We start from the raw sequence: 56130 nt of genomic DNA, 5'->3' as shown, positions 1-56130 counted from the left end.
GGAATGTCGATCTCGTAGTCGGTGTCCAGGGCGGGCAGGTACGGCGTGTAGAACAACTCGTTGACGCCCGCCTTGAGCGGCACCTGCACGTCGAACACGCCGTACGTGAGCTTACCCGTCGAGGCGCTACGGCCGTCGATCCGCAGGCGGCGCACGCCTTGGCGCAGGTCGGTGAGGCGGAAGGCGCCCTTGGCGTCCGTACGGGCCTCGCGGCCGTCGGCGCGCAGCGTGACGCCGGGCAGCGGCAGCCCCGTGGTGGTCCTCACGACCCCGGTGAGGCTCGCCTCCTTGGGCCTCTTCGCGGTGAACGTCGCCATCGGCGCGCCACGCTCGGCTTCGTCGGGTGGTGTCCCCCGGTCCGTCTTGGCGGTGAACGTCGCCACGGACGCGCCGCGCCCGGCTTCGTCGGGTGATGTCCCCCGGTCCGTCTTCGTGGGTTTCGCGGCCTGCTTGGCGGGTTTCGCGGCCTGCTTGGCGGTACGCGCGACGGTGGCCGCGGACGCGACGCGAATGGTGGCCGCCCCCGTCTCGGCGTCCTTGGGACTGATCTTGAGGGTGTGGGTGCCGGTGACCGTCAGGGTGGCGGTGCGGTTGCCGTTCTTGGACAGGCACGCGGACCACAGGCGCGCACCGGTGGGCGGCCACAGCTCCGTGGTGAGGCAGCTCGCGTACGTCTCGTCCACCATGGTGATCTTGACGCTCTGCCCGGCGGTGGCGGTGAAGGTGACCGCCGAGTCCTGTCCGGCCTTGGTCGTGGTGACGACGACGTCCGGCCCGCCGACGGTCGCCGTCTTCTGCACGTCGGCGGGTACGTTCAGCACCTGCAGCGTCGGCGTGCCCGTCCAGGCGTCCTTGGGGTTGACCGTGAACCGATAGACACCATCGGCAGGCAGAACGACCGTGTCGAAGTAGTCGGTCGCCTGATAAAGACAGGTGTTCTTGACCAGCTCGGTGCCGTCCGGCTTGAGCAGCCGCACATCCAACGCGCAGGAAGGCGCACCCGCCGGGACAGTCAATTTGGTGAAGACCCGCTGCCCCGCCGTACCGGTGAACGTCACCGCCCCGTTCTGACCCGGCTTCACGATCGCCACCGACGCCGCGGCCGCGTCCGGCGAGGTCGCCACCACCGCATCGGCGGGCACACTCACCACCTGCAACGTCGGCGTACCCGTCCAGGCGTCCCTGGGGTTGATCGTGAACCGATAAACACCATCGGCAGGCAGAACGACCGTGTCGAAGTAGTCGTTCGCCTGGTAAACGCAGGAGCTCCCCTCCAGCTCGGTGCCGTCCGGCTTGAGCAGCCGCACGTCCAGAGCGCAGGAGGGCGCACCCGCCGGGACGGTCAGCTTGGTGAAGACCCGCTGCCCCGCCGTACCGGTGAACGTCACCGCCCCGTTCTGACCCGGCTTCACGATCGCCACCGACGCCGCGGCCGCGTCCGGCGAGGTCGCCACCACCACATCGGCGGGCACACTCACCACCTGCAACGTCGGCGTACCCGTCCAGGCGTCCTTGGGATCAACCGTGAACCGGTACACACCGCCGACAGGCAGAACGACCGTGTCGAAGTAGTCGGTCGCCTGATAAAGGCAGGCGTTCTTGACCAACTCGGTGCCGTCCGGCTTGAGCAGCCGCACATCCAACGCGCAGGAAGGCGCACCCGCCGGAACAGTCAGCTTGGTGAAAACCCGCTGCCCCGCCACACCGGTGAACGTCACCGCCCCGTTCTGACCCGGCTTCACAATCGCCACCGACGCCGCGGCCGCGTCCAGCGAGGTCGCCACCGACACATCGGCGGGCACGCTCAGCACCGTCGCCTTGTACGTGCCGGTGATCAGGCCCTTGGGATTGACGACCACACGGTACGTGCCGGTTGCCGGCAGTGTGACGGTGTCGAGGAAGGAGTCGGCCGTGTACACGCACGTGTCCTTCGCCAGATCGGTGCCGTCGGGGGCGCGCACACTGGCGACCACGTCGCAGGCCTTCGTACCGGCTGGCATGCCGAGCTTGGTGAAGACCCGCTGCCCGGCCGTTCCGGTGAAGGTGAAGACGGCCTGCTGGCCGGGGAGGCTCGTGGTGAGGGACCCCTGCGCCCCGTCCAGGGCGAGCGCGGCCGTGGTGTCGTTGCCGGTGGAGGTCAGAATGTCCACCTTGCCGGTCTGGGCGTCCTTCGGGTCGAGCAGCACGGCGTAGGTTCCGGCCTCCGAGCCTTCCGGCAACTCCCATTCCCACGTGGTCGTGCACATGTTCTGGCTGTGCAGTGTGGTCCCGTCGGGGCCGTACACGGTGAGGGGAAGGCAGTCGGAGAAGGTCCTGCCGGACATGTAGAGCATGGCGCGATGACCGGCCTCCACCTCGAACAGCGCCATCGCGATCTGCTCCGCCGCGCCGACCTGGACCGCGGTGAGGGTGTTCTGGGCCAGCCGCACCGCGCCACCGGTACCGATGTTGGCGGCCAGGTAGGGTGCGGGCGGGACGACCACGTCACCGGCGGAGACCGCGCTACCGCCGGGGTTGACGACCTTCAGGTGCCCGAACGCGGGACCCCGTGGAAGCCTGACTTTCAGGTCGCCCGTGGTGGCATGCGTCACCGGGATCTTCGATCCGTTGAGCGAGGCGACGTTGCGGGTCTTCTCCTCGTCGAAACCGCTGCCGGACACGGCCAGCTCGGCTCCCGCGTCGCCGACCGTGATGCCGGTCAGGGAGACATCGGGCTTGGGCCGGGCTCCGGTGACCTTGAAGCCCTTCCAGACGGCGGACTTGCCGCCGACGGTCACGGTGACGTCGCCCGAGGCGGCCCCACCGGGAACCGTCACGGTGACGGTGTGGTCGGTGACGGCGCTGGGAGCAGCGGTGGTACCGCCGAAGGAGACCGACACCGCGGACTTGTCCGTGCCGAACGCGGTGCCGTAGATCTTCACGCCGGTGCCCGGAACGGCGTAGGGCGGGGAGACCTGGGCCACCGCCAGCGTGCCGGCGGGCAGGTCGCGGACCTCCGTGATGTTGCCCGCGGAATCATGACTGATCTTCGAACCGCCGCCCGGCTGGGCGAACATGCCGGTCACCCGGCCGTTGGCGTCGTGCGCGTACGTCACGTCGGCGGCCTGCGCGAGCGCCTGCCGCTTGGTGACCGGTTTCTCCTCGGCCTGTGTCCGCGTCGTGGCGGCGACCGGAACCGCGCCCGAGGTGGTGACCCGCGGTGGTGCGGCGGGTGAGGGAGGTGCCAGACCGGCCACCAAGGCAGCAACGACTAAACCTACGACCACCCGCATGAGAACGCCCCCGTCTCAAAAATGATCAATCTGCGCAAACCATAAGGATCATTACAGAGGCTCGTCAATGATCTCGAACCAACTTGTGTGAACATCTGAACCCGCCGCCGAAGCCGGGACCGGGAGGATCCCGTCCATCGGCGGGCACATCCCGGTGCCGTCCGCCAGGCACCCCGGACCCCTGGCGGCTCCGACGCCGACGCGGTGCACGCGACGCCCTGTCAGGCCCGGTCCCGGCGGCCACCACCGTGGCGGCGTCGACCGGCTCCCCGCACGGACACCCACCGCGACCTGCGGAAACACCGAGTGCATGTAATTCGACGGACCCCGCCGAGGGGACGTGATCCGGGTCGCCGAACGGACGGCCTCGGGTGACGCGTCACGCCATCATGCCGATCCCGACGGCAGGCGCCGGGGGTCATCACCACGTTGGCGGGACTCGGCGAGGACCGGACGCCCCGCGAACTCCGCCACAGTTTCGTATCCATCCTGAGCGCACACGACATGCCGGTGGAGGACATCAGCGATACGGTCCACCGTCACGAGATCAGGCCATGTCATGAAGAGGGTTACAAAGAGGCAGAACCGGTCCGCGTGGATTTGAACCTGCGCCCCCTTCGGGGTATCTGAGGACGTCCGGACGGAGAGCCTTCCACCTCGGAACCGGTTCGAAGGCGTTGGCTCAACAGCGTTCGAGCAGCTATGAACGCCCCTCGGTGACGTGCGAGTTGTTCGGCGTCGTATGCGACGTACGGCCCAACGTTGGTCTCCGCGCAGCGGTGCTCACTCATGACCGAGGTCAACCAACCCTCAGTCGGCAGCGCCGTTCTCGTAGTGCTCGTGCTCCTGGTGTGCGGTGGTGAACCGGCCGACGAAGCCGACGGTCGAGTGTTCCGGTCTGCCCGGCCGGAAGTATCCGTTGTCGACAGCCCACTCGTAGACCGGAACATCGAGCGGGTACTCGGTGAGCATTCCTGTCAGCCGACAGGCGCTGATCCACTCCTCCGCCCGGTCCCGGGAACTGAAGATCGCAGAAGGCCAGCGCCCGCCCTCACCCACGAACGCCCACACCGACCGCGGTTCGTCGTCCATCACCCAAGACCTTCCAGCCATACGACATCCGGACGCACCCGTACCAGGCGAACATCGAAGCCGAACGACCTACCTTCAGCCCGGCTCCGACAAATCTCGTCGGCCACCCGAAATCCCCGTCAGCCGGTATGCGATTTTCCGCTGACGCATACGGCTTTTTCACTGACGCATACGGCACCCATCGGATCGGCTGCCGCTGCCGCCGACGAATCCGGCGGATCCGGACCTCACCGCGTTCCGAAGCTACGCCTCACGGGCCGCCTCCCCCGTTGATCGGCCCTTCTCGCCGCCAGGCTATCCAGCAGCACGTCACAGGGTCGAGTCCAAGGGACCGGGGAGGTGGCGGATGGTTGACATGGTCAATCCGGAGCCGGGCCGGGGGCTCGCGAATCGCGGCAGATGAGCGCGTCGGCGGCTGCCGAGTCGGTCGGCGGGAAAATGGTTGGACGGGACGACATTCAGGCCGATACCGTTCTGCGGACCGTGACATCGCACGAGGAGGTGAGACCCATGAACGCTGCATCGATATGGGTGCTCCCCCTCGTCGTCACGGTCGGGCGATTGACGTAGGTGTCGCCGGGAGCGCCTCGACAAGGCAACCCCGAAAGGCGACAACCTATGAATTCTGTGCATCTCACTTCGGGCATGGGCGAGCATGCCGCAGTGATCGCGCGGGTCGCGGAGAGGCAGTGGCACGCCGTGGAGGACGACCGGGTGGTCGGCCGTGGCTACGCTTCACGCAGACCCGACGGGCGGATCTTCCTCAGCATCGACGCATGGCACGGCACGGTCTTTGACCAACTCGCCGACGCCATGCTGGCGGACCTCCCGAAGCCGCTGTACACGCTGGTCGACGAGGTTGACCTCGACCTGACGTCCAACTGGGAACGAGCCGGTTTCACGACCCGACGCCGCGAGTTGGAGTATCTGGTGCCCACCGACCCGCGGGTCACGGGACTCGGCTCAGTGCTACCACCGTCGGACGTGACGATAGTGGCCGTCGGCGAGGCGGAGGAGGGCCCTCTGCGTACGTTGGACCGCGTGATTCGCGACGAGGTCGAGGCCACCGTCGGCTGGCAGGAGATGCCCGCCGAGGTGGTGCCCCGCCCGGACGGCGCTATCCCGATGGACCCGTCGAAGTACGCGGTGGCAGCCCAGTCCGATGAATACGTGGGACTGGTCCGGGTGGCGCCGGTGCCCCGGCAGCCACGGATCGGGCTGGTAGCGGTCCGATCCGACCAGCACCGCCGCGGTATCGCTCGGGCGCTGCTCGCCCACGTGCTGGGTTCGCTGCACCACCACGGGATCGAAACGGCGTCGGCCGAGGTGACCGAATCCAACCGGGCGGCCGTGGCGCTGTTCGAGGGCATCGGCGCCCGGCATGCGAGCAGCAACCTGGAGCTGGTGCTCCGCTGACGCCCCACCGCATCACCGCGCGAGGGGACCGGGCCCGGCAGCACCCGCCGAGCTGAGCTGACATCGCTTCCCGTAACGCGCGGAACAGCCACTCGCGACAACCGGGGCACCTCGATCACGGTTGCTTCAACGGAATTCGTCTCCTCAACGACCCCACAGTCACCGATCGGAGAAGTGCAGGAAAATGACAAGAACAACAGACGGCATCGAAATCGAGGGCACCGTCATCGAGTGCCTGCGCAACGCCACCTTCAAGGTAGAGCTCCAGAACGGGCACAAGGTGCTGGCGCACATCAGCGGGAAGATAAGAAAGAACTACATCAAGATCTTGCCGTACGACCGGGTGCTCGTAGAACTCAGCCCGTACGACCTCAACCGGGGCCGGATCCTCTTCCGATACAGGACGTAACAGCGAAACAGGAAAAGAAGCATCCGACCTGAATCGGAAACACGCTCGACGCGGTAGTCAGACCTGCGACCCCTTGACCCCCAGGCAGCCCAGAAGGGGGCGGGACCATGCCTGGTACCCGCCCCCACCTGCGGATACGGTCCACGGTAGTCCACCGGCGTCCAGCCTTGTCCGGGGTCGTTGTCACTCAGTTGGTCACGCGGAAATCCGGGGCTCGGAAGGGTTCAGGCGCTCATGGGGTAGCGGGTCAGCAGCTCTCGCACCTCGGGGACGTCGGCGTAGGGTTTGAGCCGTGCCAGGACCACGCGGGCGCGCTGGGTGGTGCGGTCGCTGCTGAGGTCGGCGGACATGTCCAACATCCGCGCCGCCGTGTGCGCCGCCTCCCCGGGCTCGTTGGCATCGGCGAGCGCGACGGAGAGCCACGACAGGTACAGCGCGAGTTCCCGGACATGGGTGGCGTCGTAGCGCGTCAACACCTCACTCAGCAGAGGAACGGCACGCAGCGGGCGGCGCAACTCGGTGTAGGCGCGAGCCTCCATGACCTGGAGCTCATCAGGGCTGACCCAGTACAGGTACGACGGCTCGTCGCCTCCTGCCGTGCCCGCCAGGGCGGCGCTCGCCTCACCCAACGCTCTGATAGCGGGCTGGGCCTCTCCGGCGCGAGCGTGCGCCCAAGCAAGGCGATCCCAGGTCAACGCGCGGATACGCGGTGAGGCATACCGTCCGGCCGCGTCCAGTGCGGCACGGGTCAGTGCCACACTTTCCTGCGCGTCGCCTACGTTGGCAATCTGGTAGGCCAGGGAACCGATGAGGTTGGCCTCCAGGGAGCCGTCTCCGGCTTCGCGGGCGGCGCTGATACCCAACGAGACCGGCCTGCCCTTCACCCCGACCTGGCTTCGGAAACCCAGCCTCGGCGGCCACACGACTTCTGCCCGCCCACCGGCATCGGCCCGCGGCGGTGATCCTCACGGACCTTAGGGGTGCTCATTAGGGGTGTTCACTAACGACGGTTCCGGCATAGGGTCCAGCCAGTATCGGGTGAATGCGACGGGGATGAAATCTTGACATTCACGAAAGAACACGGGAGTAAATCCTTTCATGACACAGAGGTGGGGCGATGACGGGGCCGTCCGCCACGAAAGAGTACGAGAAGATACACGCCGACGCCTTGGAACGGGTGCTCTTAGGGATCCCCTACAATAGCGCCATCCAATTCCACGAGCACTTCGGCGACAAAGATTATCCGAAACATCTCGGCCTATCCTGTGCGTTCCAGTCCTTCGAGGTGGGGCGGCTCGTCGCCGAGCAAACCGGGGTCTCGGCCGAATATCTCATGGACGGCCGCCATGTCGCGGCCGTCTATTTCGAAGAAACGCGGGTCACCGTACTCGACCCCTATCTTCTGCACCGGGTGCCACTCCACCTCGACCTGGCCAACGTGGCCGACGGTGTGGTCCGTACCGTCGCCGACGCCTTCCCGCTGCGCGTGCGCGCCGACAACTCACCCGCTCCCTCCCGGGTCCGGGCCACCTGGCGTCCCGAACGTGACGAGATCGTGCTGGAATACGTCAGATTCAGCCCTCGGCGCGGGCACAACGTCGTGTCCCGGGCTTTCAGCCTCCGCCGCGACACCGCGCTGACCGAGGTGCCACCGCCGCCGGCGATCGTCCGGCCCCTGCTGACGCATCCGGAGCAGAACAACGTCTCCATCCGCGTGGTCCACCCCGGCGATCTCCACCTGCGCGAGGTGGTGTTCCCCCTCACCGGCCGGGCTGCCGGAGTGAAACCCGCCGCGGACGGGCTTCTCACCAAAGACAACCAGGGCGCTGTGAGCCTTCCCGGCACCCGCCGGTTCGACACCGACCTCGCCCTGGTCTCGGAGGCGGTGGGCGAGGACCCCTCCCACGTGATCGCGATCCTGCTCGAAGCGGCGGCGATCCACGACCGGGTGGCGCCCGTCGGCAACCCGGCGATGCCCGAGTACGCGGCGGTGGACGAGTGAGCCCGCCCACCTTCTTCCTGGCCGGTGTGATGCAGGGGTCGCGGCATGGCGCCGACCTTGCCGACCAGTGTTACCGCGACCGGCTGAGCGAGCTGATCTCGCGCCGGTACCCCGACGCTGTGATCAATGAGCCGGGCAGGCTGATGAGCCAGTGGATCGGCGATCGCGAGGTGGCCGTCCGTGCCTCCCACTCGGCGCTGGCCGATCAGCCGGTCATCCGGCGCGAGGAACTGAACGAGGCGCTCACCGAGCTGGTCGGCGTCTTTCACCGGCTCACCGACCTCGCGGCGGCCAGCGACGTGTGCGTGGCCTGGCTCCCGGAGCATCAGGCGAGCATGGGCACCGCCGCGGAGATGTACAGCGCCCACCGCGCCGGGCGGACCGTTGTGACGATCACGCCGATGCGCCAGAACCTCGCCGTACTGGCCTGCTCCAGCATCGTCCTCCCCGACGAGGACGCGTTCGAAGGCTGGCTGGCCGAGTACGGCGAGCGCGGGCAATGGAGAGGAGCCGCCCGGTGAGCACTTTCGACCCCGCCTCGACACGGGATACGACGATCGTCGGCGCGCTGCGCGCCGCCGCCACCGGACCCGGCCGGGACCGGACCTTGATGACCATGCTGAACAGCCGCGGCGATGTCGTCGAGCGGCTGACCGCCGCCCAGCTGGACCTGCGGGTCAGGGGCGTCGCGGCCCGGCTGCGCGCGGCGGGGGTGCGGGGCGACCGCGTGCTGCTCCCCGCGGCACCCGGCTTCGCTTTCCACATCGGCTTCCTGGCATGCCTGTACGCGGGATCGATCGCGGTACCGGTACCGGAGCCGCAGGCCGGCTCCGCCGATAACCGGCTGAGGTCGATCAGCCGTGACTGCGGGGCGCGCGTCATGATTTGCCCCGAGGCGGAGCCGGACGGCCTGGCAGGCATGCTCGTGATTCCGGTGACCGCCGACGACGAGGAGGTTCTGGCGGAACCCGACCCACTCGCCTTCGACCCGGGCGGCATCGCCATGCTCCAGTACACCTCCGGCTCCACCGGCGATCCGCGCGGCGTGGTCATCAGTCACGGAAACCTGGTCGCCAACCAGGTCTCCCTGGCCAAACGGCTTGACGTGACCGAACGCACCACCGTGGTGAGCTGGCTGCCGCTCTTCCACGACATGGGCTTGTGCACCGGCCTGGTGCTGCCCCTGGTCTCGGGTGCCGACCTCGTCCGCATGGAGCCCATGTCGTTCGTACGCGATCCGCTGACGTGGCTGCGGGCGATCTCCGCATGTGAGGACGTCTTCAGCGCCGCCCCCGACTTCGCCTACAACATGTGCGTCAACAGCACCGACGAGTCCACCCGCGCGTCGCTGGACCTGTCGCCATGGCGGCTGGCGGCCAACGGGTCGGAACCGGTACAGGCCCGCACTCTGGACCGGTTCGCCGAGGCGTTCGCCCCGTCCGGCTTCCGCCCGGAGGCTTTCCGCCCCGGGTACGGCATGGCGGAGACCACTCTGGTGGTCACGGTCGCGCCGTCGCTGACCCCGGTGGTCTCCCTGCGAGTGGACCGGACGCTGCTCGCCGAGGGCAAGGTGGAGGAGACCGACGACCTCGACGCGGGCCTTCAGCTCGTGAGCAACGGCCCGCCGACCGACGATGCCGAGGTACGGATCGTCGACCCGCGAACAAGGCTGGAGCTGGGCGAACGAACGGTCGGAGAGATCTGGGTGCGCTCACCAAGCAACGGTCACGGCTACTGGCAGCGCCCTGACGCGTCCGAGGAGACCTTCGGAGCCCGCCTGGCCGGGGTTGACGACGACGGGGAGGGGACCCATGTGCGCAGCGGTGACCTCGGATTCCTCTCCGACGGCGAGCTGTTCGTCACCGGCCGGATCAAGGACATCCTGATCATCGGCGGCATCAACTACTACCCCCAGGACGCCGAGGCGGTGGCGACCGCCGCACACCCGGCCTTCGCCCACCAGCCCGCCGCCGCCTGGCCGCTGGCCGAGGACGAGCCCGGGGTGACGGTGGTGCTGGGGACAACCGAGCGGGACCCCGAGGTGCTGCGTACCGCGGTGCGCGCGGCGGGGATCGCGGTCGCCCGTGTGCTGCCCGCCCCCGTCTCGGTCCTGGCCGTACTGAAGGGTCAGATACCGCGGACCACCAGCGGCAAGATCCAGCGCAGGGAATGCGCCGCACGGGCCAGATCCGGGACCCTCAAGGTGCTGGAGAGGTGGTCAAGCAGGTGACCGGGGCATGTGAGGAGCAGGACGTCAGTGTCGAGGCGGCGGTCGAGGTGATCCGCCGCCACCTGGCCGAACTGCTGGCGATGGAACCGGACGAGATCGACCCTGAGCTGCCACTGAGCGCCTACGGGCTCGACTCCCAGAGCGGGATCTCCCTAGTGGTCATGCTGGAGGAATGGTCCGGCACCTCGATCGACGCCGAAATCGTGATGAACCGGCCGTCGGTGGCCGACCTGGCCGCCGTGGCGGTGCCGCCGCGCAAACGCTGACCGATGACGGCGTCGCGGCGTTGATGGGCTCCTGAGCTGAGTGGACGGTCAACCCGTCGCGGCGCGTTGACCGTCTTCACCCACCTGATCAGGGGAAACTCCCATGAAACCGCACTCGCGTGGATGATCGGTGTCACCTCGTCGTGCACCGCGTCGACGAGGTGACACCACCGCCGACCGGTTCATCTCCGCTGCCCGCGGCCACGCCAGCTTCGGCAGGACTTCGCCGCGACGACGGCGTCCTACAGCGTCTCCAGCCATACTTCCGCATTCCGGGTGAGGAACCTGAGTGTCCTGGTAGGACACCGGCAGCGCGCCGCCCCTGCCTGACACAACCTGGACACGCCCTACCTGAGCAGGCCGGCGGACGCGGGCTTCCCACCGGACGGAGTCGACCTGGCCATCCTCACTCATCCGCACACCGACCACGTCGGCTGAAACACTCGCTGGAGTGACGCTCGGATTCGCTCGTTGGCACCGGCGCTGGCCGGATGCGGCGGAAGATCAGGTGCCATACGGCCCCCATGTTCGAGGCACCGACCTGATTCTGCGTGAACATCCCCAAGCGCACTTGACCCCAACTGGCTCCCGAAGATCGAAAAAGGGGCTCCGGAGAAACTCCGAAACCCCTGCCGACCAGCTAAAACCTGGTCGGGACGACAGGATTTGAACCTGCGACCCCTTGACCCCCAGCCACGAGTTGGGTGTCTGGGACGATCTGAGGGAGTCGGGCGGGGAGCCTCCTGCCTGGGAAAACTTCCGGTTAGATCGGAAACGGTCGGAGCACGTTTGAAGACATTGGCTCCCCAGATTGGCTCCTTTGAGCTTCCGTTCCAAGTTACCTATATCTACATGAACTATGATAAATACCCCCTTGACTGCGACCAGCGGTTGCTAAGTTAGTGATCTTGTAGGTATGCTGACCTTCAAGGCTCCGAAGTGAGCCCCTCAGTCTCGAAGTTACCCGGGAGTCCGATGAGTACCAACGAAGAGCTTGCCCGCAAGCTGGCCGCCGAGCGACGGATCCGAAGTGCATTTAGCCCTTCTGCCCCGATTACCAATCGAGATTTGTTTGCGGGCCGGGCCGAGCAACTATTAAGCGTCAACGATGCGGTAGCAGAGCCCGGACAACACGTAGTCATCTACGGCGAGCGGGGCGTGGGAAAAACTTCACTCGCTACCGTATCAAAGGAAATAATTCTTCCTCAAGATGCCCTTTCAATTAAAATTAACTGTCAGAGCAATGACAGCTTTAGCTCGATATGGAAGAAAGCGTTTGCTGAAATAAAATTCATTTCCACCACTTCGGTCATAGGATTTAATGGCACGCAGAAACAAAACATAATAAGCGCGTTAGAAATATTTGCCTCCGGCGAGGCGATCACGCCCGACCATGTACGATTTGCAATAAAATCCTTGGCAGGAAAAAATCAAATCGTTATCTTCTTTGATGAGTTCGACAGGGTGACCGATGGTGAAATTCACCGTGCATTTGCAGATACACTTAAGACGCTTAGTGATGAAATTCTTCCGGTAACAGTCGTGATAGTTGGGGTAGCAGACAATGTAGATGAACTAATCCACGAGCACGCCTCAATCGAACGAGCACTCGCACAGATCCACATGCCTCGAATGTCACGCTACGAGTTGTCCGATATCGTAACACGCGGTTTTGCATCAGTAGATATGACGGCTGATAAAAAAGTAATTGAGAGAATTACCGCCTTGTCTCAGGGACTACCCCACTACACACACCTGCTTGCCCAACAAGCAGGAGTATCAGCTAGCTACAGTGATTCCGACAACGTCTCATCAGAAGATGTAGATATCGCCATAAAAAGTGCATTGAAGCGAGCACAAGAAAGCATTCATGATCTTTACTATCGAGCAACTTTTAGTACACGAGAGAATATGTATAAGCAGGTTCTCTTAGCTTGTGCGTGCGCCCGCGGGGATGAGCGGGGATTCTTTCCAGCAGCTGGCCTCAGAGAGCCATTATCTAAGGTAATGGGGAAAAAATATGACATCCCACAATTTGCGATGCACCTAAACTCTCTTTCCAGTGATCGTGGCCCAGTGCTAAGCAAGGAAGGCACCACTAAGAAGTTTAGGTATCGTTTCTTGAATCCCCTCATGCAACCCTACGTAATTATGCGAGGCCTTGCTGACGGGATGATTAGCCCTCAAGCCCTCGAAGAGCTTACTACATAAGATGGCAATGCCATAAATCCCCCGTTTATCGGCAGGTAAAATTGCCCCTTCCGTCACACCGGCCTTATAATAATTGGCATTTACTCCCTCCATGTGACCCATTCCGGCAACCTAATTACTGGAATGAGGCCGCATCCTTTCCCCTCCTACTGGAGGTGCTTAGGAGGCATTCAGAAATCGCTTCTTTCGGTCGGCAGCGATTTCCTGGAACACTTGCTCAGAAGAATAAGCTGTGGAAGGAGTACAGAAACTTTCTCCGTCAGGCGTTGAGCAACTTTCAGGCAGCACTTTCTGTCCCCAACCGCTCCGCATGCTTGTTGTACTACTATGCGATGTTGAATTTCGCTAAAGCCGAGCTCTTGCACACCCACTCATCGCTTCTAGTTGGGAAGTTTATCGGACATGGCCTCAGCTTTAGCCCCAACAGAGCCCGCACAGTCGCAGGCGATTCTCTGACTGTCAAAGACGGTGTCTTTCGTCTTTTATACGAGGCACGTACTGGATATCAGATGCCAGTGGGAACGAAACTAGACGTAAAAAGGCTTCTCGGAAATATCCCAGAGATTGGCACCCAGATTCAGGATGCAAATCTTGGGTCCTGCCAAGTAGGTGGGCTAATTCAAGTAGTAGCCGTAGATACAAAGGCGGCATGGCCACTACTTCTGGTTTACATGCCATCCGATCTTTCTCCATCTAGCGTTACAGGAAAATTATTTTTAAAGCATTTTCGGGAAGTCGAGAGGCCCGAAAACTGGAGGGAAATATTCGGGCTAAGCAGACGATTCAATGGGCAGGTGAAATTCTACGAATCAATTCGTCAAGCACCACTACTCTCTTTAGGCAGAGTTAACCAACTTGAAGTGGACAACATTACTTGGGAAATCAAAGACATACTTTGTCCATCAAGCGAGCCTATTTTCGATGCCTCTATTTCGCCAAGCTTGTATAAGACACGCCTATCTCCTATGCCACCATCGTTGGCACGCTACGCTGTAACTTACTATGCCTCCTCACTTGTACGATATAAACCATCCGTTTTTGATTCTCAGCTATTCCCTGAGCAAGCGTATATGTTCGATGCTATTGCCCGCGAATGTGCACTGCCCATGCTCACGGATACACTTTCCGGCCTCGAAGGCTGCGATCAAATGTTTCGCCCTGACGGGAATCTGCGCGTGTAACTCCATCCCAGAATGCAGAGCTATCACGGCCGTACAATGACAGCCTACGTTGGTACGGCCTCCGAGGCTCCTCCACCTAGCCTGGCCTTCTCCTGACTTGGGGCCAAACTCTGAATGTTTAACCTCAGTAACTGTGCGTATAATATGGTTCGTCGGCATAGCTCATCCCTTGTCACAATCCCCCCGCATAGCAGATTGGTAATAAAGCCGTGACATCTCCCGATAAAAGCGTTAGCGTTAATAAAATACAAGAAGGCACGATACTTGAACCGAGTTCCAAGATTCCGAGTGCCCCAAAACCTCAGCGGGCGGACGTCGTACGGAAATTAATTCTCGGTGGATTTGGAACTATCCCAGTTGCCGGATCGGTAGTTAGTTCTCTCGTCGATGTACTATGGAGGCCAGCCTACGAAAAACGAGTTGAGGCGTTTCTGAATCTGCTTGCTGAAGAGATAATCAAAATCGACCAGCGCGTCGAAGATATGGATCAACTCCTGAATCGGGACGTGGTCATCTCAGTCGGCTTGGAAGCTGCAGCCGCAGCAGGAATGAGCCATGACGAGCAGAAGCGTCAATACCTAGCAAATGCCATCACGCGGGTCACTATTGACCCTACCTGGGATGCTCGCGCGGACCTTGCATTAATTATGATCAGGCTCGTACGCGAACTCACTACGACTCATATTCTTATTTTGGATTTTCTGGCGAACCCCCTCGCCTGGCAAGAAGTGCGTAACCGACGGCTAGAAATCAAGCAAGGCGAGGATGGCCGCTTTTACTTCCATGACCTTATTTCCCAAGCATTCAGCAATATTGCTCTTGATTCGGTAAGCATTCAGGCCGTCCTCAGCGACCTGGAGACACGCGGCCTCTTGGCAGCCGCAGATGTCTCAGACCCGCAGTCAGGAACTCAAGCCCGCAACGTGCTAATGCAACCACTAACGAATGATCTAGGGAACTCCCTACTGTCATTTATCTCAGAAGTTAAATTCACCAAAAAAGATGCAGAGCGTGTCGACAGCCATCAAAAGCAAGGGGGCCAATAAGCCAGAATACACTTCTATTTACTTAGGATTCCTTGCGAAATGCGACACTACTTCTCAGAACCCTTGATTTATATAGAGCGAGCCGTTGTCCAGACGCGTTCAAAACTGTCGAGGTAGGTTGTCGCTGCATTGTCGGCACCCGTCCGCGCTAAGTAGATGACGGGTGCCTCGGAGGCGCGGGTGCCGTACGCGTGGAGGTTGACCATGAGTTCGTCGTCTGCGCGGTAGATCGAGTTGTAGAGAACTGTGCCGTGTAACCGGATCTCGATTCCTTGCGTGGCCAGGAGTGGCAGGCACAAGGCGAGCGCGTTTCTGGTCCTGGCGACCATGACGTCCCCTCCTACGCCTTCATCGACTCCCCGCTCTGCCACCTGTGAACTGTCCGGGTCGCCGAGAAGGATGCGCACTCTGACACCGGCCTGTGCTCGCTCGACGAGAAGACGGAGAAGTCCGGTGTCCTCTGCCAGGAACAGGCCGCTGTAGACGAGAATGCCGATTTCGTGTTCTGCGGACTCGAAGAACTTGCGCCAGGTGTCGGCCGGTACGGCCCAGCGGTGTGAGTAGACGGCTTTGATCTCTCCGGAGAGTTCCCGCCCGCGCTGGGTGTTTTTCGACCAGAGGTCGGTCTCGTCGACTTGGAGAAGGTCAGCGACCGCCAGGCGGTGACGAGGATGGGGGACCCTGCCGCGTAGCCAGCGGCCCACGGTCTTGGGGTCTACGGCCAGGCGGGCGGCGATGTCAACGGGTTGCAGGCGCGCCCGTATGAGCGCGTGGCGAAGGTTCTCGTTCATCGGGCACACCTCCACAACGGGGTCCGTGCTGCGACGCTAACATGAGACGTCCCTAGACGTCCCCGAAGTGTGGTGGAGAGGTTCCATGCTCCCCAACAGGCTCATGGCACAGAGCGTGATGGATCAACGCTCTGCCCTCCAACCTCGATGGGAGCTCCGTCACATGGGCACCGTGAAAGAGAACCAGCACGCCTACCAGACCGACTTGCTCACCGCCCTGCGCGGACAGCTCGTCTCCCGAGAGATCATCGCGGTCCTGATCGTTGATCAGAAAGACCGGCCGTGCCTGGACGTCACCGACAGTGCGTTCATCAGCCGCCGGGTCTACGTCCACATCGCGTTCCAGTGGTTCTACTGGGGTGACCAGCCCGACGAGCGGACCTCCTGCCTGCGCCTGTTCCAGGCGGCCGACATCATCGCCGAAGCCGCCCAGAAAGGGTGGCGCGAAGGCGAGCAGGGAGAGCTTGGCCTGGACTTCAGCAAGATCATCGACGCGTACCGCGCCTGACCCGATGGCACCTGGTGAAAGCAAATGGCTGACCGGTGGGCTGGTCTATCCCCAGATCGCCGAGAGGCTTCGTGCTCGGATCTCGGCGGGCGATTACCCGCCGGGAAGCCTCCTGCCCTCGGAGTCGGCTCTCGTTGCGGAGTTCCGTGTGTCCCGGACCACCGCCCGCCGGGGCCTGGCAGTCCTGGAGAGCGAGGGGCTGATTATCGCGATGCCCGGCAAAGGGCGCGTGGTGAGAGACAACGGCTCGACGCTGGAGGCGTCATACCGCTACCAGGCGATCGCTCATGATCTTCGTGAGCAGATCCGCGCCGGGACGCTTGCCGTCGGGACCACGTTGCCCAGCGAACGCGCGCTACGACAGCGGCACGGGGCATCACGCAACACCGTTCGGCAGGCTCTCGCCGAGTTGGAACGCGAGGGGCTGATCACGACGGAACACGGCAAGGGGCGATTCGTTCGCCCGATTCAGGGTGAGACGTCCTAGGACGTCTCGCCCTGAACTCTGGCTCTGCTCTGGGGGACGGTGTCTATCGTGAGCGGCATGGGACAAGCTGAGTGGGCGCGTGACCTGGCCCGACAACTCCTTGAGCAGCCGTTGCCGCGCCGCTGGGCGCATACGCAAGGTGTCGCGGCACAGGCCGAATCGCTGGCCCCGATCCTCGGCGAGGAATCCGATCTGCTGACCGCGTCGGCGTGGCTGCATGACATCGGTTACTCGCCCGAGCTGGTCGACACCGGGTTCCATCCCCTTGATGGGGCGCGCTACCTGCGTGATGTCCACCAGGCCGACGACAAGCTGTGTCGCCTGGTGGCACATCACTCCTGCTCCATCTACGAGGCGACCGAACGCGGCTTGATCGACGCGCTGAACGGCGAGTTCATCAGGGAGCGCCCCGAACTGGTGGAGGCGCTGACCTACTGCGATATGACAACCAGCCCCGACGGCTCCCCCCTCGATGTCGCCGACCGGCTCACCGAGATCCATCTCCGCTACGGCCCAGATCATCTGGTCAGCCGCTCGATCACCAACGCGACGCCGTGCATCACCTCGTCGGTGCGTGCGGTGCTGGCCGCGCTATCCGATGTGCGGGCCGGTGGCGTCGTCTAGGGACTCTAGGAAGTGGCCGATCCGCAGGCGCATCGACCGGTCGGAGGTGAGCGCGTCGATCTCGTCGCGAGGCACCCACCGAACTTCCTTGGATTCGTCGCTCGGTGTGGGTTCCCCGGCGATGGGGCGGGCGGTGAGCACGATGGAGAACTCTTGCCGGGCTTCGCCGTTGCTGGTGTAGAGGATCACGTGCCGGGGGTCGGTGTAGGTGCCGACCAGGCCGGTTATCTCACAGGTGATCCCGGTCTCTTCCAGCGTCTCCCGGACGGCCGCTTGCGGCAGGGATTCGCCGAGGTCGATCGCTCCGCCGGGTACGGCCCAGTTGTCGTTGTCGGAACGGCGGATCATCAGGATCTCGCCCGCGTCGTTGGTCACGATCACGTTCACCGACGGCACGAGGCTGTTGGGTGCGGGGGCTTGGGGATCGTCGTAGAAGTCCAGACGGCGCGCCATGGCTCAGAACTCTACTGGCGTGGCGCGCTCCCAGACGGCCTCGAAACTGCCGACGTAGGTCGTCACCATGCCCCCGCCCTCTACCTTTCGCAGGTGCATGACCGGCGCGTCGGCGGCGACCCTCCCGTACACATGAGCGTTGACCAACAACTGGTCATCGGCCCGGTAGATGGAGTTGTAGAGCACGGTGGGGTGGAGACGGATCTCCACACCTCCGAGCTGTCCCAGTGACCGGTAGTAAAAGAGCGCGGTCCTGATCTGGGCGGCCATCCCGTCCCCAACGCCCTCATCCTCACCGCGCTGAGCGACCTCTCGGCAGTCTGGATCACCGAGCAGGATTCTCACTCGCACGCCCTCGCTCGCCTTGTCGGCGAACAGGCGAAGGAGGCCGGTGTCCTGGGCGATGAAGATTCCGCTGTAGACCAGCACCCCGATCTCTTGCTGAGCTGTTGAGAACAGACGTCCCCACGCGTCTTTGGGCACTGCCCAGCGGTGGGGGTAAATGGTGACGATCTCGTTCTCGGAGACGGCCGCCATCTGTGCGGGAGTCAGCGCGTCCGGCCACAGGTACGCCTCTTCCACACCGAGGAACTTGGCGACGGCGAACCGGTGCTTGCGGTAGGGCGTACGGCCTCGGGTGATCCACCGCTCCACGGTCTTGGCGTCCACCTGGATGGCTTCGGCCAACGCGTCGATGGTGGTGCCGCGTTCGAGGAGTGCCACGCGTAACCGCTCGTTCGCCATCTCACCTGCCCGGCAGAGGGGACGTCCAGGGACCTGGCAATCGTAGACCGGACGTCCTGTACATGTCCCGTCCTGTAGTGATCACGTCCCGCTTCTTTGGCGCACTCTCGGTAGCGCAAGCAAGACCGGAGCTACCAAGGAGTGATCGACATGATCAATGACATCCTCCTGATCGTCGGCATCGCGCTCGGTACGGCCGTCATCGCTGGCTACGTGCTCATCCTGATCGGGATGCGTCAGGAAGACCGTCACATGCGGTTGGCCGACGTACCCCCGACCCGCGCGGCGGGCCTGGCCCGGCGCGTCACCGGCTGCCACGTACGAAGCGGCACCGCTACCGCCCCGCATGCCCCCGGAAGGGGGTGAGCCGTGGACATCCCCCTGTTCATCGTGTTCCTCACTCTCTTCCTGGCCGGTGCCGTGCTGGTGATGTACGTGCTGCTGATCATCGGCATCCGCACCGAGGACCGCCGCATGAACATCACCGCCCCGCCCCGCACGCTCATCGAGGCCGTGACACGGCGCCTGCTGGGCGTGCGCGTCCGCCACCACTCCGACATCGACCCCCATCCCCACGACGCGAGGAGGTGAATCCGTTGCGCGCTCTCACCCCGTTCGGCCGTCGCTGCCTCTGTGGCGCTCTCACTGACCCCGGTACCGGTCGCTGTCGCAAGTGCCGTGCCCGTGCCCGCTGGCACCGCCGCAAGGCCCATCACGACAGCGTCTGACCTGCAAAAGGAGGTGAAGTCCCCATGACCGTGTCGATTCCCCTGGTCGTGCTGCTGGGCGTCGTCGTGCTCGTCGCCTGGCGCTACCTCGGACTACGCCTGTGGCAGGCGATCACATGTCTGCTCTTCGGCTTCTTCCTGGCCGCGACCGCCCTCGGCCCCGACATCCGCCAGCTGGTGGATGCCGCGCTCAGCTGGCTCACCGGCTCCTGACCCCCGTCCCCTGACCGAAGGAGGGATGCCTAGTGCCCCACACCCACCCCTATCCCGACCGTGATCTTCAGGAGGTCATCGCCCGCAACCGCACCGCCCGCCAGATCCTCACCGCCTTCTCCAGCGCCACCCTCACCCTGACCGACATCTGGCAGTACCTGTTCACCGCCCTGGACGACACCCTCACCCTGACCACGCAGATCACCGGCCTGCGCGCCGAGCTGGCCCGGACCCGTCGCAGGCACGCCGACCTGATCGCCGCCGCCCGCGCCACCCTGGCCGCCCACCACGACGGCGAAGCCGACCCGCTGTTCTACCTGCGCGACGAACTCACCGCCCAACACCCTCCGACGGGTGATGCCGGATGAGCAGGCACCGCACCTCCCGGCGCCGCCTGCGCCGCAACGCCCGCCGTATCCGCCGCGACGGCATCGAACCCCTGATGGTCCTGTCCGATGACCTGGAATTCGCGCCCCTGGCCGTCGTGGCCATCACCCGTGCTCTGTGGCGCTACCGCTCCGAACTCACCCCGCTCACCACGGCACTGCTCACCCTCGTGAGCGGGGTGATCCTGCACACCGCTTACCCGACGTGGTGGCCAACCGCCCTGATGCTCACCGCTGTCCTCGCGTGGGCGCTGATCTTCTTCGGCCGGTGGGTCAACCTCACGCGCCGCATCGAACGCGGCTACGCCGCCGCCGTTGTGCTCCTGGTCGGCGGGTGGATCGCCACGGCCGCCGCGCTCGGCCCGTTCACGACGCCGCTTCCGGCGCTGCTCGGCGTCGGTGGGGTGCTCACCGCGCTTCCGTGGTGGGCACATCGCCGGCGCCGTGCCAGGGTGCGGGTGGAACGCACCCTGGCCGCCTGGCCCGACATCGCCCGCGCCGTCGGCCTGACCGGCTCTCGCATCCAATCGGCGATCGTCGACCTGTGGGGATATCGCGCCAGGATCGCCCTGGCGCGTGGCCAGACGGTAGAGGACGCCATCGCCAAAATCCCCGCTCTGGAATCGGCTCTCGGTACCCGGCGCGGCTCGGCTCGTATCCAGCCGATCCCTGAGCGCGCCAACCGCCTGGAGTTGCGGGTGATTGAGACCGACCCGCACGCCGATGCGATCACCTGGCCCGGACCGTCGGTCACCTCGATCACCCAGCCGGTCAAGCTGGGCGTGTTCGAAGACGGCAGCCCCGTGCGCGTGTCCCTGCTGCGTCGTCACGCGCTGGTCGGCGGGGTGGCCGGTGCGGGCAAGAGCGGTGGCGTCAACATCATCCTCGGTGACCTGTCCGCCTGCCCCGATGTCGTCATCTGGGGCGTCGACCTCAAGCGCGGCATGGAACTCCTGCCCTGGGCCTCCTGCCTGGACCGGCTGGCCACCACCCCACAGGAAGCCGAAACACTGATGCGCGACGCGGTGGCCATCCTGGACGGGCGCGCCGATGCCCTCGCCCAGCACGGCAAACGCGTCTGGGAGCCGCGCCCGGACGCGCCCGCCCTGATCGTGTTGATCGACGAGTACGCCGAACTCGTCGACGAGGCCCCCGGCGCTATCCGGCACGCTGACTCCATCGCCCGACGCGGACGCGCGGTCGCCGTCACCCTGGTCGCCGCGACCCAGCGCCCGTCACAGAAAGCCATGGGACAGGGCGCGGTGCGCTCCCAGATGGACGTACGACTCTCCTTCCGGGTCCGGGAGCGCCGCGACGTCGATCTCATCCTCGGCCAAGGCATGCTCAAAAGCGGATGGCACTCACACACCCTCAACGCCCCTGGCAAGTTCCTCATCAGCGCCCCCGAGCACGACATCCCGCGCCGCGCCCGCACCTACCTGCTCGACGACGCCGGGGTCCAGCGCACCGCCACCCACTACGCACCCCAGCGCCCGGCGCTCGACTCCATCTCCGTCGCCGCCCTCGAAGCCACCACCCCAACCGCACCGGACCCGCCGGACGGCACCGACGCGTCGCCTGCCCCTTCCAAAGACGCCCGCCCGGACGGGACGCAGGACGCCGAGAACGCCCTGTGGACCGCCCTGCGCGACGCCCCCGCCGACGGCGTCTCGATCGACGACCTGATGCGCACCACCGGCATGGGCCGATCGTGGATCTACTCCCGGCTGCAAGAGCACGTCCGCTCCGAACGCGTCATCCAGGTCAGCCGGGGACGTTGGCGCGCCACCCCTGAGACCTGACAGTCGGTAATCGTCCACGTCCATGTCCACGCGCGCGTCTGCACGTAAGGGCGGCATGCCCGTCCGTGGACGTTCACGCGGACGATCACGCAAGGTAACCAACGGAGGTGATCAGCCGCATTCAACCCGTGCCCGAGCAGGGTGCGAAAGGAAGGAGGTGAGACGTGCAGGCGTACACCGTCGAACAAGTCGCGGAGATGCTGAACGTGGGGCGCGACAAGATCTATTTTCTGCTCAGAACCGGTCAGCTCCGCAGCATCAAGATCGGGAAGCTGCGCAGGATCACCGATCGGCACCTGACCGAGTTCATAGCCACCCTCGAAGACACCCACTAGAAGTGCATTGCGCCGCAATGCAGCGCAATGCATCGTGGTACGCTGCTCCCGAACGGCTCGCCCCCACGGAATCCAGGGCACCGCGAGCCGATCTTTCAGGCACGAACAGCGGCTGAGACCAGGACGATTCATCGCCACGGGCGCGCCGGACGGGACCACCGCTGCCACCACAGAGAGAGCGGCATGGCTACCGAGAACTACAGCTTGAGACTCGACTCCGACCGTCGGGACAAGCTCCAGAAGATCGCCAAGAAGCAGGATCGTGACATGGCCTATGTCATCAGGAAAGCCATTGACGAGTACATCGAGCGGCACGAGAACGACAACGGCTGACAGAGACGACAGCTCTGATCCCCACGAATCCGGTGGTACGCCTCGACGGCGGATCAGGGCACGCACGATCGGACCGGCAAGAGAAAGGAGGAAACCGCATGAAGATCACCATCGGGAAGTACGAAGCGTCCATCTATCCGGAAGGAGACGGGTTCACCGGCGCCATCAGTCTCGGCTTCGACGCCACCGGCAAGCGCCAGCGCGTCAAGCGCAAGGGGAAGACCAAGGCACAGATCAGGGACAGACTCCGCGAAGCCGTGGAGGATCTGGAGGCGGGCATCAAGACGGAGGTCAGATACTCCGTCGAGGACGCCGTCAACGACTTCTTAGAGAAGGGACTGAAGGGGAAGGCCAAGAGCACGATCGACAACTACCGGTCTCTGGCGCGCAAGAACCTGATCCCCCAGATCGGGGCCGTCAAGCTCAAGGCGCTGACGGCGGACCACCTGGGCAAGTGGCTGGACGAGCGGGCAGAGGAGTTGTCCACGCGTTCGCTCCGCCTGGTTCACCAGATCCTGGAGCGCGCGATTCGCCAGGCGCAGGCACGCGACAGGGTGAGGCGTAACGTCGCAAGTTTGGTCATCGTCCCGGAAGGCCAGGAGGGTCACCCCTCGAAGGCGATGACCCTGGAGCAGGCGGTCAAGCTGCTTGAGGCGCTGAGGACCACCGCCGAGTTCCGTCTCTCGGCGTACGTGGTGCTGTCACTGCTGGCCGGTATCCGCACCGAGGAGGCACGCGCGCTCACGTGGCCGGAGGTAGACCTCAAGGCGCGCACGGTCGCCGTGTACCGCTCCGTGCGGGCCAAGGGTGACACGAAGACCAAACGATCGAGGCGAGTTCTGAAGCTGCCCAAGAAGGCGGCCGAGCGGCTTCAGGCGGGCGAGAAGTGGCAGGATCGCGATCTCGTCTTCTGCCGTGAGGACGGCACGGCGCTCGACCGGTGGCAGGTGCGCCGGGAGTTCCAAAAGATCACCATGTTGGCGGGACTCGGCGAGGACTGGACGCCTCGCGAACTCCGCCACAGTTTCGTGTCCATCCTGAGCGCGCACGACGTGCCGGTGGAGGACATCAGCGATCTCGTGGGCCACGTCAGCACGCACGTGACCGAGACGGTCTACCGTCACGAGATCAGGCCCGCGCTCACCAAGGGCGCCCAGGCCATGGACAAGATTCTGAAGAGGCAGAGCCGGTCTGCGTGACCCAGTGGCTCCCCGTTTGGCTCCCGAAGATCGAAAAAGGGGCTCCGGAGAGACTCCGAAACCCCTGCCGACCAGCTGAAACCTGGTCGGGACGACAGGATTTGAACCTGCGACCCCTTGACCCCCAGGCAACCCGAGCGGTTCCCCGACCAGGGGTGATATCGGCTCTGACCTGCAGTTACCGTCTCTGGCCGTCCACCGGCATCCAGCCCTGTCCATGGTGGTTGTCACCCAGTTAGTCACCCAGAAACAATGGCTGCCAACAAGCGTCTTCATCGATGCCGTCAGGCGTTCCTTCACCGCTTGGTGACCAAGCTCCATTGTCAGTGCTTGCTGCGATCATGCCACTCACATGGCGGAGGAAGGACTGACGGATGCAGAAACCAGGCGCTTCGGGAACGGATCGCGGCACGAGGAAGACCGATCTGGACGTACGCGCCCATCACGAGAAGGTCCAGATCCGGTGGGCCGTGGCAAGCGATCCCGCCACGCCCCCCGAGACCCTCGAAGCCATGGCGATGGACCCCTCCCGCACGGTCAGGCGTGCCCTGGCGGCTCGGACCGACGCGCCGGGCAAAGTCTTGCGTGCGCTCGCTCAGGACCCGGATTTGAAGACCCGCCAGACTCTTGTCAAGAATCCCTCCTGCCCATCCGATGTCCTGATCAACATGGTCGAAGACCCTCACTGGTCGGTTCGATGGTCAGTACCGGAGCATCCGGCCGCCGACTCCGAGGCCCGCCGCGCCATCTGCCGGTCCGCGGATGAGGTTCTGCGTGGGTTGCTCGCCGAGCAAGACGGGTTGGACGAGGAAACAAACTCGGTACTCGCCGCAGACCCCTCTCCCAACGTCCGAGCGCGCCTGGCGGCTCACACCGACGCCCCGGACATCCTCGCCACCCTGATAACCGACGCCACCCCCAAGGTTCGTGCCGGTGCGACTGAGAATCCGATCACCACGATGAACCAGCACCGCCTTCTCTCAAACGACAAGTCCGCAACCGTGCGCAAAGCCGCAGTAACGTCGGAAAAACTCCCTCACGACGAATTACACCGGCTTGCCCATGACCGGTCGGTCGACGTGCGGTGGTATCTGGCCCTATGGCCCACGACGCCGGAGACCGTCTTACGAGTTCTCTCCGGGGATCCCCATCCCGGTGTGGTAGCCCAGGCCAAAGCCAGACTCGGGGAGAACACCTAGCTCGCTCAAGCACTTATGGGATAGCGGGTCAGCAGCTCCCGCACCTCGGGAACATCGGCGTAGGGCTTGAGCCGCGCCAGGACCACGCGGGCGCGCTGGGTGGTGCGGTCACTGGTGAGGTCGGCAGACATGTCCAGCATCCGCGACGCCGTGTGCGCCGCCTCCTCGGGCTCGTTGGCGTCGGCGAGAGCGACGGAGAGCCACGACAGATACAACGCGACTTCCCGCACGTGAGTGGCGTCGTAGCGCGTCAGAACCTCGGTCAGCAGAGGAACAGCACGCAGCGGGCGACGCAGTTCGGTGTAGGCACGGGCCTCCATGATCTGGAGTTCATCCGGGCTGACCCAGTACAGGTACGACGGTTCTTCGGCTCCGGCCGTGCTCGCCAGGGCTGCGCTCGCCTCACCCAGCGCTCTGATGGCGGGCTGGGCCTCCCCGGCGCGAGCGTGCGCCCATGCGAGACGGTCCCAGGTCAGTGCGCGGATACGCGGTGAGGCGTGCCGTCCGGCCGCGTCCAAAGCGGCGCGTGTCAGTGCCACGCTTTCCTGCACGTCGCCGACGTTGGCAATCTGGTAGGCCAGGGAACCGATGAGGTTGGCCTCTAGGGAGCCGTCTCCGGCTTCGCGGGCGGCGCTGATGCCCAGTTGGTAGGTCTGGGCGGCCTGGTCGTGCTGGCCTGCGTCGCTGGCGATCCATCCCACGATCTGTGCCAGTTCGCCGATGTTGACCAGCAGCGCCCGGCCTGCCTCCTCGGTGTGGGTACCGCACCGGTAAAGACGCACCGCCGCGTCAAGCTCACGGAAGGCAGGACGGATCAGGTCGCTTCCGGCGATGACGTCATCAGCGAGTCGCAGGCCATGAACCCGTGCCGCCAGATCCTGCACGGTGCCCATCCCGACCCTTCGCCCTGCCCCGGCGGGAAGGCGCGACAGTGGATCACCCTCAGGCATGATCGCGGCAAGTACCTGGGCCGGTGACTTCCGGGCCGCCTTGTTCGCCAGGTCGAACAGCTCGGCCTCGGGGAGATCGAACGCCCGGCAGTACAACACCCGGTAGGGGTCTTTGGGCTGGTGCCTGCCCTTCTCCCAGTCCTTGATCATACGGATCAGGGATTCACGGGTCGGCAAGTGAGCACGAGTGCTCTCGTCGGCCGCCTCGGTGAGTGCCCTTGCCATCTGCCGTTGCGACCACAGCCGCTCGCGTCGCTCGGCGCGTAACCTCAGCGCCCAACCCGGAATCTCGTCCATCACCGCGCCCTGGGGGAGACATGGGAGACCTGCCGTCTCCCCCAGTCTCCCCTATCGCCTCCTGTGCGAGCACGTGTATGGGCGATGTCATGGGAGGACCGCGAAAAAGCGGAACCCGCAGGCGCGGACACGCCATACGGGTTCCTTGATCGCACACTGGAGGTGCGACCCATGGGCAACTGTAGAGCCGTCCCACCCGCCGTTGATGAGGCGACAGTGGAGAGCCACGACAAGGCGTTGGCCATCGTGCAACGACTTCTCACCGAGCAGGGAATCCGTGCTCACCGCCATCACACGATCAGTCTCGGGCTGTTCGCCAACAGTGCGGCTGCCTGGCCCGACCAGCCGCCTCTCCGGTCGTGGATGGAGCGACACCCGCCGGAACTGACCGTGAAGGGTCCGCAGGGCTGGCGCGTAGCCACGGTGACCATGGGGGCGCGCTCGGGCAGTTATCTGGTCTCCCTGCGCGACGGCTCCGGCCCTGAGGCGGTGAGAAGTGAGCATCCCGAACAGGTGGTGAAACTGATCCTGGCTGCTCGGGAAATATGACCGTGTACGGCTGGGTCATCCTGGGCGATGCAGCCACCAAGCGCGTCAACGGTCAAGAGGTCGTTGTCACGGCCGGTAAGTCGGGCGACATCGGGGTGGCCATCAGAGCGTGGGAGGACGTTGAACGCCACCGGATGCTGTACGAACTAGGCAACCTGGGGCGCATGGTCGATGCTGCGCTGGCTCGCCTCCAGGTCCACCACCGCACTTCAGGCAGTCGCGGAAAACATGCACCGGAAACGGGCGACACCCGATGACCACTGGTCAGGTACGGCAACACACCTTCCCGTAGTCGCGTTGCCGTACCCGACCAGCAACGACCGTGATCGGGTAACCGTGTCGTTCAGTGGCAACCTGACCCGGAGCGCAGTGCCGCCAGGCGCGAGCACCGGAAGCAGGGCGGCAGAGTCCTTGATCCTCGCTATGGAGTCGTTCCGGATGACCACCGAGTGGAGACGGCCGGCGCAATGCCGAATGGCACCCCGAAGGGGCCGCGAAGCGGTTGGGCCGGCGGTCGGAGCGGCAGGCGGCAGCGCGTACCAGGGGCGGCGGGTGCGTTCGGTGCGGCGGGTGCTCGGTGCGGCGGGCGGCGGGGTCCGGCCGTTCGCGCCGGGCGGGCGCGGGCCGGGACCGGCCGCCAGGGCCGCACGCCCGGTCCCGATGTCCGTCCGGCGCGGGCGGTCGTGCCGCGCCGGACAACGGCGCGGAGCGCTGGCGTCTTAATGAGGCAGGCCGAGCACTTTTCGCGTAACCAGTTCGCAAATCTGATGACCATGTCGCCCCAACGTGGACGGTCAGAGCGACATGGCGTTTACTAGCGTTTTGGCTGTTGCTGATTTTCGTTACTTCGCAGGATCCGCCGTACTCGTGGCCCGGGATTTCCCCTCAAGCTGCACTGTAATCACGGCCTGCACTTACTTTCAGGCGGACGAGTTCGGGGACTGTTTGATCACGTACATCGCGACAAGCGCCGTGACCTGGCTCATGATCTGTGTGATGTCAGTACCGGCATACCCAACAATGGCAAGCGCCAATGCGAGCACGGCCAGGATTCCAGCGGTGAGCACAGAGTGCGAAGGTGGAGGTAGGCTATTCATTGCGACTCCTCGCGTAGGGGTTCGGAGCCGCCCGCGCCTGAGGATGCTCTTGCCAGGGTTAAGCCTCAGGCGGGGCGGTGTCAGATGAACTCTACGCAGAATGCGCCGCCCTCATCGAAGATCAATCTGTCGAAAAAGGGCCGTTTATTGTACAGGTACTTAGCGTTGGTGTACATACACCTTCACTTCAATCGCGCAGGTCAAGAGCACAATGAGCCATAAGTATGCCCTGCTCAGGCACCCTCATAACTTGGATTATGGGGGTGTTGCAACGATCAGTTGCGTTTAAATAACGGTTACTTCTTCGACTATCATATGTATCACTATGTCCGTGTTGCGATGTTTTCGACAGTGCCAGAGATTTGCCATAACGGCTCACGGCCACGGGACGGTGGTCTTCCCCTCCTCGGACACAAACGACTACAGCCGCCATCACTGCGTCGCGCTGACGGCGAACCGGCCGCCATGGCCGCATGCCCGGCCTGCTGGCCGTGCCGGGGCGTGTCCCGCCGTGCGACGGCGCGGAGCGCTGGCGCCTTGAACCAGTAAAGAAACTCTGAGCCAATGCCGGTCCCAACGACCTGTCACAGCAGGAACAGGATGCGGCCGGTCGGTTCGGGATCGGGCTTGTCCTGGAGCTGCTCGGGATCGTGGATGTCGGGGTCGAATCCCTCGGGCACGCTGGTGAGATTCTCGCGGGCGTAGACGGTCTCGAAGCGTTCGGCGTCGGCCTTGATCTCGGTCATCTCCAGAGGGCGGCCGTCTTTGTCGGCGAGGATGCGGCGGATGATCAGGATGGGGCTGCCGACCGACAGGGCCATCAGGTCGCGCTCGTCGGCGTAGGGCATGCGGGCGGTGACGGTGGTCTCCCAGGTGGTGGGACCGCGTCCGTTGGTGATCGTTTCGTAGAACGACGGCGGGGCGAAAGCGTGGACGACGGCTTCGGCTCCGCCCTGTGTGACGGTCGGGGCAGGGATGATCTCCGGGACGGTGTAGGAGCTGATGCCGATGATCAGGCCGGTGGTGGTGTGGCGCCATCGGCTGGAGCGGTGAAAGACCGTGTGGCCGGTGCGCAGGCCAAGGGTGTTGGCGATGTCGCGATTGGCGAAGCTGAACTCACTGCGGCTGTAGATCTGCTGGCCTTCGGCGTCGTCGGCATGCGGGGCGGCGAGCTGGGTCCACCCCCATTGGCGGGCGGTGGGGATGAACTCCGGGTCGGCGATGTCGTGGCGGGGCCAGGTGCCGAGCAGGATCGCGTGGCGGTCGGGAACGGCTCGCACGAAGGTGCCGCGTCCGCGAACCACGCTGACAAGTCCTTCGCCGACTAGGGCTTTGACGGCGTCGCGGACGGTGGGACGGGACACGCTGTAGCGGGCCGACAGGGCGGTCTCACTGGGCAAGGGTGCACCAGGGGTGTAGCGCGCTTCGAGGATGTCGGCGCGTAGCGATGCGGCGATGACTTCCCACAGGGGGCGTTGGGAGTCGGCGAGCCGTTCCTGTTCTTCCGCGCTGAGGTCGAGATCGGCGATGTCGGGTTCGTAGTTGCTGCCGTCCACGGGAACTCCTTCGGTATAGACGTACGTTTCTCTTGTACTACATGTTGACAAGGCATGGCAATGCGCTCACCCTTGTACTACAAGTCGACCGTATGAGTGTGCATGAGGGGATGGTGACCATGAACGACAAGGAGGACAACCACATCACCACCGAACCGAACGGCGCCCAGGGACCGAACTGGTCGGGGCATCCGCAATGGATGATCGACGTGGCACAGCTGCTCAACGATCCCGGCTATGACCGGTGGCGCTCCATGGTGGCGGCAACCGGCGGATGCTCCCACCCGATCCACCTCGCCGGAGAGTCGGCGATCGTCAACGCGACCACGGGCGAGGTGCTGCACGATTACCGCACTACGGATGAGGTGCGTGGGTATCTGCTGGTGGCTTGCGGCAACCGGCGGGCCTCGGTCTGCCCGTCCTGCTCACGCGTCTACCAGGGCGACACCTTCCAGCTCATCCGAGCGGGCCTGTCCGGCGGCAAAGGCACCCCGGAAACCGTCAGCGCGCACCCTCGCGCGTTCGTCACCTTGACGGCTCCCTCATTCGGACCGGTGCACACTCGCCGGGAGAAGAACGGCGCGTTGCGGGCCTGCCGTCCCCGTAACCGCGACACCACCTGTGACCACGGGCGGCCGATCGGCTGCCATGTCCGTCACGAGATCGGAGACGAACGACTCGGCCAACCCATCTGCGCCGAGTGCTACGACTACACCGGGGCAGTGCTGTGGCAGGCACACGCGGGTGCTCTCTGGCATCGCTTCACGCTGGAGATGCGGCGCACCCTGGCCACTGAGGCGGGCATGACCCGCACAGCGTTCGCCAAACAGGTCCGGGTCTCCTTCGCCAAGGTGGCGGAGTACCAGCGGCGCGGCCTGGTGCACTTCCACGCGGTGATCCGCCTGGACGGTCCCGAAGGCAGCACCGACGTTCCTCCCTCCTGGGCTGATCACAACCTTCTCGTGCGGGCGATCGCTCCGGCCGTGCGACGCGTCACCGTTCGCACCCCCGCCAGCGGGCTCGGCCGGTGGGACCTGACGTGGGGCGATCAGCTCGACATCCGGCCCATCGTCGTCGACCAGGGCGCGGGCGGGCTGAGTGAGCGGGCGGTGGCCTCCTATATCGCCAAGTACGCGACCAAGGGCGCGGAGGCATCCGGCACGGTGGATCACCGCTTGTCGTGCCCGGTCTGCAAGGGGCGTGGGCGGCTGAGCCTGACGGCCTCGTGCGGGCGCTGCCAGGGAACCGGGCTCAAGCCGGGCCTGCACCTGGACGCGCTCCCGGTCAGCGAGCACGCCCGGCGCATGATCCGTACCTGCTGGGAGCTGGGCGCGCGACGGGAGTTCACCACCCTGCGGCTGCGGCCTTGGTCGCACATGCTGGGGTTTCGCGGCCACTTTTCCTCCAAGTCGCGCCGCTACTCCACCACCCTCGGCGATCTCCGACAGGACAGGGCGAAACACCGGGCGGCCGAAGCACGCGAGCGGCACGGACTTCCCGCACTGGCCGATGAGAGCACGCTCGTCCTTGGTCACTGGCGCTTCGCCGGGATGGGCTACACCCCCGGTGAAGCGATCATGGCCGAACACATCCGGCACCGCGTCTCCCAGGCCCGCGCCATCGCGGCGAAACGGGAGGACGGTTGACCGCACCCCGACCGCCCGCCGACCGGCGGCTGTATCGCGTCAGCGAAGCCATGTACCTGCTCAGCATGAGCCGCAGCGTGATCTACGAACAGATCCGATCGGGCCGTCTGCGCTCGGTCACCCAGGGCCGGACCCGGCTCATCCCGGCCTCGGCCATCACCGACTACGTGGCACTACTCGAACAGGAAGCGAGGGCATCATGACCACACGACGCAGCCGGGGAGACGGCGGCCTGCACTGGGACGAGACCCGCGAACGCTGGATCGCCTCGGTCACCGTCGGCTACACCCCGGCCGGAAAGCGCATCGTCAAGAAGGCCAGCGGCAAGACCAAGACCGAAGCCAAGGCCAAGCTCAAAGAGATCATCCGCGACTACGACGATGGGCTGGCGAGCGGTCCGGCCAACTACACCGTCGCTGACGCCGTGACGGGCTGGCTTACCTATGGCTTACACGGACGCGCCCCGGACACCGTGGCCAACTACCGGACCCTGTGCGACAAGCACGTCATTCCTGGCCTGGGCGCCCGGAAGCTGCGAGAGTTGAGCGCGGAGGACGTGGACCGGTGGCTCGTGGGGAAGGCCAGGACGCTCAGCGCTCGAACGGTCCGTCTCCTCCACTCGTGCCTGAACCGGGCGGTGAGGTTCGCCCAGTCCCGCGACAAGGTGAAGCGCAACGTGGTGGGCCTCTGCGAGGTCCCCGAGGGGAAGGAAGGGCGACCGTCCAAGGCGCTCACTCTCGACCAGGCGGAAGCCATCCTCAAGGCCGCGAGCGACACCCGGATGCACGCCTACGTGGTGCTCTCCCTCCTCATCGGTGCCCGTACGGAGGAACTGCGGGCACTCGTCTGGTCGGAGGTGGATCTCGACGGCAAGCCGGGCACCGACACTCCCCCATGGATCGCCGTATGGCGCTCCGTACGGGAGGGCGGCGACACCAAGACCCGGAAGTCGCGGAGATCTCTCGCGCTGCCTCGTCGCTGTGTCGAAGCCCTCCGGGAGCACCGGATTCAACAGGCCAGGGAGCAAGAGACGGCGGGCGCGAAGTGGACGGAGAACGATCTCGTCTTCGCCTCCCTCGTCGGCACTCCCCTGGACTCCCACAACGTACGGCGGGCGTTCCGGAAGATCGTGAAAGACGCCGGTCTGCCCGCCAAGGACTGGACGCCTCGGGAGATGCGGCACAGCTTCGTCTCGCTGCTGTCCGACTCCGGCGTACCCCTGGAGGACATCGCGCGACTCGTCGGCCACAGTGGAACCGCCGTGACGGAGACGGTCTACCGGAAGCAGATCCGCCCGGTCCTGCTCGGCGGGGCGGAGGCGATGGACCGGATCTTCACGTGACGGGAGTGATAGTCACTCAGTTAGTCACCCAGAACGAAGAAAGGGTGCCTCCCTTTCGGGTGACACCCTTGCCGACCAGCTAGAACCTGGTCGGGACGACAGGATTTGAACCTGCGACCCCTTGACCCCCAGTCAAGTGCGCTACCAAGCTGCGCTACGTCCCGGTTGTTCGTCGCCCTTGCGGGCTGAACGGTCTTAACCTTAGCGCAGATCGAGGGGGCTTCGCACACGGCGACGCCCGCGAGGGCAGGCGATCGGGTGAAGGGCGGGGACACGTGGGGCGTAAGGCGGTGATCGACCCAGAGAAGCTACGGCGGCTGGCCGGGCAGGGGTTGTCGAACGCGGAGCTGGCCGCGCGGTTCGGGGTGAGCGAGTCCGGGATCTTGCAGGCGAAGCGGGCCGCCGGGCTCTCGAAGCCGATGCTCGATCACTCGCGGGCCATCCCGTGGAAGCTGGACCGCGCGCACGGCCAGTCCGGGCCCGCGACGAACCTGCGGAACCTGTCGTCCGTGGCGCAGGGGCGGGTGATCCCCGCCGAGAAGCTGAACACGGCGCTGCGCTGGGCCGGGCGGCTGGTCGCCTCCGGGATGGACATCTCGTACGAGCCCGGCCGGGGGTTCCTGGAGGTTCCCGCCTCCCCCGGGGACTGGCTCGTCGAGAGAATGCTGAACGAGGCTCGGCAGGCCGTTGACGCCACCGATGTCCCCGAGGTCGTCGACGACCACGCGGAGGAGTGAGCGCGGGGGCCGCGGCCGGAGGTTTGGTAAAGGGATAGTCAGTACCCGGAAAATCCAGGTAAAACATCAAATCCAGACCGAGTAATAGCACGCCACAGATGTCGGCAACCGGTTTCGAGGCTTGACCCTCGGGCAGCGCACGGGTACAAGCGCCTACACAACCGGAGGCAGACATGTCCACCGTGATCTGGGTGGCCGTCGTCGTGGTCGCGGTGGCGGCGATCGTCGCGGTCGGCTATTTCGTGCTGCAGCAGCAGCGCCGACACCGACTTCGCGACCGCTTCGGCCCCGAATACGAACGTACCGTGCAGGAGCGCGAGAACCGGCGCGATGCCGAGCAGGAGCTCATCGCCCGCGAGCAGCGCTTCAGCTCCCTCGACATCCGCGCCCTGGACGCCGGGACGCGCGAGATCTACACGAAGAAGTGGATGGAGGTCCAGGAGCGTTTCGTGGACGCTCCCGGCTTCGCGGTGACGGAGGCCGACCACCTGGTCACCTCCGTGATGGCGGAGCGGGGCTACCCGACCGAGGACTTCGAGCAGCGGCTCTCCGACCTGTCGGTCGCGCACGGCCGCACTCTCGACCACTATCGGCAGGCTCACGAGATCAGCACCCGGGCCGCCCACCAGGAGGCCTCCACCGAGGAACTCCGGCAGGCCATGGTTCACTACCGCGCCCTGTTCGAGGAGTTGCTCGCGGCTCCCGGCAGCTCGGTCAACGGCGACCGGAGCTCCCGGCGGACCGAGACCGACGACCGGGATCCCGCGGTTCCCGCCGATCGGGACGCCCGGCAGACGGGTTCCACCGATCCGGAGACCACCGACGACGCCGAACGAGCCTCCCGACGCGACACCCAAGGACGGTGACCGACATGAACGACCGATTCAACCCGGACAAGGACCGGCTGGTCCACAAGGTGGACGAGGACGACGACCGGACAGTCCGCAAGTTCGACGAGAACGACCTGGACGCGACGCGGCACGGGCAGGACGTGACCCCCGAGTTCCAGGAGCCGCGTCACGGTGACGCCGACCGTACGGACACGGACACCGGCACGCGCGACCCTCTGGCCGCCGACCGCGACGACGTCCTCGTCGTCGAACCGGACGACGACCGGCGTACCGACACCACCGTCACCGGCTCGGACGCCCCGCTCGACGACGACCGGCGCGACCTGCCGGTCGATCCCGAAGGCGGCAGGAACGACAGCCCGTTCGCCCACGCCCAGCCCTCCGCCGCGACCCCGGACACGACGCCGGGTACGCCGGTGACCGGCACCGGCGCGCACGACCCCGTGCCCGGAACGGACTCCCCGGTGGTCCCCGGTTTCCCCGAGAACACCGCGGACCGGCCGGACGACGTGCTCGACGAGGGTACGGGCTTCACCGACGCCGAGCGGACCGACCAGACGCCCGCCGCCACCGCGCCCGCCACGGCCGGGGCCCTGTTCGACCAGGACTCCGACGACGTACGGCGGCGCTGGCAGGAGGTCCAGGCCGGTTTCGTGGACGACCCGCGTGACGCGGTGGAACGGGCCGACTCCCTGCTCGACGAGGTCACGAGTTCCCTCAGGAACGCGTTGGAGACCCGGGCCACCGAACTCCAGGGGCGCTGGAAGAACACCGACAAGAACGACACCGAAGATCTCCGGACCGCCCTGCGTGACTACCGGGCGACTCTGGAGCAGCTCCTGAACATCTCCGCTGGGACGAGGTAACCATGCTTGCGATCGCCGCCGCCGTCGTGTTCGGCCTTGGATTCCTGCTCGACCTGATCAACACCAGGCTCGGCCCGCTCACCGGGACCGGTTTCCTGCTGCTCGGACTCCTGCTCCTCGCGCTGCACCAGGCCGGGATCGGTTCGGCCGGCCCGCGGACGACCACCGGGGGTGGAGGCGGCTGGCGCCGTAGGCGCTAGACCCTCCGGAGGCGGACCCCGCACAGGGGGAACCTGCCTCGGGGGTACGGCCACCGAAACGGGAAGGGCCCCGTCCTTGTGGACGGGGCCCTTCCCGTTCGTCCGCTCCCTTTGGAGACGTCCGCCCGCTCCTCCCGGAAGCGTCCCCCGCTCCCCTCGGAAGCGTCCGTCCGCTCCCCCGGAGACGTCCGTCCGCTCCCCTTGGAGACATTCGCTCGCTCCCCCGGAAACGTCCGCCCGCTCCTTCAGGGGCGTCCATCCGCTTCCCCTGAGGCCGTCCCCATCTGGGAGACACCGCACGGCCTGTCCGGCCCGTACGGCTCCCTGCGCCATCCGGAGGCCCTCCCTCGCCCGGAAGCACCGTCGGTCCAGAGGCATCCGTCCGTCCGGACATATTCACGAGGCTCTCCCATGAACACACGCGCTCCGGGCCCCACGGCGACACGTCAACCCATGTCGACCTGGGGACAGCGCCCGATCAAGGCAGGGGGAACTCCCGGCGTTCACCGTGGGGACGACGGCCTTGGGGCATGAGAAAACCGGCGTCGGTGGCGGTGGTGCGCGCCTCGCGCCGGTGAAGGTGGGAAACAGCCAGTGAAGGTGGGAGACAGGAAAGAGAAGGTCGGGGGGCGGCGCCGTGGGGCGCCGCCCATGATCCCTGCCACGGACCCCGGGCACATCCCGGAGGAAAGCGGGTTCAGACCTTGAACGACATGGTGATGAACGTGCCCGAGGCACCGGTCTCGAACTTGATGTCGGAGCTGACCATCCGGGCCACCCACAGGCCCATGCCGCTGGTCGCGTGCGGTCCGGGAGGCGTCTCCCCCGGGGCGGGTCCCGGGTCCCACCGGCCCTCGTCGTGGATCTCCACGACGAGGGTCCGGCCGACCGTCCACATCCGCAGCACCGCCTTGGCGGTGGTGTGACCGTGGGTGACCGCGTTGGTGGCCACCTCGTTCAGCGCCACCAGGAAGTCGGCGAGGCCCTCCTGGGACATACCGCTCCGCACCGCCTGGGCGGCTGCGAAGTCGCGTACGTCGGGAAGGTCGGGAAGGCAGAAGGCGAGTTCGGCGACAGCGGCGCCGGCGGGGATCATCCGGGAACGGCCGCCACTCGCCGTGAAGCGGGCGGGACGAACACCGTCCTCGTTCACCCGAGATCCGCCTCCCCTGTCCCAGTCCGCCGTTGTCCTCAGCATCCGGGATCCATTCAAACGCACCTTACGCCACGTCCGTTGTCGCCGACTGGGGTGCCCTGTAACGGGCGGTGTATTCAGCATTCGGCGACAAGTTCCTCACGGAGCTGGTCAAGCACCTTCCGCAGGATACGGGAGACGTGCATCTGGGAGATCCCGAATTCCGCCGCTATCTCGGCCTGGGTCATGTTGCCGAAGAAACGCAGCAGGAGGATGTTCTTCTCGCGCTCCGGCAGCTTGTCGATCAGCGGCTTGACCGCCTCGCGGTCCACGAGGGTGCCCAGCGCGTCGTCCTCGTCGGGGATCACGTCGCCCAGCGCGGCCGCGTCGTCGTCGGCGCCGAGGGGGGCGTCCAGCGAGAGCGCGCTGTAGGCGGCGGAGGCGTCGAGGGTGAGCAGGACGTCCTCTTCGGAGATCCGCATCTTCACGGCCAGCTCGGCGACCGTGGGGGCGCGGCCGAGGTCCTGGCTGAGGTCGGCGACCAGGCGGTTCAGCTCGGCCCTGCGCTCCTGGTAGACGCGGGGGACGCGGATGGCCCAGGTGCGGTCGCGGAAGTGGCGCTTGACCTCACCGGTCATGGTGACCACGGCGTAGCCGCGGAAGGGGTGCCCGAGGCTGGCGTCGAAGCCGTTGATGGCCTTCATCAGCCCCACGTACGCGGCCTGCAGGAGGTCCTCCAGCGGCTCGCCGCGGTAGCGGTAGCGGCGGGCGATCTCCATGGCGAGGTGGCGGTGCATCTCGACGATGCGCTCACGCAGACGCTCGGCGCGGTATTCGGAGATCTCAGGCAGGGACATCTCGGCGAGGAGCTCCTCGGCGGTCATGTCGGTGATTGCGAGTGCCTGAACAGACATTGCTGCTCCCTGGTATTACTGTCGGGCGAGCCGACCACGGAAGCAACATCCGGGCAGACGGCATCGCCTCGACCAATTTTTCGAGGCGAGGCCCTCTGCTGGACCTCTGGTTCCAGTATTCCCCCGAATCCTGGAGTATTACTCGCCCCCAGGTAACAGTAAGGTTGCTAATCGAATGGCACGAGGAGGCCCTGAGTGACGGTGTCGGAGAACGGCGAGAGATCGGCAGCCCTGACTCTCACGTCGGCGCTGGTCAGTGGGATCAACGTGATCCGGGTGACGGGTCTGCTTGACGCGACGACGAGGGATCAGTTCGCCGACTACCTGGCGGCGGAGACCGGCGAGCACGGTCTCGACATGGCGCTGGACCTGAGCGGGGTGACCTTCATGGACTCGCGCGCGCTCGGGCTCATCGTCCACCACTGGCAGGTCAGCACCACCGCGGGCGCCAAGTTCGCCCTCATCGGGGTGGAGTACGCCAAGACCAAGGTGATGTGGATCACGGGCCTGGCCCAGCGGCTGCCCCTGTACGACACGATCGACGACGCGATCGCCGCCTTCGGCTGACGGCCGGTCACCCGGCCGTCAGCCGAAGGCTGATCCGTCAGGGGCCGTCAAGGTCCGCCGGGATCCATCAGGGTCCGCCGGGGAAGCCAAGGGGAACAGGGGCTTCGGCCGGTCACCCGGCCAGGGCGGGCCCGTCAGGGGCCGTCAAGGTCCGCCGGGGCCCGTCGGGGAGGCGAGGGCCCTCCTTCGGCCGGTCACCCGGTCGGCCGGGGCGGATCCGTCGAGGTCCGTCAGAGGCCGTCGAGGTCCGCCGGGGTCCGTCAGGGAGGCGGCGATCGCGTCGTCGGGAGCCAGGGCCTCAGCCCTCCTGCTTCGCCTCGCGGTTGCGCTGGTGTTCCTCGACCAGCAGCTTGGCCAGGTCCGCGACCTTCACCTGGTGGTGCTGCGAGATGCGGCGCAGCTCGTCGAAGGCGGCCTCGGCCGAGCAGCCGCTGGACTTCATGATGATGCCCTTGGCCTGGTCGATGATCGCCCGGCCCGCGAGGGCCTCCTGCATCTGGGCCGCGTCGGTGCGGACCTCGTCGTAGTCCCACATGTTGGCGAGGGCCACGCCCACCTGCTCGGCGAGCATCTCCGCCAGCGGCGGGACGTTCCTGGCCGCGAAGACGCCGGGGCGCACCCCGTACATGCCGAGGACCAGGACGGCGTGCTCGATGACGATGGGCATCGCCAGGACCGAGCGGACGCCGCAGCGGACGGCCATACCGGCGTACGCGGGCCAGCGGGGCTCGCGCAGGACGTCCTGGACGATCACGTGGCGGCCGGTGGCGCGGGCCTCGGACGAGGGTCCCTCGCCGATCTCCCCCTCGCTGTCGAGCAGGACGATCAGCTCGCTGTGGGAGGCTGAGACGACCATCCGTTCCTCGCGCCAGAGCTCGGCGGAGCCGCCCGCGCAACCGGGCACGCCGCCTGCGAGAGTGGCTGTGAGACCGCGCAGCACGCTCTCGCTCGACGTTTCCTCGCTGACTCTGCCGAGGACCGCGAGGTCCCGGGCGAGCACGGGGGTGACCATGTCCATCTCGCGACTCACCTTCCCTGTGTCGCTAACTTAACCACTATCCGACCGCGCATCGATTCGGCCTACCGGGTGGCGTACCGTCTACGACGGGACCAGCCCACTCCGGCCCCTGACGAGGACGAGCATTGACCGACGCCATTGGCCTTCAGACCCTGGAGCAGGCGCTGAACGCGCTGACCACCAGGGTCTCCTCCCTGCGCGAGGCGAAGTCCGCCTACCCCGCCGACCCCCGGTCCACACTCGACGCGGCGCTCGCGGAGCTCGACACCGCCCGCGAGCTGCTGGACGCCTCGGTACGCGAGTTGCGCAAGGCGCCCAAACGGTCGGGAGAGCGGGAGAGCGGGTCGCAGCGGGAGCTCAAGCTGCTGCGGCAGGTGTTCCGCACCTTCCCCATCCCGGTGGTGGTGCTGGACGCCTCTGGGGTGGTGCGGCGGATCAGCGCCGAGACCTCCCGGATGCTCGGCAGCCCGGCGGGATACCTGATCGGCCGCTCGTTCCCGCTGTTCGTCGACGTCTCGCGGCGAGCGGCGTTCCGCTCGCACCTGACGGCGGTCCAGCAGGGCGGCCAGACCGCGACCCTCCAGACGCGGCTGGCCCACCAGGGCCGCGCGCACACGGTGCAGCTGGCCGTCACCCGGCTGACGATGCCGGGAGAGCCGCAGGAGATGATCGCGGTCATGATCCTGCCGCTGGAGGCGCAGGTGGCGGGGCCGCCGCACGGCCCGGCCGACCGTTCGGACGCCACCCTGGTCATGGCCGCGGCGCGGCGGCAGGAGCTGCTGTCCAGGATGACCCGCCTGCTGCTCGACGAGGAGAGCCTGCGCCAGCCGGTGACCGTCACCCGGGCCTCCCGGCTGCTGGCCGCCGAATGGGCCGATTGGGTGATCGCCGACGTGGTCCGCGACGGCATGCCCCGGCGGGCCTGCGTGCTCGGTCCCGGCGACAAGCCGGTGACCCAGCTGGTCCGCCTCGCCGAGGGGATGAACCCGCTGACCGCGCCGGCCATCGCGCACGTGCTGACCGGCGGCTCGGGCGTGGTGCACGAGATGCTGGAGGACGACGGGCTGCTCGGCGACGTCCCCGGCGGTCCCCCGCTGCTGCGGGTGATGGGGGCCGCCTCGGTGCTGATCGTGCCGATCGGCGGCGAGAACGGCGTGCTGGGGACCCTGACCCTGGTGCGGTTGCGTGACCGTGAGCCGTTCTCGCTGGCCGATCTGGGGGTGATGGAGGAGATCGGCGCCCATCTGGGGCTCGCGCTGCGCGCGCGGCGCAGCTTCCAGACCCGCTCGCGGGCGGCCGACGCGCTGCGTACCAGCGTGGTGCCCCGGAGCCTGCCGGACATCCCGGGGTTCGAGGCCGCGGCCATCTACAACGCGGGCTCCAGCCCGGTCGGCGCCGAGTTCTACGACGTCTTCCGCGCCGGTGAGGGATGGGGTTTCGCCCTCGGGGGCGCCGCGGGCAAGGGCGAGGAGGCCGCGTCGGTCAGCGCCATGGTGCGCAACGGCCTGCGCGTGCTCAGCGTCTGGGAGACCGATCCCGGCGAGGTGATGCGCAAGCTGAACCAGGCCCTGACCGCCCAGCACAACGGCATGTTCGTGATGGCGGTGACCGGGTTCATCAAGGCGCGCAAGATCAGGCTGGCCAGCGCGGGGCACCACCCCGCCGCGCTGCTGCGGCCCGACGGCGGGGTGCGGTTCACCGCGGGGGGCGGCGTCCCGCTGGGCATCGCCCCGGAGGCGGAGATGTTCACCGAGGAGCTCGCGCTGACCTCGGGCCAGACCCTGGTCTTCTACTCCGACGGCCTGGTGGCCTCGCAGAACGAGCTGGGTGAGTCCTACGGCGAGACCAGGCTGGCGGATGTGCTGGCGCGCTGCGTGGCGCAGTCCCCCGCCGAGATCGTCAAGACCGTGGAGGAGGACCGGCACACCTTCTCCGGCGGGAGAGTTTGGGATGAGATCGTGATACTCGCCCTCCGTGTCGTATAGCTTGGCTAACTCGGTGTGACTCGCCGGTCTCACCGGGCGATGAGGAGGGGCCGCACCCGGCGGCACCCGTGTCCGACGGAGTGGGGCGGAGCATGAGATCGCTTCAGGATCGGCCCCCTTCAGGCTGGATCGAGCCGGGCGAGCATCTCTGCCTCGCCTTCGACCACGACGACGAGCGCGAGCCGGTGCTCGCCGCGTTCGTCTCCGACGGCCTGGTCCGGGGTGACCAGGCCGTCTACCAGGCCGACACGACCCATCCCGCGGTCCTGACGGGGCTGCTGCGGGGCTGGGGGCTCGATCCCGGCCCGCTCCTGGAACGGGGGCAGCTGAGCATCGTCGGCGCGCGGGAGACGTATTTCAGCGGCGGGCGCCCGGACCTCGCGACGGCCGCCGAGACCCTGAGGGCCACCGCCACGGGCGCGCGGCGCCGGGGATACCGCGCGCTGCGCGTCACCGGCGAGATGAGCTGGGCCCTGCACGCCGGTCCGGAGTTCCTCGGCGAGTACGAATCCGCGATGAAGACGGTCGTCGCCACCGGCACCGCGATGGCCGTCTGCCAGTACGACCGGCGGCTGTTCCCCTCCGGCCACCTGTCGGACCTGCGGCGGGTCCACGACAGGGAGGTCCGCGAGAGGGACGCCCGCCACGCGCGGGCCCGTCCGGCGTCGCGCCCGGACGGCGGGCCGCCGCGGATCGGGCCGGTCCCCGGACCGTCCGGCTCGTACGACCCGTCCGGCCCGTCCGGCCTGCGGGTCGAGGGCGAGGTGGCCGCGGGCGCGCTACCCGCGTTCGCCGAGGCGCTGCGGGAGGCCGCGCGGAGGGCTCCGGGCGACGTCCACCTGGACGTCGCGGGCCTCACCTTCATCGACCTGGCCGGGCTCAGGGTGATCGCGGAGGTGGCCGGAGGGCTGGAGGCGCCGAGGTGCCTGGTGGTGTGGCCGTCCGCCTCGCACGTCCACGACCTGATCAGGATGATCGGCTGGGACGCGACCCCCGGCCTGCGCCTGAGCGGCGGGGACGATCTCATATGACCTGCATCCACCAGGCCGCGGTGTACGACTCCGACAGGTGTTTCCTCGCGATGGCCCTGCCGTTCGTCCGGGACGGGCTGGCCAAGGGCGACCCGGTGATGGTCGCGACCACGTCGGCCAACCTGGAGCTCCTCGGGGACGCCCTGGGCAGGGAGGGGCGCCTGGTCGACTACGCGGAGACCGCGTTCCTGGGCCGCCGTACGGTGGAACGTGCCACCGCCTTCCACCGCTACTGGCGGCGGCGCGGGCCCGAGGCCCCGCGCGGCGGGCACGTGCGGATCCTCGCCGAGCCGGTGTGGGCCGGACGCGCGCCCGCCGACGTACGGGCCTGGCAGCGCATGGAGTCCGGCCTGAACCTGCTGCTGCGCGACAGCAACGTGTGGATGATCTGCCCGTACGACGAGAGGACGGCGGATCCGGGGGTGGTGGCCACCGCGCGGCGCACCCACCCCACCCTCTCCGAGGACGGCGTCTCGATGACGTCCTGCCCCGAGTACACCGATCCCGCGCGCTTCATCGGCGAGTGTGACTCCTTCCCGCCCCTCGAACCGCCGGGCGACTCGGCCGCCGCGCACGTCGAGACCCTCCACGCCCTGCGGGTGTTCGTCACCGGCCGCGCGTCCCTCCTGGGACTGAGCCCCGACCGGGCGAGCCTGCTCTCGGTCGCCGCGTACGAGGTGGCCGCCCTGCTCGGGCCGCCCGTGACGGTGCGGTTGTGGGAGCGGCTGGGCGCGATCACCTGTCACGTCGACCGCCGGGGCGGGCGGGTCGCCGACCCGGTCGCCGGATTCCTCCCGCCGGGTTCCTCGGCCGGTCCCGGCGACGGGCTGTGGATCGCCCGGCAGCTGTGCGACCGCCTCGACATCCACCATGACCAGGGCGGATGCGTGATCCAGTTGCACGTTCCCAGCTCCAGGGCCGAGGAGTCGCGGCAGAGCAGGATGTATTAGAAGGCTCGGCTTCTTCTCAAGGGTTTGGCTTCAGCGGAGATCGGGGTATGGTTAACCCCATACAGACGTGTGCCTAAGACGCAGGCACCCCTGAAGGAATCACAGGCTTTCCATGCCTATCTCCTCCCAGAGGTGTGCCGTGAACATTGCATTCGTCTCCTCCGAGGCTCTCTCCTCCACCCAGGACGAGTCCGACCTCGCCGCCCAGCGCGCTCACCTGATGGCAGTGGCCCGTGAGCTCGGCCGCGAGCACAAGGTCACGATCTACACCCGGAGGAACTCCGACTCGGAGAAGGCCAGGGTCCGCGTGTCGCAGGGCGTCACGCTGGAGACCCTGACCGCCGGGCCCGCGCAGGACCTTCCCGAGGACGGCGTCCTGCCCTACCTGTCCGACCTCGGCGACCAGCTGATGCACCGCTGGGGGCAGAACCGCCCGGACGTCATCCACGCGCACTCCTGGACCGGCGGGCTGGCCGCGATCGCCGGGGCGAACGGTCTCAACGTGCCGTTCACCCAGACCTTCAGCAGCGAGAACTCCCGCGACGCCAAGAAGGTGCGGCTGCAGCGGGCCATCGGGCGCCGGGCCAGCGCGGTGATCGCCGGGTGCGGCGACGAGGAGAGCTCGCTGATCCGGCTGGGCGTGCCGCGCCGCAACATCTCGGTCATCCCGTGCGGCGTCGACGTCGAGCGGTTCCGCCGCCAGGGTCCGGCCGCCGCCCGCGGTACCCGCCCCCGTCTGCTGCACGTGGGCCCGCTCACCGCCGACAAGGGCGTGCACACCGCGATCCGCGCGCTGGAGGGCATCCCCGAGGCCGAGCTGATCATCGCCGGTGGTCCCGCGTCCGTGGACCTGGAGCACGACGCCGACGCGCACCGCATGATGCTGCTGGCCAAGGAGATCGGCGTCGACGACCGGATCACCGTTCTCGGGCACGTCCCGCACGCCTCGGTCGCCAAGCTGATGCGCAGCGCCGACGTGGTCGTCTCGCTGCCCAGGGAGGCCCCGGCGGGCGTCGTGGCGCTGGAGGCCATGGCCTGCGGTGTCCCCGTCATCGCCTCCGCGGTGGGAGCCCACCTCGACTCCGTGGTGGACGGGGTGACCGGCCTGCTGGTACCCGCCGACCGCCCGGCGCAGACCTCCCGCCTCACCCGTGAGCTGCTCGCCGACCCGACCCGCCGCACCGCGCTCGGCTTCGCCGGTGCCGACCGCGCCCGGTCCCGCTACTCGTGGGAGCGGATCAGCCAGGAGCTCGTCCACGTCTACGAGACCGCTCTCTCCGGCTCCGCCCGCTGACCGCGCCCGGCCGCGCCGGCCGGACACCGCGGGCCGCGCGGAACACACCCCGAGACCGGGGGTCCCCGAGGGGGGACCCCCGGTTTTCGCGTACGGGCCCGCGTCACGGGCGGGTACAGGTTCGCGTCGGGGGCGGCTCGTGTCGGGGCGTGAGCCTGCGTGACGAGTTCGCGAGGGCAGGCGTCGCGGGCGAGTGAGCCTGCTTTACGAGCTCGCGGGGCCCGTGTCGGGGGCGGGTGAGCCTGCTTTACGAGTTCACGAGGCTCGCGCCTGTGACTACGGCCGGGTCGCGCGGCGGTGCAGGACGACGCCGAGGCCGCTGGCGGCCAGCAGGACGACTCCGGCCAGGACCAGGATCACCGCGCCGCCCACGGCCCCGTCCGTCCAGTCCCAGACGGCCTCGGGGACGGCGAGCGTCAGCCCGGCCACGCCACTGACGATCAGCACCCAGGTGCGCCACCGCCCGTACAGTGCCAGGCAGGCCAGTGCGATCAGCGCGGTCAGCCAGTATCCCCAGGAGCCTCCGTCCCACAGGATGGGCCACTGGCCGCCGAGGAGCGCGATGGCGGCGCCGATGCCCAGGCCCAGGTCGCGCGGGACGAGCAGCCCGGCCAGGGCGGCCACCAGGATGAGCACGCCCAGCCCGATGTAGGCCAGGCCCCAGGCCGGGCCCTCGTCCGCGGCGGCGTCCATCAGGCCGGTCAGCGTGAGCAGGGCGAAGCCGCCACCGGCCAGCAGGCCGATCGCGGTGGGCAGCAGCGCGTAGGCCACCGCCGCGACCACCAGCCCGGCCACGCCGCCGACGAGCACCTCCTGGCGGTCGACCGCCACCCCGGCGCACAGCGCCGCCGTACCCGAGCCCAGCGCGGCGAGCGTGGCGGCGACCCTGCCCTGTACGGCGGCCGTCCTGCCGGTCGCCGAGCGCGCCGCCGCGCCGAGACCCGCGGCCACCGCCAGCAGGAGCAGCGTGACCACGACGAGGACCGTGACCTTCCCCGGCTGGGTCATCCGGTCCCAGCCCAGGCCGACGAAGGCCGCGGCACCGGCCAGGACGAGCCCGCCGCCGACGTACGCGAGGATCTCGCTCCACCTGACCCGGTCTCCCGCTCCCGGCTCACGCAGCGCCGCGCCGACGGCGAGGGCGACCGGCTCCACCTGCTCGGGGCGGAGTTCACCGGACTCCACGAGCCTGGCCAGCGCCCGTCGTACGGCGTCAACGTCGTTCATGTGCGGAATCGTGACACAACCGGACCGGGACGGCACCCTCCGGACCACTGGGGCGTATGCGAAAACGGGATACCCCTGTTACTGGAGTGCGATCGTTGCTTTGATGGCCCCATGTCGATTCGTGGCACGTTCCTGGGTGTCCTGGCCGCCTCCCTCGCCTTCTCCGCGCTGCCCGCGCCTGGCGCGTCCGCGACGACGGGCCCGTCCGCCGCGCGCGGGTGGGGCGCCCCGGTCCTGGTGGAGGACTTCGGCGGCACCCGCGTCGACGGCCGCAAGTGGGTCGTCTACCACTCCCCCGGCGCCGAGACCAACCCGCGCACCGGGCGGGCCACGAGCGTGGGCGGCGGCGTGCTGCGGCTCAAGGGCGGCTTCTACGGAGGAAGGGATCTGTCGGGGGGCATCGCGACCCGGAGCGCGCAGCGGTACGGGCGCTGGGAGGTGCGGCTGCGGGCCGAGCGCGGCGCGGGCTACACCCCGGTGGCGCTGCTCTGGCCGTCCGACCAGGGCGGCGGGGAGTACGCGGAGGTCGACTTCGCCGAGATCATCGACCCGGGCCGCAGGTCGGGCGGGATCTTCGTGCACCTCGGCGACCGGCCGCAGGCCCAGCGGCGGATGAGGGCCGACTTCACCCGCTGGCACACGGTCGCGGTCGACTGGCTGCCCGGACGGCTGACGTTCTGGCTGGACGGCAGGAAGGTGTGGGACTACCGGGGGCCGAACGTGCCGAGGAGCCGCTCCATGCACCTGACGCTCCAGAACGACGTGACGTGCAACGAGTGGTCGCCGTGCCGCAACGGCTCCACTCCCCCGACGGTGAGCATGTACGTGGACTGGGTGAAGGTCTACCGGGCCCCCGTCTGAGCCGCCGTCTGGATCGCCTTCTGGACCGCCCGCCGACGAGGACCGGCGGGTCAGAGCAGGTGGGCGGCCTTGAGGGCGAGGTGGATCAGCAGGCGGTCCTCGCCGTCGGCCAGGTCCCTGCCGGTGAGCCGTTCCGCCTTGGCCAGCCGGTAGTAGAGCGTCTGGCGGTGCACGCCGAGCGCGGCGGCGGTCTCCTGGACGTGACCGGCCCGGTCGAGGTAGCTCTCCACGGTCCTGGCCAGCTCCGGGTCCTCGGCCAGCCCGGCGACCTCCTCCGCCAGCTCCCGCAGCCCCGCCGGGGACATCCGGGCCAGCAGCCGGTAGACGCCCAGCCCCGGCCAGGTGGCGACGGGGGCCAGCGCGGGCACCCGTCCGGCGACGCCGAGCGCGTGCACGGCCTCCCGCCAGCTCCGCCAGGCCTGCGCGGGCTCGTCCCTGGGGGCGCCGACGCCCACCGCCGTCCCGTACATGCCCTGGATCCGGTCGGCCAGCTCCTCCGCCTGGCCCGCCGGGACCAGGAGGGCGGCCAGCGGCTCGCCCCGTACGGGGAAGGAGGGGTCGGCGAGCACGGCGCGCGGGAGGGTCCAGAGGGCGGCGACCCGGTCCGGGGAGGTGCGGGCGGCGATCGCCGCCACCGGGCCGCGTACGTCGTCCAGCCGTGACAGCGCCCGGGAGCGCTCCTCGGCGTCGGGGGAGAACAGCTCGCGCAGGTTCGCGCCCAGGTCCTGGCGGCTGCGGGCCTCCTGGGCGAGGGCGGTGGCGGCCCGGGAGACCAGGTCGCCGACCGAGGCGAGGGCATCGTCGCCGAGTGTGCCGTCGTCGAGGAGCCACAGGTAGCCGTAGGTCACCTCGTGGTGCCGCAGCGGCACGCACACCCGGGCGAGCACGCCCAGGTCGGCGTCGGCGGGGATGCGGACCGGGCCGCGGGCCCCGGCGATGCCGTACCCCTCGAAGTAGGCGCGCACCTGGTCCGTCGCGCGGCGCCGCAGGATGGACTCCTGGCGCACCACGTCGATGTCGCCGCTCTGCGCGGCGTAGGCCAGGAGCTGGAAGACCCGGTCCTCCAGGGTGGCCGAGGCGCCGAGCCTGGCGGCGATCTCGTCTACCGTCTCCTGCAGCACCTCACCATTGTCATACATGTGTATGAAAGCCCCGCCCGTCGATCGTGGCAGATGCACATGACGGCCGGTCGGGCCGGGGTTTTAGGCTGGAGGCATGCTCGGTTCTCTGCTTCTCGGCGCGTCCCGGTTGCCGCTGGTGCGGCGCGCGGTCTCCGGCGTGCCGCTGACACGCAAGGTCGTCGATCGCTTCGTCGCGGGCGAGACGCCCCGGGAGGCGGTCGAGGCGATCAGGGGGCTCGCCGCCGCCGGTCTGGCCGTCACCGTCGACCACCTGGGCGAGGAGACGAGAGACTCCGCCGCCGCCACCCAGACGGCCGGGGCGTACGTCACGCTGCTCGGCGCGCTGGGTGAGCTGGGGCTCGGCGACCGGGCCGAGGTGTCGGTGAAGCTCTCCGCGGTCGGCCAGGCGCTCGGTGCCTCCGGCGGCACTCCCGGCGGGGGCGACGGCGACAAGATCGCGCTGGAGAACGCGCGGCTGATCTGCGAGGCGGCCGCGGCCTCCGGGGCGAACGTGACCCTCGACATGGAGGACCACACCACGGTCGACTCCACGCTCGCGACCCTGCGGGCCCTGCGCGAGGACTTCCCCGCCACCGGTGTCGCCGTGCAGTCCTACCTGTTCCGCAGCGAGGCCGACTGCCGCGACCTGGCGTACGAGGGGTCGCGGGTCCGCCTGGTCAAGGGCGCCTACGCCGAGCCCGCCTCGGTGGCGCACCAGAGCAAGGGCGAGGTCGACAGGGCCTACGTGCGCTGCCTGCGGATCCTCATGTCGGGTGCGGGGTACCCGATGGTGGCGACGCACGACGACCGGCTGATCGCGATCACCGAGACGCTCGCCGACCGGTTCGCCAGGTCCCGGGGCGAGTACGAGTACCAGATGCTCTACGGGATCAGGGCCGACAAGCAGCAGGCGCTGGCGGGGGCGGGTCACACCGTGCGCGTCTACATCCCGTACGGAGACGACTGGTACGGCTACTTCATGCGCCGGCTGGCCGAGCGCCCGGCGAACGTCGCCTTCTTTCTTCGTGCCCTTGGAGGCAAGTGATGGATGCCATCTCCACCGTTCCCGCCCCGTTCAACGAGCCGGCGCTGGGTTACGCGCCCGGCAGCGCCGAGCGTACGGCGTTGGAGGACCGCGTCAAGGAGCTGGCCGGGGCCCAGCTGGACCTGACGATGACGATCGGCGGCGAGCGGCGGATGGGCGGCGGCGCCCCGATCGACGTGGTCCAGCCGCACAACCACGCCTCGGTGCTGGGCCGCATGGCGGACGCGAACGCCGACGACGTGCGCGCGGCGATCGACGCCTCGCTGGCGGCGGCGCCCGCGTGGCGCGCCCTGCCGTTCGACGAGCGGGCCGCGATCTTCCTGCGGGCCGCCGACCTGCTGGCCGGTCCCTACCGGCAGACGCTGAACGGCGCGACGATCCTGGGCCAGTCCAAGTCGGCGCAGCAGGCGGAGATCGACGCCGCCTGTGAGCTGATCGACTTCCTGCGCTTCAACGTGGACTTCGCGCGGCGGCTGCTCAGCGACCAGCCGGTCTCGTCGCCCGGCGTGTGGAACCGGATGGAGTACCGGCCGCTGGAGGGCTTCGTCCTCGCGATCACGCCGTTCAACTTCACCGCCATCGCCGCGAACCTGCCATCGGCTCCGGCCTTGATGGGCAACGTCGTCGTCTGGAAGCCCTCCCCCACCCAGCAGTTCTCCGCGCACTTCACCATGCGCCTGCTGGAGGAGGCGGGGCTCCCGCCGGGCGTCATCAACATGGTGACCGGCAACGGCGCGGCCGTCTCCGAGGTCGCGACGACCCACCCGGAGCTGGCGGCCATCCACTTCACCGGCTCCACGCCCACCTTCCAGCACCTGTGGTCGACGGTCGGCGCCAACATCGCCTCGTACCGGTCCTATCCGCGCCTGGTCGGCGAGACCGGCGGCAAGGACTTCGTGCTCGCCCACCCCTCGGCCGACCCGGCGGCGCTCACCACCGCGCTGATCCGCGGCGCGTTCGAGTACCAGGGGCAGAAGTGCTCGGCCGCCTCCCGCGCGTACGTGCCGCGCTCGGTGTGGTCGGTGATCCGTGACGAGCTCGTGGGCACCGCCGAGTCGCTGACCGTCGGGGACGTGGCCGCGGACCTGTCGGTCTTCATGGGCGCGGTCATCGACGAGCGGGCGTTCGCCAAGAACAGGGCCGCGATCGACCGGGCCCGCTCGCTCGACTCGATCAATGTGCTGACCGGCTCGTACGACGACTCGACCGGCTACTTCGTGCGGCCGACCATCCTGGAGTCGGCCGACCCCACCGACGAGATCTTCGTCAAGGAGTACTTCGGGCCGATTCTCGGGGTGCACGTCTACGACGACGCGGACTTCGACACGGTCCTGGACCAAATGGAGGGCGTCTCGCCGTACGCGCTGACCGGTTCGATCATCGCCCAGGACCGTTACGCGATCGCCTCGGCGTCGGAGCGGCTGCGCTTCGCGGCGGGCAACCTCTACATCAACGACAAGCCGACCGGCGCGGTCGTCGGCCAGCAGCCCTTCGGCGGGGGCCGCTCGTCGGGGACCAACGACAAGGCCGGGTCGATCCTCAACCTGACCCGCTGGGTGAGCGCCAGGACCATCAAGGAGACCTTCGCCCCGCCGTCGGACCACCGTTACCCGCACATGGGCTGACGTCGTCCCCCGGCTGTTCTGCTCTGGGCGGGCCGCTGGAGAGCGGTGACGCCCGGGTTCCGCGTGCGGAACCCGGGCGTCACTCGTTTCCGGTGCTTCCGGTCATGGCCAGGATGTCGGCCCCGGCCGCGACTACACCGGGCAGGAGAGCGTGCTGGTGCCGCAGCAGCCGATGCTGAGGTAGTGCTCCGTCCGCGGCTCGCGGCCGCCGACCAGCTCGTCCAGGTTGATCTCCCCGGCCGGGTGGGCCAGGTCTGCGGTGCGGGCCTGCGGGTTCTTCCACTGACGGATCAGCTCGTTGTCGGACATCGCATGTCTCCTTGGTCGAGATTCGTTGTGCGTGGGACGTGGGTCAGCAGTACGGGCCGGTACGGCAGCAGCCCCAGGAGGTGAGCCCCTCGGTGGCGGGCTCGCGGCCGCCGACCAGCTCGTCCAGGCTGATCTCCCCGGCGGGGTGGACCAGGTCGGCGGTACGGGCCTGCGGGTTCTTCCACTGACGGATCAGCTCGTTGTCGGACATCTCAAAACTCCTTGGTGTGGACTGCCGACGATCAGCAGAAGAGGCCGGTGGGGCAGCAGCCCAGGGAGAAGAAGAACTCGGTCACCGGCGGGCGGCCACCGACGACGCGGGCGTCGTCCAGGGCGATGTCCCCGGCCGGGTGGGCCAGCTCCGCGGTACGGGCCTGCGGGTTCTTCCACTGACGGATCAGCTCGTTGTCGGACATTTCACGACTCCTTCGTGAGATTCGGTACTTCGGGAAGCGCCGGACGGACCGGCGTGGAGGTGGGCCGACGGCCCCCCGTGGTGGAGCGGGTCAGCCGCACCACATGCCGGTGGGGCAGCAGCCGTAGGAGATGGCGTACTCGGTCACCGGCGGGCGGCCACCGACCACGCGGGCGTCGTCCAGGGCGATGTCCCCGGCCGGGTGGGCCAGCTCCGCGGTACGGGCCTGCGGGTCCTTCCACTGACGGATCAGCTCGTTGTCAGACATGACGTACTCTCCTTGCGGATTGGGATTTCGTGGGGCGCACCGGCGGGACCCGGCGCGTCTCACGCGTTCAGTGCTCCGGCCCGAGGCCGGGGTGCCGCGTCGTGCGCGAACAGCTCTCGGTAGGTCCCCTCTCGTGCGATGAGGTCCTCGTGCGTGCCCCGCTCGACGATGCGGCCGCGGTCGAGCACGAGGATCCTGTGGGCGTCGCGGATCGCGCTCAGCCGGTGCGAGATGACGATCCGCGTGACCTCGATCCCGGACAGCGCGGCGTCGACGCGGCGCTCGGTCTCGGGATCGAGGTGGCTGGTGGCCTCGTCCAGGATGAGCAGGCGGGGCCTGTGGACGAGGGCGCGGGCCAGGGCGACCCGCTGGCGCTGCCCGGCCGACAGCGCGGCGCCGGCCTCGCCGACGAGGGTGCCGTACCCCATGGGCATGGCCTCCACGTCGTCGTGCAGTCCGGCGACGCGGGCGGCGCGCACCACCTCCGCCTCGGTGGCGTCCTCGCGGCCGAGGGTGAGGTTGTCCATGATGGTGCCGTTGAAAAGGTTGAGGTCCTGCAGGACGGCCCCGCAGCGGGAGCGCAGGTCGTGGATGTCGAGGTCGTCCAGTTCGTGCCCGTCGTGGCGCACCGTACCGGCGCTGGGACGCAGCAGGCCGAGGACCAGCAGCGCGATGGTGCTCTTGCCGGAGCCGGTACGGCCGACGATGCCGAGCTTGGTGCCGGGCGGGACGGTGAAGGTGAGGTCCCTGAGCACCGGCGGGGCGTCGGCCTGGTAGTGGAAGACCAGGTCCTCGACCTCGATGCCGCTCGCGGCGTGCGCGGGAAGGCGTACGGGACCGGTGGGCTCCTCGTCCGCGTCGACGATGTCGTAGACCCGCTCGATCTGGCTCCGCATCATCGGGTAGCTCTGGCCCGCGCTGGCCAGCCCCTGGAGGGGGGCGAGCACGGCGAGGGCGACGGCGCTGGAGGCGAGCGCGGTGCCGAGCGTCATGCCGCCGTTCAGGACGAGCGCGAGCCCGGTCAGCAGCAGGAGCAGCGGGGCGGCGACGGTGAGGGCCTGGTGGAAGGCCTCCAGACCGGCGGTGATCCGGCCGCGGACGACCAGGGCGCCTCGGTAGGTGTCGAACAGCCGCGCCCAGTGCTGCTCGGCCCGTTCCTCGACGCCGTTGGCCTTGACCGGGACCACGGCCTCCAGGGTCTCGGTGAGGTAGCTCTGCTCCTCGGCCTTGGCCGACAGCTCCCGCTGGTAGACGGCCGCGACCCTCGGGGAGACCCGTACCACCAGCAGCACGTGGGCGGCGCCCAGCGCGAGGACGACGGGCACGTAGCCGGGGGCGAGGATGGCCAGGCCGATCAGGTAGCCCACCAGGAGCGCGGCGTCCAGCACGAGGATCAGCAGCCGTTGCGTGACGGTCTCGCGCGTGGTGGAGACGCTGCCGAGCCGGGCGAGCAGGTCTCCCCTGCGGCGCTGGATGAAGAACGACAGCGGCAGCCGCAGCATGTGGCGGATGAGCTGCCTGCCCAGCGTCGCCTCGGCGCGGACGCGCAGGGTGAGCACCGCCGTCTCCCTCAGCAGGGTCGTCAGCCCGGCCAGGACGGTGGTGCCGAGCACCACCAGGGCGAAGAGCGGCAGGATGTCCGTCCGCCGGTCGGGGGCGAAGGTGTCGACGACCTGCTGGGTGGCGAGCGGCAGCACCAGGGCGAGCAGTTTCAGCACGGTCGCGCAGGCCAGTACGGCGGCGAGCAGGCTCCGGCTGCCGGGCATCGCCACGAAGTCGCGCAGGTAGCGGAGCATCAGCCACTCCCGCATGGGAGTGCGCCGCCGGACGAACCCGGGGCCGGGCGACAGGTGGATCAGCACGCCGCCGAAGCGCCGGTCGAAGTCCTTCGCGCTCTGCCACTGACGGCCACCGCCCGGGTCGGCCAGGCGGACGCGCCGGGCGGTGACCCTCTCCACGACGACGAAGTGGTGGTCGGCCAGGTAGGCGATGACCGGCTGGCCGACGGGTCCGAGGCGCTCCATCCGCTCGGTCCGCGCGTGCAGGCCCATGCGGGGGGCGGCGGCGATCAGGTGGGCGGCGGACACGCCATCGCGTCCGATGCCGAGCATCTCCCGGCATTCGGCGACCCGGGTGTCCCTGCCGTGGAAGCTGGCGATCATGGCCAGGCAGGCCGCGGCGCATTCGGTGGAGGTGAGCTGGTGTCGAAGCGGGACCCTGCCCATCAGCGGTCACTCCCCACGGGCGCGTCGAGCAGCAGCACGGAGGGGACGCGCTCGGGCAGGGCGAGCCGGAGCAGGCCGTACCCGATCCCGGCCAGGCCGTTCATCAGGCCGGGGGTGGGGGCGGCGCCGGGCGCGCCCCAGCGGGGGCCCCGGCGGGCCAGGTCGTCGAGGAGGTGGGCCGTGCGGGCCGTCAGCAGTTCCGCGGCCTCCGGGCGGTGGCGCAGCTGGAGGAGCAGTTCGAGGTTGCCCAGCTCGCCGTGGCAGAGGCTGTGGTTGTTCATCGGCCCGCGCCTCAGCTCGGCGGCGAGCGCGCGGTCGAGGTCTTCGGACTTCGGGTCACCGGCGCGTGACAGGCCGATGCCGGGGGCTCCGTGGCACCAGGCGTGGAGCATGTCGTCGCCGCCGTGTCCCTTCCGGTAGTCGGGCCAGCCCCACAGGTCCTCCCTGTAGTGCTCGCTCTCGTACGCGAAAGCGGCCAGGGCGATATCGCGGGCGCGCGGGTCGCCGCCCGCCTCGGCGTGGCGGCGCAGCGCCCAGCCGATGCCCCCGGCGCCGTGGGAGAAGCCGGTCAGCGGCAGGTCGTCGCTCATGGGCGTGTGCCAGGCCACTCCCGCTCCGGCGGGGACCGCGGTGGCCAGCAGGCGTTCGGCGCAGACCTCCGCGGTACGCCAGGCCGCGGGTGACCCGGTGGCCCGGTGGATCGCGAGCATCGTGGCCAGGGTGCCGGCGCTGCCGCCGATGACGTCCAGCATCTCGTCCTGGTCCGCCGCCTTCGCGCACAGCTCCACCAGGCCCTCGACCGGCCGCGTCAGCCCCGGGTCGCCGAGCAGCGCGGCCAGGTGGAGCAGGGTGTACGCGACCCCGCCGAGGCCGGTGAAGGCGCCCATGACGCCCTCCTCCGGCGGGTCCTCGGCCAGCCGCGCGAGCGGGACGACCGCGCGCCGCGCCAGGTCGGCGTACCGCTCCTCACCGGTGACGGCGGCGCACTGCGCCAGGAACAGCGCCACGCCGGGGTAGCCGCTGTACAGGCTCCAGTCCAGCGGGCGCGGCGTCCAGTACTTCTCCTCGACCAGCTCCAGCCCGAGCCAGTTGACGCGCCCGCCGGGTCCTGAGGTGGAGGCGCAGGTGTGGCGGTCGATGAGGTCGGCGACGTCCCTGGCGGCTGCGATCAGCCTGGCCTCGTCCAGCCTGGCCTTGTCCGGATGGTCCTTGTTCGGGCGGTTCTCGTTCGGGTGGCTCTCGTTCGGACGGTCCTCGTTCGGACGGTCCTCGTTCGGACGGTCCTCGTTCGGACGGTCCTCGTTCGGACGGTCCTCGTTCGGACGGTCCTCGTTCGGGCGGACGGAGGTGGAGGGGGCGGGTGTCGTACCGGCGGCGACGGTGGTGAGGCCGGAACGGTCCCGGGTGACCATGGCCGCCCGGATGACCCATTCCTGGCGGGCGCGGTCGGCCGGGCCCATGCCGAGGACCTTGCGGACGGCGCGGCTCAGGCTGGGCTCGGGCAGGATGTCCGGGAGGCGGACGCCGCCGGAGGTCCACAGGTCGCGGCTGCCCGGCCGGGTGGTGAAGATCGGGATGTCGCCCGCCCAGAGGTCCTCCGCCTCGTAGGCGATCAGCCGCTCCCGGGTGCGGTCGCCGTGGGTGATCGCCCACAGATAGTCCAGCACGCGGTCGCGGTCGAGGCCGTGGCGGAGCACGTCCGGGTGGGTGGACTCCATCATCAGCTTGCCGTACGTTCGGGTCGCCCTCGGGACGACGCGGACCTCGTCGCCGGAGAACGTGGTCAGCAGCCGGACCAGGGCGGGGGCGTCGGCCACGACAGCCTCGTAGCCACGGCCGAACCCGGCCAGGAGGTCGTCGAGATGGTCGGCGGGGTCGGCCTCGTCCTCGCCCAGGCGCGGGCGGTTGTGCACACCGGGGAAGAGCAGGTTGTCACGGACCAGCCGCATCTCGTCGGTACCCTGCCCGGTCCAGGCCGGTGTCTTCATCGGCAGCACGGCGTCCTTGTCGCCGCCCATGCCGGACAGGTCGATCACGCCGTTCTCGCCTACCATCAGCTCGGGCAGCAGGCCGCTACGGCTCACCGACGACTCCAGGGCCAGCGCCGCCGGGTCCTCCATGAAGCGTTCCATTCCCACCCCGGGCACCAGCGGGTGCAGCAGGGCCTCCAGGTCGACCAGTACGGGCTGGTCGCCCCGGGCGATCAGGTTCTCGCAGTGGAAGTCCGCGCCGTCGAGGGCGTGCAGCAGCGCGAGCAGCGCGCCGAGCCGGTGGTAGTAGCGGGCGACCTCCTCCCGGTCCCGGCACGGCAGGTGGGGCGCGAACTCCACCCAGCCGTACGAGCCTCGGTCCAGCACGGTCAGGCGGATGAGGTCCAGGCCCGCGACGCGCTCGTTGAGCCAGGTCAGGGCGTTGTTGAAGTGCAGGTGGACGGCCTGCGGGCGCGGCTTGTAGACCGCCCGCGCGCCGCTTTCGAAGGTCAGGACGCTGACCGCGCGGCCACCCTGGTGGGTGTCGCCGCCGCCCTCGACCGCCGTCAGCGGGCCGAGGTCGGCGCCGCCCAGCAGCGTCCGTACGATGTCGGGGCGGTCCTCGGCGTAGCGGGCGAGCATCTCGCCTCGGCCGGTCGCGAACAGGTCGGCCGTCTGGGCCAGCAGCCGGGCCAGCACCGGGTATTCCTCGCACAGCGCGGCGAGCGCCTCGGGGCGGCCGAACCACCGGACGAAGTCCGCGAACCGCTCCTCGGGCGTCTCCCCCGCGAGCCGCCGCGAGACGCGCATGACGTTGAGCTCCAGCACCAGCGTCCGCGACGCGAGTACCGCGAGCCGCTGCCGCAGCTCGACGCTCCAGGCCGCGAGCAGGGCGTCCGCCCGGACAGCCGGGCCGCACGCGTTCAGCGCGTCGCCCAGGCGCCGCAACGCGCCCTCGGCGAACGGCGCCATGATCGCCGCGAACCCCTCGCTTTCGGGCGCCCCATCAGCGGGCACCCCGTCAGCGGGCACCCCGTCAGCGGGCACCCCGTCAGCGAGCGCCCCGTCAGCGAGCGCCCCGTCAGCGAGCGCCCCGTCAGCGAGCGCCCCGTCAGCGAGCGCCCCGTCAGCGAGCGCCCCGTCAGCGAGCGC

At 67.8% G+C, this 56130-nt stretch carries 59 protein-coding genes and 1 tRNA gene (1 of these 60 only partly in view); 39 read left to right on the top strand and 21 right to left on the bottom strand.

The window, feature by feature from the left end; all coding sequences use genetic code 11:
- Both ACW9TB_RS32885 and ACW9TB_RS32880 read right to left on the bottom strand, forming a co-directional pair.
- Positions 1–3236 carry the start of an RHS repeat-associated core domain-containing protein gene (locus ACW9TB_RS32885; protein ID WP_472751997.1) on the bottom strand. It extends 4213 nt beyond the left edge of the window, so only the first 3236 of its 7449 coding nucleotides appear in the window; its start codon is at positions 3234–3236; its stop codon lies off the left edge, out of view.
- Between the two features lie 846 nt (positions 3237–4082).
- The gene (locus tag ACW9TB_RS32880) at positions 4083–4364 is read right to left on the bottom strand and encodes a DUF7710 domain-containing protein (RefSeq protein ID WP_472751996.1); all 282 of its coding nucleotides are present in this window, start codon (positions 4362–4364) and stop codon (positions 4083–4085) included.
- Between the two features lie 645 nt (positions 4365–5009).
- On the opposite strand from ACW9TB_RS32880, the gene ACW9TB_RS32875 reads away from it, so the two are divergent.
- Together ACW9TB_RS32875 and infA are read left to right on the top strand one after the other, a co-directional pair.
- Positions 5010–5780 (top strand): GNAT family N-acetyltransferase, encoded by a 771-nt coding sequence (locus tag ACW9TB_RS32875; protein WP_472751995.1) that lies wholly within the window; start codon positions 5010–5012, stop codon positions 5778–5780.
- A gap of 184 nt (positions 5781–5964) precedes the next feature.
- Positions 5965–6189 (top strand): translation initiation factor IF-1, encoded by a 225-nt coding sequence (infA, locus tag ACW9TB_RS32870; protein WP_472751994.1) that lies wholly within the window; start codon positions 5965–5967, stop codon positions 6187–6189.
- A gap of 224 nt (positions 6190–6413) precedes the next feature.
- Here infA and ACW9TB_RS32865 read toward each other — a convergent pair whose 3' ends face one another.
- On the bottom strand, positions 6414–6818 hold the full coding sequence (locus ACW9TB_RS32865) for a hypothetical protein (RefSeq protein WP_472751993.1): 405 nt from the start codon (positions 6816–6818) through the stop codon (positions 6414–6416).
- Between the two features lie 656 nt (positions 6819–7474).
- Here ACW9TB_RS32865 and ACW9TB_RS32860 point away from each other — a divergent pair.
- The 8 genes from ACW9TB_RS32860 to ACW9TB_RS32825 all read left to right on the top strand — a co-directional run bounded on the left by ACW9TB_RS32860 (position 7475) and on the right by ACW9TB_RS32825 (position 15125).
- Positions 7475–8191 (top strand): hypothetical protein, encoded by a 717-nt coding sequence (locus ACW9TB_RS32860; RefSeq protein WP_472751992.1) that lies wholly within the window; start codon positions 7475–7477, stop codon positions 8189–8191.
- A complete protein-coding gene (locus ACW9TB_RS32855) occupies positions 8188–8712 on the top strand; it encodes a hypothetical protein (protein WP_472751991.1) in 525 nt (174 codons plus the stop codon). The genes ACW9TB_RS32860 and ACW9TB_RS32855 overlap by 4 nt, the downstream gene beginning before the upstream one ends.
- The gene (locus tag ACW9TB_RS32850) at positions 8709–10421 is read left to right on the top strand and encodes a fatty acyl-AMP ligase (protein WP_472751990.1); all 1713 of its coding nucleotides are present in this window, start codon (positions 8709–8711) and stop codon (positions 10419–10421) included. The genes ACW9TB_RS32855 and ACW9TB_RS32850 overlap by 4 nt, the downstream gene beginning before the upstream one ends.
- Positions 10406–10687 (top strand): acyl carrier protein, encoded by a 282-nt coding sequence (locus ACW9TB_RS32845; protein WP_472751989.1) that lies wholly within the window; start codon positions 10406–10408, stop codon positions 10685–10687. Before ACW9TB_RS32850 ends, ACW9TB_RS32845 begins: the two co-directional genes overlap by 16 nt.
- Before the next feature lie 336 nt (positions 10688–11023).
- Entirely contained in the window at positions 11024–11125 is a 102-nt protein-coding gene (locus ACW9TB_RS32840) for an MBL fold metallo-hydrolase (RefSeq protein WP_472752019.1), read from the top strand.
- Positions 11126–11662: 537 nt separating this feature from the next.
- Complete coding sequence (locus ACW9TB_RS32835; protein WP_472751988.1) at positions 11663–12898, top strand: nSTAND1 domain-containing NTPase; 1236 nt, start codon at positions 11663–11665, stop codon at positions 12896–12898.
- A 155-nt stretch (positions 12899–13053) separates the two neighbouring features.
- On the top strand, positions 13054–14079 hold the full coding sequence (locus ACW9TB_RS32830; RefSeq protein WP_472751987.1) for a YaaC family protein: 1026 nt from the start codon (positions 13054–13056) through the stop codon (positions 14077–14079).
- Between the two features lie 209 nt (positions 14080–14288).
- Positions 14289–15125, top strand: coding sequence for a hypothetical protein (locus tag ACW9TB_RS32825; protein ID WP_472751986.1), 837 nt, complete (start codon positions 14289–14291; stop codon positions 15123–15125).
- Between the two features lie 68 nt (positions 15126–15193).
- On the opposite strand, the gene ACW9TB_RS32820 is transcribed toward ACW9TB_RS32825, so the two are convergent.
- On the bottom strand, positions 15194–15916 hold the full coding sequence (locus tag ACW9TB_RS32820; protein ID WP_472751985.1) for an XRE family transcriptional regulator: 723 nt from the start codon (positions 15914–15916) through the stop codon (positions 15194–15196).
- 163 nt (positions 15917–16079) lie between these two features.
- Between ACW9TB_RS32820 and ACW9TB_RS32815 the strand changes: the two genes are divergently transcribed.
- Genes ACW9TB_RS32815 through ACW9TB_RS32805 form a run of 3 tightly spaced genes read left to right on the top strand, consistent with a single transcriptional unit; the run spans position 16080 to position 17535 of the window.
- Positions 16080–16424: a hypothetical protein gene (locus ACW9TB_RS32815; protein WP_472751984.1), complete on the top strand. Its 345-nt coding sequence runs from the start codon at positions 16080–16082 to the stop codon at positions 16422–16424.
- 4 nt (positions 16425–16428) lie between these two features.
- The gene (locus ACW9TB_RS32810) at positions 16429–16911 is read left to right on the top strand and encodes a GntR family transcriptional regulator (RefSeq protein WP_472751983.1); all 483 of its coding nucleotides are present in this window, start codon (positions 16429–16431) and stop codon (positions 16909–16911) included.
- Positions 16912–16968: 57 nt separating this feature from the next.
- Positions 16969–17535, top strand: coding sequence for an HD domain-containing protein (locus tag ACW9TB_RS32805; RefSeq protein WP_472751982.1), 567 nt, complete (start codon positions 16969–16971; stop codon positions 17533–17535).
- Here the strand turns inward: ACW9TB_RS32805 and ACW9TB_RS32800 are convergent.
- Positions 17503–17988, bottom strand: a complete 486-nt coding sequence (locus tag ACW9TB_RS32800) for an NUDIX hydrolase (RefSeq protein ID WP_472751981.1) — start codon at positions 17986–17988, stop codon at positions 17503–17505. The two genes, ACW9TB_RS32805 and ACW9TB_RS32800, sit on opposite strands and share 33 nt — an antisense overlap.
- A 3-nt stretch (positions 17989–17991) precedes the next feature.
- Positions 17992–18732: a helix-turn-helix domain-containing protein gene (locus ACW9TB_RS32795; RefSeq protein ID WP_472751980.1), complete on the bottom strand. Its 741-nt coding sequence runs from the start codon at positions 18730–18732 to the stop codon at positions 17992–17994.
- A gap of 150 nt (positions 18733–18882) precedes the next feature.
- On the opposite strand from ACW9TB_RS32795, the gene ACW9TB_RS32790 reads away from it, so the two are divergent.
- The 9 genes from ACW9TB_RS32790 to ACW9TB_RS32750 all read left to right on the top strand — a co-directional run bounded on the left by ACW9TB_RS32790 (position 18883) and on the right by ACW9TB_RS32750 (position 24927).
- On the top strand, positions 18883–19098 hold the full coding sequence (locus tag ACW9TB_RS32790) for a hypothetical protein (protein ID WP_472751979.1): 216 nt from the start codon (positions 18883–18885) through the stop codon (positions 19096–19098).
- Positions 19099–19101: 3 nt separating this feature from the next.
- Entirely contained in the window at positions 19102–19323 is a 222-nt protein-coding gene (locus ACW9TB_RS32785) for a hypothetical protein (RefSeq protein ID WP_472751978.1), read from the top strand.
- Positions 19324–19484: 161 nt separating this feature from the next.
- Entirely contained in the window at positions 19485–19673 is a 189-nt protein-coding gene (locus tag ACW9TB_RS32780) for a hypothetical protein (RefSeq protein WP_472751977.1), read from the top strand.
- Between the two features lie 32 nt (positions 19674–19705).
- Positions 19706–20041: a hypothetical protein gene (locus ACW9TB_RS32775; protein WP_472751976.1), complete on the top strand. Its 336-nt coding sequence runs from the start codon at positions 19706–19708 to the stop codon at positions 20039–20041.
- Positions 20038–21861, top strand: a complete 1824-nt coding sequence (locus tag ACW9TB_RS32770; RefSeq protein WP_472751975.1) for an FtsK/SpoIIIE domain-containing protein — start codon at positions 20038–20040, stop codon at positions 21859–21861. The genes ACW9TB_RS32775 and ACW9TB_RS32770 overlap by 4 nt, the downstream gene beginning before the upstream one ends.
- Positions 21862–22025: 164 nt before the next feature.
- Entirely contained in the window at positions 22026–22196 is a 171-nt protein-coding gene (locus ACW9TB_RS32765; protein ID WP_350947037.1) for a helix-turn-helix domain-containing protein, read from the top strand.
- 204 nt (positions 22197–22400) lie between these two features.
- Entirely contained in the window at positions 22401–22529 is a 129-nt protein-coding gene (locus ACW9TB_RS32760) for a CopG family ribbon-helix-helix protein (protein WP_472751974.1), read from the top strand.
- Between the two features lie 98 nt (positions 22530–22627).
- The gene (locus ACW9TB_RS32755; RefSeq protein WP_472751973.1) at positions 22628–23728 is read left to right on the top strand and encodes a site-specific integrase; all 1101 of its coding nucleotides are present in this window, start codon (positions 22628–22630) and stop codon (positions 23726–23728) included.
- Between the two features lie 374 nt (positions 23729–24102).
- On the top strand, positions 24103–24927 hold the full coding sequence (locus ACW9TB_RS32750) for a hypothetical protein (protein WP_472751972.1): 825 nt from the start codon (positions 24103–24105) through the stop codon (positions 24925–24927).
- A 5-nt stretch (positions 24928–24932) separates the two neighbouring features.
- Here the strand turns inward: ACW9TB_RS32750 and ACW9TB_RS32745 are convergent, their stop codons facing one another.
- Complete coding sequence (locus ACW9TB_RS32745; RefSeq protein ID WP_472751971.1) at positions 24933–26174, bottom strand: transcriptional regulator; 1242 nt, start codon at positions 26172–26174, stop codon at positions 24933–24935.
- A 216-nt stretch (positions 26175–26390) separates the two neighbouring features.
- Between ACW9TB_RS32745 and ACW9TB_RS32740 the strand changes: the two genes are divergently transcribed.
- A complete protein-coding gene (locus ACW9TB_RS32740; protein WP_472751970.1) occupies positions 26391–26723 on the top strand; it encodes a hypothetical protein in 333 nt (110 codons plus the stop codon).
- Positions 26720–26980 carry a hypothetical protein gene (locus tag ACW9TB_RS32735; protein WP_472751969.1) on the top strand — a complete coding sequence of 87 codons (261 nt, stop codon included), beginning with the start codon at positions 26720–26722 and terminating at the stop codon, positions 26978–26980. The genes ACW9TB_RS32740 and ACW9TB_RS32735 overlap by 4 nt, the downstream gene beginning before the upstream one ends.
- Before the next feature lie 663 nt (positions 26981–27643).
- Here ACW9TB_RS32735 and ACW9TB_RS32730 read toward each other — a convergent pair.
- Entirely contained in the window at positions 27644–27790 is a 147-nt protein-coding gene (locus tag ACW9TB_RS32730) for a hypothetical protein (RefSeq protein ID WP_472751968.1), read from the bottom strand.
- A 614-nt stretch (positions 27791–28404) separates the two neighbouring features.
- Positions 28405–29376 (bottom strand): GntR family transcriptional regulator, encoded by a 972-nt coding sequence (locus ACW9TB_RS32725; protein ID WP_472751967.1) that lies wholly within the window; start codon positions 29374–29376, stop codon positions 28405–28407.
- A gap of 119 nt (positions 29377–29495) precedes the next feature.
- Here ACW9TB_RS32725 and ACW9TB_RS32720 point away from each other — a divergent pair, with 119 nt between their 5' ends.
- The 3 genes from ACW9TB_RS32720 to ACW9TB_RS32710 are packed head-to-tail and all read left to right on the top strand — an operon-like array spanning position 29496 to position 32364.
- Positions 29496–31022 (top strand): replication initiator, encoded by a 1527-nt coding sequence (locus ACW9TB_RS32720; protein WP_472751966.1) that lies wholly within the window; start codon positions 29496–29498, stop codon positions 31020–31022.
- Complete coding sequence (locus ACW9TB_RS32715; RefSeq protein ID WP_472751965.1) at positions 31019–31225, top strand: helix-turn-helix domain-containing protein; 207 nt, start codon at positions 31019–31021, stop codon at positions 31223–31225. Before ACW9TB_RS32720 ends, ACW9TB_RS32715 begins: the two co-directional genes overlap by 4 nt.
- A complete protein-coding gene (locus ACW9TB_RS32710) occupies positions 31222–32364 on the top strand; it encodes a site-specific integrase (protein ID WP_472751964.1) in 1143 nt (380 codons plus the stop codon). The genes ACW9TB_RS32715 and ACW9TB_RS32710 overlap by 4 nt, the downstream gene beginning before the upstream one ends.
- Before the next feature lie 87 nt (positions 32365–32451).
- On the opposite strand, the gene ACW9TB_RS32705 is transcribed toward ACW9TB_RS32710, so the two are convergent.
- A tRNA-Pro gene (locus ACW9TB_RS32705) sits at positions 32452–32528 on the bottom strand.
- 126 nt (positions 32529–32654) lie between these two features.
- Here ACW9TB_RS32705 and ACW9TB_RS32700 point away from each other — a divergent pair.
- From ACW9TB_RS32700 to ACW9TB_RS32685, 4 genes are all read left to right on the top strand, one after another.
- Positions 32655–33101, top strand: a complete 447-nt coding sequence (locus ACW9TB_RS32700; protein WP_472751963.1) for a hypothetical protein — start codon at positions 32655–32657, stop codon at positions 33099–33101.
- A 173-nt stretch (positions 33102–33274) separates the two neighbouring features.
- Positions 33275–33967 (top strand): hypothetical protein, encoded by a 693-nt coding sequence (locus tag ACW9TB_RS32695; RefSeq protein WP_472751962.1) that lies wholly within the window; start codon positions 33275–33277, stop codon positions 33965–33967.
- A gap of 5 nt (positions 33968–33972) precedes the next feature.
- Positions 33973–34818, top strand: a complete 846-nt coding sequence (locus ACW9TB_RS32690; protein WP_472751961.1) for a hypothetical protein — start codon at positions 33973–33975, stop codon at positions 34816–34818.
- Between the two features lie 2 nt (positions 34819–34820).
- Positions 34821–35018: a hypothetical protein gene (locus ACW9TB_RS32685; RefSeq protein WP_350967358.1), complete on the top strand. Its 198-nt coding sequence runs from the start codon at positions 34821–34823 to the stop codon at positions 35016–35018.
- A 697-nt stretch (positions 35019–35715) separates the two neighbouring features.
- Here ACW9TB_RS32685 and ACW9TB_RS32680 read toward each other — a convergent pair.
- Positions 35716–36216 (bottom strand): ATP-binding protein, encoded by a 501-nt coding sequence (locus ACW9TB_RS32680; RefSeq protein WP_472751960.1) that lies wholly within the window; start codon positions 36214–36216, stop codon positions 35716–35718.
- A gap of 74 nt (positions 36217–36290) precedes the next feature.
- On the bottom strand, positions 36291–37067 hold the full coding sequence (locus ACW9TB_RS32675) for a SigB/SigF/SigG family RNA polymerase sigma factor (RefSeq protein WP_472751959.1): 777 nt from the start codon (positions 37065–37067) through the stop codon (positions 36291–36293).
- A gap of 195 nt (positions 37068–37262) precedes the next feature.
- On the opposite strand from ACW9TB_RS32675, the gene ACW9TB_RS32670 reads away from it, so the two are divergent.
- Positions 37263–37634 carry an STAS domain-containing protein gene (locus ACW9TB_RS32670; protein ID WP_329093567.1) on the top strand — a complete coding sequence of 124 codons (372 nt, stop codon included), beginning with the start codon at positions 37263–37265 and terminating at the stop codon, positions 37632–37634.
- A gap of 298 nt (positions 37635–37932) precedes the next feature.
- Here ACW9TB_RS32670 and ACW9TB_RS32665 read toward each other — a convergent pair whose 3' ends face one another.
- Entirely contained in the window at positions 37933–38652 is a 720-nt protein-coding gene (locus ACW9TB_RS32665) for an ANTAR domain-containing protein (protein WP_472751958.1), read from the bottom strand.
- Positions 38653–38777: 125 nt separating this feature from the next.
- Between ACW9TB_RS32665 and ACW9TB_RS32660 the strand changes: the two genes are divergently transcribed.
- The 4 genes from ACW9TB_RS32660 (at position 38778) to ACW9TB_RS32645 (ending at position 43912) form a co-directional block, all read left to right on the top strand.
- On the top strand, positions 38778–40637 hold the full coding sequence (locus ACW9TB_RS32660) for a SpoIIE family protein phosphatase (protein WP_472751957.1): 1860 nt from the start codon (positions 38778–38780) through the stop codon (positions 40635–40637).
- A 92-nt stretch (positions 40638–40729) separates the two neighbouring features.
- Entirely contained in the window at positions 40730–41668 is a 939-nt protein-coding gene (locus tag ACW9TB_RS32655; protein ID WP_472751956.1) for an MEDS domain-containing protein, read from the top strand.
- A complete protein-coding gene (locus ACW9TB_RS32650; RefSeq protein ID WP_472751955.1) occupies positions 41665–42618 on the top strand; it encodes an anti-sigma factor RsbA family regulatory protein in 954 nt (317 codons plus the stop codon). The genes ACW9TB_RS32655 and ACW9TB_RS32650 overlap by 4 nt, the downstream gene beginning before the upstream one ends.
- A 139-nt stretch (positions 42619–42757) precedes the next feature.
- Positions 42758–43912, top strand: coding sequence for a glycosyltransferase (locus ACW9TB_RS32645; RefSeq protein ID WP_472751954.1), 1155 nt, complete (start codon positions 42758–42760; stop codon positions 43910–43912).
- Between the two features lie 276 nt (positions 43913–44188).
- Here ACW9TB_RS32645 and ACW9TB_RS32640 read toward each other — a convergent pair whose 3' ends face one another.
- On the bottom strand, positions 44189–45139 hold the full coding sequence (locus ACW9TB_RS32640; protein WP_472751953.1) for a hypothetical protein: 951 nt from the start codon (positions 45137–45139) through the stop codon (positions 44189–44191).
- A 111-nt stretch (positions 45140–45250) separates the two neighbouring features.
- Between ACW9TB_RS32640 and ACW9TB_RS32635 the strand changes: the two genes are divergently transcribed.
- The gene (locus ACW9TB_RS32635) at positions 45251–46000 is read left to right on the top strand and encodes a glycoside hydrolase family 16 protein (protein ID WP_472751952.1); all 750 of its coding nucleotides are present in this window, start codon (positions 45251–45253) and stop codon (positions 45998–46000) included.
- A gap of 50 nt (positions 46001–46050) precedes the next feature.
- Here the strand turns inward: ACW9TB_RS32635 and ACW9TB_RS32630 are convergent, their stop codons facing one another.
- Entirely contained in the window at positions 46051–47121 is a 1071-nt protein-coding gene (locus ACW9TB_RS32630) for a PucR family transcriptional regulator (protein WP_472751951.1), read from the bottom strand.
- 94 nt (positions 47122–47215) lie between these two features.
- On the opposite strand from ACW9TB_RS32630, the gene ACW9TB_RS32625 reads away from it, so the two are divergent.
- Both ACW9TB_RS32625 and pruA read left to right on the top strand, forming a co-directional pair.
- Positions 47216–48166 (top strand): proline dehydrogenase family protein, encoded by a 951-nt coding sequence (locus ACW9TB_RS32625; protein ID WP_472751950.1) that lies wholly within the window; start codon positions 47216–47218, stop codon positions 48164–48166.
- Positions 48166–49791 carry an L-glutamate gamma-semialdehyde dehydrogenase gene (gene pruA / locus ACW9TB_RS32620; RefSeq protein ID WP_472751949.1) on the top strand — a complete coding sequence of 542 codons (1626 nt, stop codon included), beginning with the start codon at positions 48166–48168 and terminating at the stop codon, positions 49789–49791. Before ACW9TB_RS32625 ends, pruA begins: the two co-directional genes overlap by 1 nt.
- A 132-nt stretch (positions 49792–49923) precedes the next feature.
- Here pruA and ACW9TB_RS32615 read toward each other — a convergent pair whose 3' ends face one another.
- The 6 genes from ACW9TB_RS32615 to ACW9TB_RS32590 form a co-directional block, all read right to left on the bottom strand.
- Positions 49924–50100: a hypothetical protein gene (locus tag ACW9TB_RS32615; protein ID WP_472751948.1), complete on the bottom strand. Its 177-nt coding sequence runs from the start codon at positions 50098–50100 to the stop codon at positions 49924–49926.
- Between the two features lie 43 nt (positions 50101–50143).
- Positions 50144–50311 (bottom strand): hypothetical protein, encoded by a 168-nt coding sequence (locus ACW9TB_RS32610; protein WP_472751947.1) that lies wholly within the window; start codon positions 50309–50311, stop codon positions 50144–50146.
- Between the two features lie 31 nt (positions 50312–50342).
- Complete coding sequence (locus tag ACW9TB_RS32605; RefSeq protein WP_472751946.1) at positions 50343–50516, bottom strand: hypothetical protein; 174 nt, start codon at positions 50514–50516, stop codon at positions 50343–50345.
- A 90-nt stretch (positions 50517–50606) separates the two neighbouring features.
- A complete protein-coding gene (locus ACW9TB_RS32600; RefSeq protein WP_472751945.1) occupies positions 50607–50783 on the bottom strand; it encodes a hypothetical protein in 177 nt (58 codons plus the stop codon).
- Positions 50784–50842: 59 nt separating this feature from the next.
- On the bottom strand, positions 50843–53008 hold the full coding sequence (locus tag ACW9TB_RS32595; protein ID WP_472751944.1) for a peptidase domain-containing ABC transporter: 2166 nt from the start codon (positions 53006–53008) through the stop codon (positions 50843–50845).
- Positions 53008–56130, bottom strand: a 3123-nt coding sequence (locus ACW9TB_RS32590; RefSeq protein ID WP_472751943.1) for a type 2 lanthipeptide synthetase LanM family protein, incomplete at its 5' end; no start/stop codon positions are given. The genes ACW9TB_RS32590 and ACW9TB_RS32595, both read right to left, overlap by 1 nt.

This window comes from Streptosporangium sp. H13245 (genome assembly GCF_055690525.1).
This window is presented reverse-complemented; position numbering and strand designations above follow the sequence as displayed.

Coding starts and splice junctions, on each gene's coding strand:
- ACW9TB_RS32770 (WP_472751975.1), top strand. CDS start 20,038: ATGAGCAGGCACCGCACCTCCCGGCGCCGCCTGCGCCGCAACGCCCGC.
- ACW9TB_RS32635 (WP_472751952.1), top strand. CDS start 45,251: ATGTCGATTCGTGGCACGTTCCTGGGTGTCCTGGCCGCCTCCCTCGCC.
- ACW9TB_RS32640 (WP_472751953.1), bottom strand. CDS start 45,139: ATGAACGACGTTGACGCCGTACGACGGGCGCTGGCCAGGCTCGTGGAG.
- ACW9TB_RS32685 (WP_350967358.1), top strand. CDS start 34,821: ATGCTTGCGATCGCCGCCGCCGTCGTGTTCGGCCTTGGATTCCTGCTC.
- ACW9TB_RS32800 (WP_472751981.1), bottom strand. CDS start 17,988: ATGGCGCGCCGTCTGGACTTCTACGACGATCCCCAAGCCCCCGCACCC.
- ACW9TB_RS32755 (WP_472751973.1), top strand. CDS start 22,628: ATGAAGATCACCATCGGGAAGTACGAAGCGTCCATCTATCCGGAAGGA.
- ACW9TB_RS32595 (WP_472751944.1), bottom strand. CDS start 53,008: ATGGGCAGGGTCCCGCTTCGACACCAGCTCACCTCCACCGAATGCGCC.
- ACW9TB_RS32805 (WP_472751982.1), top strand. CDS start 16,969: ATGGGACAAGCTGAGTGGGCGCGTGACCTGGCCCGACAACTCCTTGAG.
- ACW9TB_RS32665 (WP_472751958.1), bottom strand. CDS start 38,652: ATGGACATGGTCACCCCCGTGCTCGCCCGGGACCTCGCGGTCCTCGGC.
- ACW9TB_RS32820 (WP_472751985.1), bottom strand. CDS start 15,916: ATGAACGAGAACCTTCGCCACGCGCTCATACGGGCGCGCCTGCAACCC.
- ACW9TB_RS32675 (WP_472751959.1), bottom strand. CDS start 37,067: ATGTCTGTTCAGGCACTCGCAATCACCGACATGACCGCCGAGGAGCTC.
- ACW9TB_RS32875 (WP_472751995.1), top strand. CDS start 5,010: ATGGGCGAGCATGCCGCAGTGATCGCGCGGGTCGCGGAGAGGCAGTGG.
- ACW9TB_RS32655 (WP_472751956.1), top strand. CDS start 40,730: ATGAGATCGCTTCAGGATCGGCCCCCTTCAGGCTGGATCGAGCCGGGC.
- ACW9TB_RS32750 (WP_472751972.1), top strand. CDS start 24,103: ATGCAGAAACCAGGCGCTTCGGGAACGGATCGCGGCACGAGGAAGACC.
- ACW9TB_RS32790 (WP_472751979.1), top strand. CDS start 18,883: ATGATCAATGACATCCTCCTGATCGTCGGCATCGCGCTCGGTACGGCC.
- ACW9TB_RS32695 (WP_472751962.1), top strand. CDS start 33,275: ATGTCCACCGTGATCTGGGTGGCCGTCGTCGTGGTCGCGGTGGCGGCG.
- ACW9TB_RS32795 (WP_472751980.1), bottom strand. CDS start 18,732: ATGGCGAACGAGCGGTTACGCGTGGCACTCCTCGAACGCGGCACCACC.
- ACW9TB_RS32815 (WP_472751984.1), top strand. CDS start 16,080: ATGGGCACCGTGAAAGAGAACCAGCACGCCTACCAGACCGACTTGCTC.
- ACW9TB_RS32650 (WP_472751955.1), top strand. CDS start 41,665: ATGACCTGCATCCACCAGGCCGCGGTGTACGACTCCGACAGGTGTTTC.
- infA (WP_472751994.1), top strand. CDS start 5,965: ATGACAAGAACAACAGACGGCATCGAAATCGAGGGCACCGTCATCGAG.
- ACW9TB_RS32710 (WP_472751964.1), top strand. CDS start 31,222: ATGACCACACGACGCAGCCGGGGAGACGGCGGCCTGCACTGGGACGAG.
- ACW9TB_RS32605 (WP_472751946.1), bottom strand. CDS start 50,516: ATGTCCGACAACGAGCTGATCCGTCAGTGGAAGAACCCGCAGGCCCGT.
- ACW9TB_RS32680 (WP_472751960.1), bottom strand. CDS start 36,216: ATGCTGAGGACAACGGCGGACTGGGACAGGGGAGGCGGATCTCGGGTG.
- ACW9TB_RS32600 (WP_472751945.1), bottom strand. CDS start 50,783: ATGTCTGACAACGAGCTGATCCGTCAGTGGAAGGACCCGCAGGCCCGT.
- ACW9TB_RS32835 (WP_472751988.1), top strand. CDS start 11,663: ATGAGTACCAACGAAGAGCTTGCCCGCAAGCTGGCCGCCGAGCGACGG.
- ACW9TB_RS32735 (WP_472751969.1), top strand. CDS start 26,720: ATGACCGTGTACGGCTGGGTCATCCTGGGCGATGCAGCCACCAAGCGC.
- ACW9TB_RS32720 (WP_472751966.1), top strand. CDS start 29,496: ATGAACGACAAGGAGGACAACCACATCACCACCGAACCGAACGGCGCC.
- ACW9TB_RS32610 (WP_472751947.1), bottom strand. CDS start 50,311: ATGTCCGACAACGAGCTGATCCGTCAGTGGAAGAACCCGCAGGCCCGT.
- ACW9TB_RS32625 (WP_472751950.1), top strand. CDS start 47,216: ATGCTCGGTTCTCTGCTTCTCGGCGCGTCCCGGTTGCCGCTGGTGCGG.
- pruA (WP_472751949.1), top strand. CDS start 48,166: ATGGATGCCATCTCCACCGTTCCCGCCCCGTTCAACGAGCCGGCGCTG.
- ACW9TB_RS32880 (WP_472751996.1), bottom strand. CDS start 4,364: ATGGACGACGAACCGCGGTCGGTGTGGGCGTTCGTGGGTGAGGGCGGG.
- ACW9TB_RS32745 (WP_472751971.1), bottom strand. CDS start 26,174: ATGGACGAGATTCCGGGTTGGGCGCTGAGGTTACGCGCCGAGCGACGC.
- ACW9TB_RS32615 (WP_472751948.1), bottom strand. CDS start 50,100: ATGTCCGACAACGAGCTGATCCGTCAGTGGAAGAACCCGCAGGCCCGC.
- ACW9TB_RS32780 (WP_472751977.1), top strand. CDS start 19,485: ATGACCGTGTCGATTCCCCTGGTCGTGCTGCTGGGCGTCGTCGTGCTC.
- ACW9TB_RS32690 (WP_472751961.1), top strand. CDS start 33,973: ATGAACGACCGATTCAACCCGGACAAGGACCGGCTGGTCCACAAGGTG.
- ACW9TB_RS32810 (WP_472751983.1), top strand. CDS start 16,429: ATGGCACCTGGTGAAAGCAAATGGCTGACCGGTGGGCTGGTCTATCCC.